At 68.5% G+C, this 56,099-nt stretch carries 56 protein-coding genes and 1 tRNA gene (2 of these 57 running past the window's edge); 37 read left to right on the forward strand and 20 right to left on the reverse strand.

The genetic code is table 11. From position 1 onward, the window contains the following. The 7 genes from ABZ345_RS29925 to ABZ345_RS29955 form a co-directional block, all read left to right on the forward strand. Positions 1-85, forward strand: the 3' portion of a protein-coding gene (locus ABZ345_RS29925) for a hypothetical protein (protein ID WP_359855815.1). It extends 509 nt beyond the left edge of the window; the window shows 85 of its 594 coding nt (coding positions 510-594); its start codon lies beyond the left edge, outside the window; the stop codon is at positions 83-85. 4 nt (positions 86-89) lie between these two features. Then, entirely contained in the window at positions 90-629 is a 540-nt protein-coding gene (locus ABZ345_RS29930) for a hypothetical protein (RefSeq protein ID WP_359855818.1), read from the forward strand. Positions 630-677: 48 nt separating this feature from the next. Further along, positions 678-1,262 (forward strand): hypothetical protein, encoded by a 585-nt coding sequence (locus ABZ345_RS29935; protein ID WP_359855821.1) that lies wholly within the window; start codon positions 678-680, stop codon positions 1,260-1,262. 129 nt (positions 1,263-1,391) lie between these two features. Further along, the gene (gene topA, locus ABZ345_RS29940) at positions 1,392-4,160 is read left to right on the forward strand and encodes a type I DNA topoisomerase (protein ID WP_359855824.1); all 2,769 of its coding nucleotides are present in this window, start codon (positions 1,392-1,394) and stop codon (positions 4,158-4,160) included. 17 nt (positions 4,161-4,177) lie between these two features. Continuing rightward, entirely contained in the window at positions 4,178-4,606 is a 429-nt protein-coding gene (locus ABZ345_RS29945; protein ID WP_359855826.1) for a hypothetical protein, read from the forward strand. Positions 4,607-4,693: 87 nt separating this feature from the next. Continuing rightward, positions 4,694-6,712: an MFS transporter gene (locus ABZ345_RS29950; protein WP_359855829.1), complete on the forward strand. Its 2,019-nt coding sequence runs from the start codon at positions 4,694-4,696 to the stop codon at positions 6,710-6,712. Positions 6,713-6,736: 24 nt separating this feature from the next. Then, positions 6,737-7,933: a DNA polymerase III subunit delta' gene (locus ABZ345_RS29955; RefSeq protein WP_359855831.1), complete on the forward strand. Its 1,197-nt coding sequence runs from the start codon at positions 6,737-6,739 to the stop codon at positions 7,931-7,933. Positions 7,934-8,092: 159 nt separating this feature from the next. On the opposite strand, the gene ABZ345_RS29960 is transcribed toward ABZ345_RS29955, so the two are convergent. The 3 genes from ABZ345_RS29960 to kduI are packed head-to-tail and all read right to left on the reverse strand — an operon-like array spanning position 8,093 to position 10,376. After that, positions 8,093-8,830 carry an IclR family transcriptional regulator gene (locus ABZ345_RS29960; RefSeq protein ID WP_359855834.1) on the reverse strand — a complete coding sequence of 246 codons (738 nt, stop codon included), beginning with the start codon at positions 8,828-8,830 and terminating at the stop codon, positions 8,093-8,095. Continuing rightward, positions 8,827-9,552 (reverse strand): SDR family oxidoreductase, encoded by a 726-nt coding sequence (locus tag ABZ345_RS29965; RefSeq protein ID WP_359855837.1) that lies wholly within the window; start codon positions 9,550-9,552, stop codon positions 8,827-8,829. The genes ABZ345_RS29960 and ABZ345_RS29965 overlap by 4 nt, the downstream gene beginning before the upstream one ends. Continuing rightward, positions 9,549-10,376, reverse strand: a complete 828-nt coding sequence (gene kduI, locus ABZ345_RS29970; protein WP_359855840.1) for a 5-dehydro-4-deoxy-D-glucuronate isomerase — start codon at positions 10,374-10,376, stop codon at positions 9,549-9,551. Before kduI ends, ABZ345_RS29965 begins: the two co-directional genes overlap by 4 nt. Before the next feature lie 134 nt (positions 10,377-10,510). Here kduI and ABZ345_RS29975 point away from each other — a divergent pair, with 134 nt between their 5' ends. Continuing rightward, on the forward strand, positions 10,511-12,100 hold the full coding sequence (locus ABZ345_RS29975; RefSeq protein WP_359855842.1) for an L-lactate permease: 1,590 nt from the start codon (positions 10,511-10,513) through the stop codon (positions 12,098-12,100). Then, positions 12,097-13,290 (forward strand): glucuronyl hydrolase, encoded by a 1,194-nt coding sequence (locus tag ABZ345_RS29980; RefSeq protein WP_359855845.1) that lies wholly within the window; start codon positions 12,097-12,099, stop codon positions 13,288-13,290. The genes ABZ345_RS29975 and ABZ345_RS29980 overlap by 4 nt, the downstream gene beginning before the upstream one ends. On the opposite strand, the gene ABZ345_RS29985 is transcribed toward ABZ345_RS29980, so the two are convergent. Further along, positions 13,244-14,602 (reverse strand): hypothetical protein, encoded by a 1,359-nt coding sequence (locus ABZ345_RS29985; RefSeq protein WP_359855847.1) that lies wholly within the window; start codon positions 14,600-14,602, stop codon positions 13,244-13,246. The two genes, ABZ345_RS29980 and ABZ345_RS29985, sit on opposite strands and share 47 nt — an antisense overlap. Before the next feature lie 108 nt (positions 14,603-14,710). Here ABZ345_RS29985 and ABZ345_RS29990 point away from each other — a divergent pair. Next, positions 14,711-14,784 (forward strand) — tRNA-Thr (locus tag ABZ345_RS29990). 19 nt (positions 14,785-14,803) lie between these two features. On the opposite strand, the gene ABZ345_RS29995 is transcribed toward ABZ345_RS29990, so the two are convergent. Next, complete coding sequence (locus ABZ345_RS29995) at positions 14,804-16,027, reverse strand: tyrosine-type recombinase/integrase (protein WP_359855849.1); 1,224 nt, start codon at positions 16,025-16,027, stop codon at positions 14,804-14,806. Between the two features lie 534 nt (positions 16,028-16,561). After that, positions 16,562-16,975, reverse strand: a complete 414-nt coding sequence (locus ABZ345_RS30000) for an NUDIX domain-containing protein (RefSeq protein ID WP_359855852.1) — start codon at positions 16,973-16,975, stop codon at positions 16,562-16,564. Positions 16,976-17,137: 162 nt separating this feature from the next. Between ABZ345_RS30000 and ABZ345_RS30005 the strand changes: the two genes are divergently transcribed. Then, entirely contained in the window at positions 17,138-17,881 is a 744-nt protein-coding gene (locus ABZ345_RS30005; RefSeq protein WP_359855855.1) for a TauD/TfdA family dioxygenase, read from the forward strand. Continuing rightward, the gene (locus tag ABZ345_RS30010; RefSeq protein WP_359855858.1) at positions 17,878-18,222 is read left to right on the forward strand and encodes a hypothetical protein; all 345 of its coding nucleotides are present in this window, start codon (positions 17,878-17,880) and stop codon (positions 18,220-18,222) included. The genes ABZ345_RS30005 and ABZ345_RS30010 overlap by 4 nt, the downstream gene beginning before the upstream one ends. Before the next feature lie 400 nt (positions 18,223-18,622). Here ABZ345_RS30010 and ABZ345_RS30015 read toward each other — a convergent pair whose 3' ends face one another. Beyond that, complete coding sequence (locus tag ABZ345_RS30015; RefSeq protein WP_359855861.1) at positions 18,623-19,282, reverse strand: HNH endonuclease family protein; 660 nt, start codon at positions 19,280-19,282, stop codon at positions 18,623-18,625. Between the two features lie 65 nt (positions 19,283-19,347). On the opposite strand from ABZ345_RS30015, the gene ABZ345_RS30020 reads away from it, so the two are divergent. Both ABZ345_RS30020 and ABZ345_RS30025 read left to right on the forward strand, forming a co-directional pair. Next, a complete protein-coding gene (locus tag ABZ345_RS30020; RefSeq protein ID WP_359855864.1) occupies positions 19,348-20,928 on the forward strand; it encodes a DUF885 domain-containing protein in 1,581 nt (526 codons plus the stop codon). Next, a complete protein-coding gene (locus tag ABZ345_RS30025) occupies positions 20,921-22,360 on the forward strand; it encodes a DUF885 domain-containing protein (protein ID WP_359855867.1) in 1,440 nt (479 codons plus the stop codon). Before ABZ345_RS30020 ends, ABZ345_RS30025 begins: the two co-directional genes overlap by 8 nt. On the opposite strand, the gene dctA is transcribed toward ABZ345_RS30025, so the two are convergent. Next, on the reverse strand, positions 22,307-23,584 hold the full coding sequence (dctA, locus tag ABZ345_RS30030; protein ID WP_359855870.1) for a C4-dicarboxylate transporter DctA: 1,278 nt from the start codon (positions 23,582-23,584) through the stop codon (positions 22,307-22,309). The two genes, ABZ345_RS30025 and dctA, sit on opposite strands and share 54 nt — an antisense overlap. An 86-nt stretch (positions 23,585-23,670) precedes the next feature. Between dctA and ABZ345_RS30035 the strand changes: the two genes are divergently transcribed. Further along, positions 23,671-24,492, forward strand: a complete 822-nt coding sequence (locus tag ABZ345_RS30035) for an endo alpha-1,4 polygalactosaminidase (RefSeq protein ID WP_359855873.1) — start codon at positions 23,671-23,673, stop codon at positions 24,490-24,492. On the opposite strand, the gene ABZ345_RS30040 is transcribed toward ABZ345_RS30035, so the two are convergent. Both ABZ345_RS30040 and ABZ345_RS30045 read right to left on the reverse strand, forming a co-directional pair. Further along, positions 24,468-25,199: an SRPBCC domain-containing protein gene (locus tag ABZ345_RS30040; RefSeq protein ID WP_359855876.1), complete on the reverse strand. Its 732-nt coding sequence runs from the start codon at positions 25,197-25,199 to the stop codon at positions 24,468-24,470. The two genes, ABZ345_RS30035 and ABZ345_RS30040, sit on opposite strands and share 25 nt — an antisense overlap. Next, positions 25,196-25,795, reverse strand: a complete 600-nt coding sequence (locus ABZ345_RS30045) for a helix-turn-helix domain-containing protein (protein WP_359855878.1) — start codon at positions 25,793-25,795, stop codon at positions 25,196-25,198. The genes ABZ345_RS30040 and ABZ345_RS30045 overlap by 4 nt, the downstream gene beginning before the upstream one ends. A gap of 145 nt (positions 25,796-25,940) precedes the next feature. Between ABZ345_RS30045 and ABZ345_RS30050 the strand changes: the two genes are divergently transcribed. Further along, positions 25,941-26,114: a hypothetical protein gene (locus ABZ345_RS30050; RefSeq protein WP_359855881.1), complete on the forward strand. Its 174-nt coding sequence runs from the start codon at positions 25,941-25,943 to the stop codon at positions 26,112-26,114. On the opposite strand, the gene ABZ345_RS30055 is transcribed toward ABZ345_RS30050, so the two are convergent. The 4 genes from ABZ345_RS30055 to ABZ345_RS30070 form a co-directional block, all read right to left on the reverse strand. Then, on the reverse strand, positions 26,096-27,073 hold the full coding sequence (locus tag ABZ345_RS30055) for a TIGR03617 family F420-dependent LLM class oxidoreductase (RefSeq protein WP_359855883.1): 978 nt from the start codon (positions 27,071-27,073) through the stop codon (positions 26,096-26,098). The two genes, ABZ345_RS30050 and ABZ345_RS30055, sit on opposite strands and share 19 nt — an antisense overlap. Then, positions 27,070-27,801 carry an alpha/beta fold hydrolase gene (locus ABZ345_RS30060; RefSeq protein ID WP_359855886.1) on the reverse strand — a complete coding sequence of 244 codons (732 nt, stop codon included), beginning with the start codon at positions 27,799-27,801 and terminating at the stop codon, positions 27,070-27,072. The genes ABZ345_RS30055 and ABZ345_RS30060 overlap by 4 nt, the downstream gene beginning before the upstream one ends. A gap of 9 nt (positions 27,802-27,810) precedes the next feature. Then, entirely contained in the window at positions 27,811-28,509 is a 699-nt protein-coding gene (locus tag ABZ345_RS30065) for an excalibur calcium-binding domain-containing protein (protein ID WP_359855889.1), read from the reverse strand. A gap of 118 nt (positions 28,510-28,627) precedes the next feature. Further along, positions 28,628-29,080 (reverse strand): DUF4442 domain-containing protein, encoded by a 453-nt coding sequence (locus ABZ345_RS30070; RefSeq protein ID WP_359855892.1) that lies wholly within the window; start codon positions 29,078-29,080, stop codon positions 28,628-28,630. Between the two features lie 174 nt (positions 29,081-29,254). Between ABZ345_RS30070 and ABZ345_RS30075 the strand changes: the two genes are divergently transcribed. Together ABZ345_RS30075 and ABZ345_RS30080 are read left to right on the forward strand one after the other, a co-directional pair. Further along, entirely contained in the window at positions 29,255-29,770 is a 516-nt protein-coding gene (locus tag ABZ345_RS30075; RefSeq protein ID WP_359855895.1) for a MarR family transcriptional regulator, read from the forward strand. A gap of 2 nt (positions 29,771-29,772) precedes the next feature. After that, positions 29,773-31,413, forward strand: a complete 1,641-nt coding sequence (locus ABZ345_RS30080) for an MDR family MFS transporter (RefSeq protein WP_359855898.1) — start codon at positions 29,773-29,775, stop codon at positions 31,411-31,413. Positions 31,414-31,473: 60 nt separating this feature from the next. Here ABZ345_RS30080 and ABZ345_RS30085 read toward each other — a convergent pair whose 3' ends face one another. After that, positions 31,474-31,980 carry an inorganic diphosphatase gene (locus ABZ345_RS30085; protein WP_355556591.1) on the reverse strand — a complete coding sequence of 169 codons (507 nt, stop codon included), beginning with the start codon at positions 31,978-31,980 and terminating at the stop codon, positions 31,474-31,476. 465 nt (positions 31,981-32,445) lie between these two features. On the opposite strand from ABZ345_RS30085, the gene dacB reads away from it, so the two are divergent. From dacB to hpt, 4 genes are read left to right on the forward strand one after another with little or no spacing between them, the layout of a single operon-like run. After that, positions 32,446-34,158: a D-alanyl-D-alanine carboxypeptidase/D-alanyl-D-alanine-endopeptidase gene (gene dacB / locus ABZ345_RS30090; RefSeq protein ID WP_359855901.1), complete on the forward strand. Its 1,713-nt coding sequence runs from the start codon at positions 32,446-32,448 to the stop codon at positions 34,156-34,158. Positions 34,159-34,187: 29 nt separating this feature from the next. Next, the gene (locus ABZ345_RS30095; RefSeq protein ID WP_359855904.1) at positions 34,188-35,231 is read left to right on the forward strand and encodes a zinc-dependent metalloprotease; all 1,044 of its coding nucleotides are present in this window, start codon (positions 34,188-34,190) and stop codon (positions 35,229-35,231) included. Continuing rightward, positions 35,228-36,139, forward strand: a complete 912-nt coding sequence (gene tilS, locus ABZ345_RS30100) for a tRNA lysidine(34) synthetase TilS (RefSeq protein ID WP_359855906.1) — start codon at positions 35,228-35,230, stop codon at positions 36,137-36,139. The genes ABZ345_RS30095 and tilS overlap by 4 nt, the downstream gene beginning before the upstream one ends. Positions 36,140-36,156: 17 nt before the next feature. After that, positions 36,157-36,705 carry a hypoxanthine phosphoribosyltransferase gene (gene hpt, locus ABZ345_RS30105; RefSeq protein ID WP_030472607.1) on the forward strand — a complete coding sequence of 183 codons (549 nt, stop codon included), beginning with the start codon at positions 36,157-36,159 and terminating at the stop codon, positions 36,703-36,705. Between the two features lie 59 nt (positions 36,706-36,764). On the opposite strand, the gene ABZ345_RS30110 is transcribed toward hpt, so the two are convergent. Next, complete coding sequence (locus ABZ345_RS30110; protein WP_359855908.1) at positions 36,765-38,462, reverse strand: substrate-binding domain-containing protein; 1,698 nt, start codon at positions 38,460-38,462, stop codon at positions 36,765-36,767. Between the two features lie 326 nt (positions 38,463-38,788). Between ABZ345_RS30110 and ftsH the strand changes: the two genes are divergently transcribed. The 7 genes from ftsH to ABZ345_RS30145 are packed head-to-tail and all read left to right on the forward strand — an operon-like array spanning position 38,789 to position 45,354. Next, positions 38,789-40,975: an ATP-dependent zinc metalloprotease FtsH gene (gene ftsH, locus ABZ345_RS30115; protein WP_359855911.1), complete on the forward strand. Its 2,187-nt coding sequence runs from the start codon at positions 38,789-38,791 to the stop codon at positions 40,973-40,975. Further along, the gene (gene folE / locus ABZ345_RS30120; RefSeq protein WP_359855914.1) at positions 40,972-41,619 is read left to right on the forward strand and encodes a GTP cyclohydrolase I FolE; all 648 of its coding nucleotides are present in this window, start codon (positions 40,972-40,974) and stop codon (positions 41,617-41,619) included. The genes ftsH and folE overlap by 4 nt, the downstream gene beginning before the upstream one ends. A gap of 32 nt (positions 41,620-41,651) precedes the next feature. Continuing rightward, complete coding sequence (gene folP, locus ABZ345_RS30125; protein ID WP_359856051.1) at positions 41,652-42,437, forward strand: dihydropteroate synthase; 786 nt, start codon at positions 41,652-41,654, stop codon at positions 42,435-42,437. Further along, positions 42,430-42,819 carry a dihydroneopterin aldolase gene (folB, locus tag ABZ345_RS30130; protein ID WP_359855917.1) on the forward strand — a complete coding sequence of 130 codons (390 nt, stop codon included), beginning with the start codon at positions 42,430-42,432 and terminating at the stop codon, positions 42,817-42,819. Before folP ends, folB begins: the two co-directional genes overlap by 8 nt. Next, positions 42,816-43,313, forward strand: coding sequence for a 2-amino-4-hydroxy-6-hydroxymethyldihydropteridine diphosphokinase (gene folK / locus ABZ345_RS30135; RefSeq protein ID WP_359855920.1), 498 nt, complete (start codon positions 42,816-42,818; stop codon positions 43,311-43,313). Before folB ends, folK begins: the two co-directional genes overlap by 4 nt. Continuing rightward, positions 43,310-43,762, forward strand: coding sequence for a DUF3180 domain-containing protein (locus ABZ345_RS30140; protein ID WP_359855922.1), 453 nt, complete (start codon positions 43,310-43,312; stop codon positions 43,760-43,762). Before folK ends, ABZ345_RS30140 begins: the two co-directional genes overlap by 4 nt. Positions 43,763-43,812: 50 nt before the next feature. Next, positions 43,813-45,354 carry a DUF6779 domain-containing protein gene (locus ABZ345_RS30145; protein WP_359855925.1) on the forward strand — a complete coding sequence of 514 codons (1,542 nt, stop codon included), beginning with the start codon at positions 43,813-43,815 and terminating at the stop codon, positions 45,352-45,354. A gap of 454 nt (positions 45,355-45,808) precedes the next feature. Here the strand turns inward: ABZ345_RS30145 and ABZ345_RS30150 are convergent, their stop codons facing one another. The 3 genes from ABZ345_RS30150 to ABZ345_RS30160 form a co-directional block, all read right to left on the reverse strand. Beyond that, positions 45,809-46,894, reverse strand: coding sequence for an NADH-quinone oxidoreductase subunit D (locus ABZ345_RS30150; protein WP_359855927.1), 1,086 nt, complete (start codon positions 46,892-46,894; stop codon positions 45,809-45,811). Between the two features lie 103 nt (positions 46,895-46,997). Further along, positions 46,998-47,420, reverse strand: a complete 423-nt coding sequence (locus ABZ345_RS30155) for a DUF1203 domain-containing protein (RefSeq protein WP_359855930.1) — start codon at positions 47,418-47,420, stop codon at positions 46,998-47,000. Between the two features lie 17 nt (positions 47,421-47,437). Further along, complete coding sequence (locus ABZ345_RS30160; protein WP_359855933.1) at positions 47,438-48,352, reverse strand: SAM-dependent methyltransferase; 915 nt, start codon at positions 48,350-48,352, stop codon at positions 47,438-47,440. 30 nt (positions 48,353-48,382) lie between these two features. On the opposite strand from ABZ345_RS30160, the gene ABZ345_RS30165 reads away from it, so the two are divergent. The 5 genes from ABZ345_RS30165 to ABZ345_RS30185 all read left to right on the forward strand — a co-directional run bounded on the left by ABZ345_RS30165 (position 48,383) and on the right by ABZ345_RS30185 (position 52,699). Beyond that, the gene (locus ABZ345_RS30165) at positions 48,383-49,528 is read left to right on the forward strand and encodes a PrsW family intramembrane metalloprotease (protein ID WP_359855936.1); all 1,146 of its coding nucleotides are present in this window, start codon (positions 48,383-48,385) and stop codon (positions 49,526-49,528) included. A gap of 102 nt (positions 49,529-49,630) precedes the next feature. Next, on the forward strand, positions 49,631-50,521 hold the full coding sequence (locus ABZ345_RS30170) for a DUF2520 domain-containing protein (RefSeq protein ID WP_359855938.1): 891 nt from the start codon (positions 49,631-49,633) through the stop codon (positions 50,519-50,521). A gap of 1 nt (position 50,522) precedes the next feature. After that, the gene (panC, locus tag ABZ345_RS30175; protein ID WP_359855941.1) at positions 50,523-51,413 is read left to right on the forward strand and encodes a pantoate--beta-alanine ligase; all 891 of its coding nucleotides are present in this window, start codon (positions 50,523-50,525) and stop codon (positions 51,411-51,413) included. Positions 51,414-51,425: 12 nt separating this feature from the next. Then, complete coding sequence (panD, locus tag ABZ345_RS30180; protein ID WP_359855944.1) at positions 51,426-51,896, forward strand: aspartate 1-decarboxylase; 471 nt, start codon at positions 51,426-51,428, stop codon at positions 51,894-51,896. An 11-nt stretch (positions 51,897-51,907) separates the two neighbouring features. Further along, a complete protein-coding gene (locus ABZ345_RS30185; protein WP_359855946.1) occupies positions 51,908-52,699 on the forward strand; it encodes a type III pantothenate kinase in 792 nt (263 codons plus the stop codon). Here ABZ345_RS30185 and ABZ345_RS30190 read toward each other — a convergent pair. Then, on the reverse strand, positions 52,689-53,444 hold the full coding sequence (locus ABZ345_RS30190; RefSeq protein WP_359855949.1) for a methyltransferase domain-containing protein: 756 nt from the start codon (positions 53,442-53,444) through the stop codon (positions 52,689-52,691). The genes ABZ345_RS30185 and ABZ345_RS30190 overlap by 11 nt on opposite strands. Positions 53,445-53,580: 136 nt before the next feature. On the opposite strand from ABZ345_RS30190, the gene lysS reads away from it, so the two are divergent. From lysS to ABZ345_RS30205, 3 genes are all read left to right on the forward strand, one after another. Further along, positions 53,581-55,035 (forward strand): lysine--tRNA ligase, encoded by a 1,455-nt coding sequence (lysS, locus tag ABZ345_RS30195; RefSeq protein WP_359856054.1) that lies wholly within the window; start codon positions 53,581-53,583, stop codon positions 55,033-55,035. Between the two features lie 115 nt (positions 55,036-55,150). Continuing rightward, positions 55,151-55,498, forward strand: a complete 348-nt coding sequence (locus tag ABZ345_RS30200; RefSeq protein WP_045317204.1) for an Lsr2 family protein — start codon at positions 55,151-55,153, stop codon at positions 55,496-55,498. Between the two features lie 314 nt (positions 55,499-55,812). After that, a protein-coding gene (locus ABZ345_RS30205) for an iron ABC transporter permease (protein ID WP_359855952.1) crosses the window boundary here: on the forward strand, positions 55,813-56,099 show its 5' portion. 706 nt of this gene lie beyond the right edge of the window; the window shows 287 of its 993 coding nt (coding positions 1-287); it begins with the start codon at positions 55,813-55,815; the stop codon falls past the right edge of the window.

The raw sequence follows: 56,099 nt of genomic DNA on the forward strand, positions 1-56,099 counted from the left end.
GATCGTGGCGATCCCGAAGTACAACGGCGTGTTCCGCGCGAACAAGGTGTGCGCGGACTGGCAGGGACTGGCGCGGGGAAAATAGCCGCATGAGGACGCGTCTGCTTGCTGCTGTGCTGGCCACCGCGGTCCTGACCAGCGCCTGCGGTTCCGGCGGCGACAAGCCGCTCACCGACGCGCAGGGCTGGGTCGACACCTTCTGCGGCGGCCTGCTGCCCGGCGTGAAGGCAGGCGCGGAGTTGCGGGCGCAGGACCCCGCCGACCCGGCCGCGGTGAAGGCGGCCTACCTCAAGCTCGTCACGGCCAACGCCACGGCGCTCGCCGGCGCCGAGAAGAAGCTGAAGGAGCTGGGACCGCCGTCGGACGAGCTGAAGGACGTGCACGAACGCTCGGTCGACTACCTCGGCGAGTCAGCGAGGTCGTACCTCGCGGCACAGGCACCCGTCACGGCGCTGCAGCCGGACGCGCAGTTCTGGGACAGCGCGGAGAAGGTGCTGGCGGACACGTCGCAGGTGAAGAGCCCCGAGCAGCTGCGGGCGACGTTCGACGCGCTGGAGAAGTCGCCGAAGTACGCGGATGCCGTAGGCAAGTCCGCGCCGTGTTCCGAACTGAAAGCAGCGGGCCAGTAACACCTGTCCCACTGGCCACAGTCGAACGCCTGTTCTACTCTGTGGGCCGTGGTTGGGCAGTTGTCCTTCTTCTCGGCCGAGGCGCGCACGCCGGCCAAGGCGGACCTCGCCGGGTTCCTCTGCGGGCCGGGTCAGGCCGTCAGCTTCGCGCGCGGCACGGCGGCCCGCGTGTACGTCGAGCTGCGCGACGAGTGGCGTTTGCGACCCCTCAAGCAGGCCTGCACCGAGCGCGGTGTGACGACGGAGCTGTGCGTCAACGAGGAGGGCACGCACTTCGTCCGCACGCCGTTCCGCACCGATCTCACCCCTCTGGCCGCCCGCTGGCTGGACGTATCTGTGAACGGATCTGTCAAGAAGGTGCCGCCGGACTTCGAGCTGAACGGAGCAGTGCTGCGGGTCTGGGCGCTGGCCGCGGGCAGCTGGATGGAGTCCGCGTACGTGCTCGGTTTGGACCCCAACGCACCGCAGACACACCTGCCGTTGCAAAATGCCCTGCTCGCAGCCGGACTTCCGTGCACCCTGGTAGGGGCTCCAGCGTTGCGGGTAACCGGCCGGCGAAGGCTTGCGCGGCTCGCTGAGCTGGTCGGAAGCCCTCCGCACGGGGTGGCGTGCAGCACCTGGCCGGCGGCCTGAGCGGGCGGTCGGGCAAGGTTGTGTCACTCTGTCTCGTCGTACAGGCGTCGCGGATGGTGTGCTTTTCGGCCGACGCTGGGCAACACTGGCGGGCCTGGGAACCGGGTTTGGAAGAGAGCGGGACGGCGAGTGGCTGGATCGACACGGACGAGAAAGAGCAGCGGAGGAGAAGGCGGCAACATTCGACGGCTTGTGATCGTCGAGTCGCCCACGAAGGCGCGGAAGATCGCGTCCTACCTCGGCAGCAACTTCGTCGTGGAGTCCTCCAGGGGACACATCCGGGACCTGCCGCGCGGTGCCGCCGACGTCCCCGTGAAGTTCAAGGGGCAGGCGTGGGCGAGGCTCGGCGTGGACGTCGACCACGACTTCGAGCCCCTCTACGTGGTCTCCGCGGACAAGAAGTCGCTGGTCACGGAGCTGCGGGAAGCGTTGAAGGACGTCGACGAGCTCTACCTCGCGACAGACGGTGACCGCGAGGGCGAGGCCATCGCGTGGCACCTGCTGGAGACCCTCAAGCCGAAGGTCCCGGTTCGCCGGATGGTGTTCCACGAGATCACCGAGTCCGCGATCCAGGCCGCCGCAGCCAACCCGCGTGACCTCGACCAGGACCTGGTCGACGCGCAGGAGACCCGCCGCATCCTCGACCGCCTCTACGGCTACGAGGTCAGCCCGGTGCTGTGGAAGAAGGTCATGCCGAAGCTTTCGGCGGGCCGCGTGCAGTCCGTGGCGACGCGTCTGGTCGTGGAGCGCGAACGCGAGCGGATGAAGTTCGTCTCAGCGAGCTACTGGGACATCTCCGCGCAGATGGACGCCGGTGAGAGCGCCACGCCGCGTCAGTTCGGCGCGCGTCTCGTGGCCGTCGACGGCACCCGTCTCGCCACGGGCCGCGACTTCGGTTCCGACGGCAAGCTCACCGGCAAGGCCGACGTGGTCGTGCTGGACGAGCAGCAGGCCCGCGCCATCGCGAACGGTCTGCAGAACGTGCCGGTCAAGGTCGCGTCCGTCGAGGAGAAGCCGTACACGCGCAAGCCGTACGCGCCGTTCATGACCTCGACGCTGCAGCAGGAGGCGGGCCGCAAGCTGCGGTTCTCCGCCGACCGCACGATGCGCACGGCGCAGAAGCTGTACGAGAACGGCTACATCACCTACATGCGCACCGACAGCACGACGCTGTCGGAGACCGCGATCAACGCGGCCCGCACGCAGGCAACGGACCTCTACGGCGCGCAGTACGTCGCCAAGGAGCCGCGCCAGTACACGCGCAAGGTCAAGAACGCGCAGGAGGCCCACGAGGCGATCAGGCCGGCGGGAGAGGTCTTCCGCACGCCCGGCCAGGTGGCCGCCGAGCTGGACGCGGACGAGTTCAAGCTCTACGAGATGGTCTGGCAGCGCACGATCGCCTCCCAGATGGCCGACGCGCGGGGCAACACGACCAGCGTCCGCATCCAGGGCCGTGCCGCGACGGGCCAGGAGGTCACGTTCGCCGCGTCCGGCCGCACGATCACGTTCGCCGGCTTCCTCAAGGCCTACGTCGAGACCGTCGACGCCGAGGCCGGTGGCGAGTCGGACGACGCGGAGTCGCGCCTGCCGCAGCTGGTCAAGGACCAGGACCTGACGATCGCGGAGCTGTCCGCGGACGGTCACTCCACCTCGCCGCCCTCGCGCTTCACCGAGCCGTCGCTGATCAAGACGATGGAGGAGCTCGGCATCGGCCGTCCCTCCACCTACTCGTCGATCATCAGCACCATCCAGGACCGCGGCTACGTGTGGAAGAAGGGCGCCGCGCTGGTCCCGTCGTGGGTGGCGTTCGCGGTGGTCGGTCTGCTCGAAGGCCACTTCGGCCGGCTCGTCGACTACGACTTCACCGCCGCGCTCGAGGACGAGCTCGACGGCATCGCCGCTGGTCGCCAGCAGCGCACCACGTGGCTGTCGGGCTTCTACTTCGGCGGCAGCATCGGTCCCGACGGCTCGATCGGCCGCTCCGGTGGCCTGAAGAAGCTGGTCGGCACGGGTGTCGAGGACATCGACCCGCGCGAGGTCAACTCGATCCCGCTGTTCAGCGACTCCGAGGGCCGCACGGTCGTCGTGCGCGTCGGCCGGTTCGGCCCGTATCTGGAGCGCGAGGTCGACGGTGCCGCCCAGCGGGCGAACCTGCAGGACGACCTGGCGCCCGACGAGCTGACCGCGGAGATCGCCGAGAAGCTGTTCTCGACGCCGCAGGAGGGCCGATCGCTCGGCACCGATCCGGTCTCGGGCAACGAGATCGTGGCCAAGGAGGGCCGCTTCGGTCCGTACGTGACCGAGGTGCTGCCCGAGCCGTCCGAGAACGGCACGACGTCGAAGGCGAAGGCGCCGAAGCCGCGCACCGGCTCGTTGTTCAAGTCGATGTCGCTGGACACGGTGACGCTGGACGACGCGTTGAAGCTGCTCTCGCTGCCTCGCGTGGTGGGCAAGGACCCGGAGACGGGTGCCGAGATCACCGCGCAGAACGGCCGCTACGGCCCGTACCTGAAGAAGGGCACGGACTCGCGGTCGCTGGTCGACGAGGCCCAGATCTTCACGGTCACGATGGAAGAGGCTCTGAAGATCTACGCGGAGCCGAAGAAGCGCGGTCGTGCCGCCGCCGCACCGCCGTTGCGCGAGATGGGCAACGACCCGGTGTCCGGCAAGCCGATGGTGATCAAGGAGGGCCGCTTCGGCCCGTACGTCACCGACGGTGAGGCGAACGCGTCGCTGCGCAAGACGGACAGCGTCGAGTCGATCACCGACGAGCGCGCGGCGGAACTGCTGGCCGAGAAGCGCGCCAAGGGGCCGGTCAAGAAGAAGGCGCCTGCGAAGAAGCCCGCGGCCGCGAAGAAACCGGCGGCCAAGAAGGCTCCGGCGAAGTCCAAGAGCTAGTTCGGGTGGAGGTGGCGGTGCCGATCAACGAGTTCGGTCCGGACGGGACTCAGGCCCCGCCGCCTCCCCGGCTTTTCCCCGATCCGCTGGCCGGGCTGGTGACGGCCGACAGGTGGCTCGCTCCTCAGTGGACCTCCGAGTACACCGCGTCACGTGTGTCGGTGCCTACACCGCCGACGCCGACCGAGGAGATGCGGCAGGCCATCTGGGCCGCGATGCAGCACGAGCAGCGCCGGCCGCGCGGTCGTCGTCCGCAGGCGCCCAGGAACATGCCACCGCAGCAGGGGCTGCAGGCGTTCGCTCCGACGCAGCAAATGTCTGGGGCGCAACAACAACAGCCCGCCAAGCAGTCGAACGGGGTGGCCGCGTTCATCGGCTGCCTGATCGTGATCGGCTTCTTCGTGCTGGTGGTCGTCAACATTCTTGGGGCGATCTTCAGCGGCTGACGCTGAGAGTCGGGCGCTGGCCACTGCGCGCTCCGGTTACCCTGGTCCGACGGGTTGGGCCGATTAGGGGTGACTGAGATTCAGGACGTGGACACAGGAGTGACCGAGGCAGGCCAGGCAGGGCAGGCCCAGTCCAGCGTGTCCACGGTCCACCGGCTGCGCTCGGTGCTGGCGATCAGGCCGTTCCGGAGGTTGTGGCTCGTCACCTACCTGTGCAGCGTCGGTGACTGGCTGTCGCTGCTCGCGCTGACCGGTCTGGTCTCCGAGATGATGCACAGCTACCAGTGGCAGTCGTTCGCGTTGTCGCTGGTCGTGCTCACCCAGCTGCTGCCCGGCATCCTCTTCGCGCCCATCGGCGGCGTGCTCGCGGACAAGTTCGACCGCCGCAAGGTGATGGTGGTCTGCGACGTCCTGCGCGGCTCGCTGTTCATCTCGATCGCGCTGATCGGCTCTCCGATCTGGCTCTTCGTCGCGAACTTCCTGGTCGGCTGCTGCGCGATGCTGTGGATCCCGGCCAAGGAGTCGGCGGTCCCGAACCTGCTGCGCCGCCCCGACCAGGTGGAGTCGGCGAACCAGCTCGGCCTCGTGATGACCTACGGCATCTCGACGATCAGCGGTTTCGGCCTGTACTCGCTGATCGCGGGCATCCCCGGGTACCTGAACCTGCAGGGCGGGAACCTCGAGTTCCGCATCGCGACCATCGCCGTGATCATCAACGGCCTGCTGTACTTCACCTCCGCGATCCTGATCGCGACCCGCCTGCCCGAGCTCTCCGGCCGCGCCTCGACCAGGAAGAAGGAGGTCGAGGCCGACAAGCCGGGCTTCGCCGCGATGTTCCGCGACGGCATCCGGTTCGCCGCCGCGACGCCGCTGGTCCGCGGCCTGGTGATCGGCATGATCGGCGCGTTCGCCGCGGCCGGTGTCGTGATCGCGACGGCCAAGCTCTACGCGGAGTCGCTGCTCGGCGGCGCCTCGACGTTCGGCCTGCTCTTCGTGGCCGTGTTCGTCGGCCTCGCGCTGGGCATGGCCACCGCACCCCGCCTGGCCCGCCGCCTCACCTACAACCGCCTCTTCGGCGTGACGATCGTGGGCGCGGGCGTCACTCTCGTCCTGGTCGCCCTGGCCCCGCACCTGTGGATCGCGCTGCTGATGGTGGCGCTGGTCGGCGCGTGCGCGGGCGTGGCGTTCCTGACCGGCCTCACGATCGTGGGTTCGCAGGTCGAGGACGAGATGCGCGGCCGCACGGTCGCGCTGATCCAGTCGTTGCTCAAGATCGTGCTCTTCGGCGCCTCCGCCGGTGCTCCGCTGGTCGTCGCCCTGCTGCAGAAGCGCCAGGTCAGCGTCTTCGGTCACCCGATGGAGGTCGACGCGACCCGCCCGGTGATGCTCGGCGGCGCGGTGATCGCCATCGTGCTGGGCCTCGTCGCGTACCGGCAGATGGACGACCGCCGCGAGGAGCCGGTCCTGACGTCGCTGTTCGCGGCCATCCGCGGCCGCCGGCAGACCAAGGGCATGCTGATCGCGGTCGAGGGCGACACCCGCGAGGACACCTCGGTGCAGGCCCGGCGCCTGGCCGCGGCGTTGCGCGCCGAGGGGCTCGACGTGCTGCTGGCCGCCGATCCCGAGCACGACGAACGCCGTCTGCGGACCATGTTGTCCTCCGCCGAGCTCGCCGGCGTGCGCGCGCAGGCCCTCGTGGCTGCTGCCGTTCGTGCCGATGTCGTCGAACGGCAGGTGCGGCCTGCTCTGGACGAGGGTTCCGTCGTGGTGATGGAGCGCTACGTCGACTCTCCGCTGGCGCACTTCAGCGCGACTTCGACGCTGGAGCACCAGGAACTCGAAGGTCTGGTCGACTGGGCCACCGGGCGACTGCGGCCTGATCTGACGATCCTGCTGGATCGCCCCGTGACCGACGGCAAGTCGATCGCGCTGGAGCACCACTGGCGGGTGCAGCGCCTGCTGAGCGAGATGGCCGCCGCCGACCCGGACCGCTACGTCGTGGTGGAAGCCGACGGCGACGTGGACGCCGTGGCCGACCGAGTCCGCTCCGCCGTGGTGCCGTTGCTCGCGACCCGCAAGCGCGCGGTCCCCGAAGCCGCGGTCTGATCGGCCGCTGGAAGACTGCAGTCCATGAGCGTGTGGGACGAGGTGGTCGGCCAGCCGGACGCGGTGGCGACCCTGTCTGCGTCTGCCGAGGCCGCTGCCACGATCGTCGCGGGCGGCACTCCGGCGCCGGGCGTGATGACGCACGCCTGGCTCTTCACCGGCCCGCCAGGGTCCGGACGTTCTTCCACCGCCCGCTCCTTCGCCGCGGCCCTGCAGTGCGTGGTGACGGACGACCGACCTGGCTGCGGCGTGTGCTCCGGGTGCCGGACCACGTTGCACGGAACGCATGCCGACGTGCGGGTCGTTGCTCCCGAGGGACTCTCGATCTCGGTGGCCGAGATGCGTGCTCTCGTTCAGATCTCCGCTCGCCGGCCCACCTCGGGGCGGTGGCAGGTGGTGATCATCGAGGACGCCGACCGGTTGACCGAGGGCGCGGCCAACGCTCTGCTCAAGGCCGTGGAGGAGCCGCCGGAGCGGACGGTGTTCCTGCTGTGCGCTCCGTCCGACCACCCCGACGACGTGTCGGTGACCATTCGGTCGCGGTGCCGGCTGGTGTCGCTGGGATCGCCCCGGCCCGCGGCCATCGCCGAGGCTTTGGAGGCTGTGGACGGTGTTCCCGCCGAGATGGCTTCGTGGGCGGCGTCCGTGTGCGGCGGGCACGTCGGCCGGGCGCGGCGGTTGGCCGTCGACGCGGAGGCGCGGGCCCGGCGAGAGGCCGTGCTGCGGATCCCGCTGGGGTTGCGCAAGCCCGCGGACGTGTTCACCTGCGCTGATGAGCTGATCAAGGCTGCCGAAGAGGATGCCTCCACGGCCAACGAGTCTCGTAACGAGTCCGAGCGTGAGGCGCTCGAGACCGCCATGGGGGCCGGGGGAACAGGTAAGGGGACCGCTGCCGCCACCCGTGGGGCCAAGGGTGCGTTGAAGGACCTGGAGAAGCGGCAGAAGTCCCGGGCCACTCGGACGCAGCGCGACTCGCTGGACATGGCGTTGGTGGATCTGGCCGGGTTCTACCGGGATGCCCTGGTGAGCAAGACCGGGTCCGAGGCCGCGTTGATGCATCCGGATCGGGCCGCGGATTCCCGGACTGCCGCTGCCCAGTGGTCGTCCGAGTCGATTTTGCGGCGGTTGGAGGCGGTGCTGGAGTGCCGGGAGGCCATTGAGGTCAACGTGAAGCCCCGGATCGCCGTCGAAGCGATGGTGACGACGCTCCACCGGGGCTAGTGGCGCGGCCCGGCCCGTTGGCGAGGTAATTCACGCTCAGCAGGGCGCCTCGCGGCACCGCCCCCGCGCCCCCATACATCCAGTATGAGGGCGCGCGGGCGGCACCACGATGCACCCGTCTGACCGCGAATTCCCCCGGCAACGTTCCGGGCCGCGCCACTAGACCCAGCCGAGCGCCGCCGACACCTCCTCCGCCGCCTGCACCACCCGCGGCCCGAGCGCGATCAGCTCCTGCACCGAGTGCTCCATCGCCAGGGACGACGCCGACAGCCCGCCGATCACCACGCCGGCGTGGTCCCTGATCGCGGCTCCCACGCACCGGACACCGAGCTCGTTCTCCTCGTCGTCCAGAGCGAACCGCGACCGCCGCACCCGTGACAGCTGCGACTTCAACCGCGAGGACGAGGTGATCGTCTTCGGGGTGCGGCCCGGTAGGCCCACGCGGGCGATGTAGGCGTCCAGTTCGGAGGCGGACTGCGAGGCCAGGACGGCCTTGCCGATGGCGGTCCCGTGGGCCGGCAGGGACATGCCCAGCCGGGACGCCATGCGGTAGGGCTTGTTGGCCTCGATCTTGTCCACGTAGACCAGCTCGTCGCCGAAGAGAACGGCCAGGTGCACCGTGCACCCCGTGGATTCCTGCAGGGCGCGCAGGAACGGCCGTGCTCGCTCCACCGTGTCGAGGGGGCGGAGGACCTTGCCTGCCAGAGCCAGGACTCGGGGGCCGGTCAGGTAGCCGTCCGAGCCCAGGGTCGCGAAGCCGCGGTCCACCATGGCCTGGAGCAGGCGGTGGACGGTGGACTTCGGCAGGCCGGTGACCCGCGCTATGTCGGTGATGCGCGTGTGGTCGGCCAGGGCCTCCAGCACGGCGAGCGTCTTTTCGACGGCGGTATCGGTCATCTCGCCAGCCAGCCTCCGTCGACCACCAGTACGTGTCCGGTCACATAATCGGACGCGGCGGACGAAAGGAACACTGTTGGGCCGACCAGATCTTCCGGGGTGCCCCAGCGGCCGGCCGGGATTCGGCCTCGGATCGCCGGCTCGCGGTCCGGATCTGCGCGGAGCGGGGCCGTGTTGTTGGTTTCGATGTAGCCCGGGGCGATGGCGTTGACCTGCACGTTCGAGGCCGCCCACTCGTTGGCGAGCAGTTTGGTCATGCCGACGAGGGCGTGCTTCGAGGCGGTGTACGCCGAGACGAGAATTCCGCCCTGAAAGGACAGCAGCGAGGCGATGTTCACGACCTTGCCGCTGCCCCTGGACACCATCTGACGGCCGCAGAGCTTCGAGATCTCGAACGCCGAGTCGAGGTTCACGGCCATGACGCGCTGCCAGTCGGAGAGCGAGACGTCCACCGCGGCGCCGCGGTGGATGGTTCCGGCGTTGTTGACCAGGATGTCGACGCCGTGTTCTGCCAGCACCGGGGCCAGGGCCGGTTCGACGGAGGCGGGGTCGGCGAGGTCGACAGAGACGGTGGCCACGGCCGGGGCCACGTCGGACAGGTCGCCGCGGCCCACGAGGATCAACGACGCGCCCGCCTCGTGCAGACCGCGGGCGATGGCTCGGCCGATGCCCGTGCGGGCGCCGGTCACCAGAGCGGTTTTGCCTTCGAGAGAAAAGCTCACCGGAGCTCCGTGACGGCGACCGGGTCCATGTCGTCGTAGGCCTGGTTTTCGCCGCCCATGGCCCAGACGAAGGTGTACGAGTGCGTTCCCGCTCCACTGTGGACGGACCAGGACGGGGAGATCACGGCCTCCTCGTTGCGCACCACGATGTTGCGGGTGTTCTGGGGCTCGCCGCACAGGTGGATCACGCGGTGGTCCTCGGGGAGGTCGAAGTACAGGTAGCACTCGGTGCGGCGGTCGTGGGTGTGGGGCGGCATGGTGTTCCAGACGCTGCCGGGGGCCAGCGAGGTCACGCCCAGGACCAGTTGCGACGAGCGGATGCCGTCGGCGTGCACGAACTTGCGGATCTCGCGGACGTTCGCGGTCTCCTGCGAGCCCAGGGAGAGGACGTCGACCTCGTCGAAGCGGGCCACGGCGGTGGGGAACGAGGCATGCGACGGGGTGGAGAAGAGGTAGAAGCGGGTGTCGTCGTCGGAGGCGTGGAACTCGACGTCCACGGCGCCCTGGCCGATGTAGAGGCAGTCGCGCGTACCGAGTTCGTGCTCGGTTCCGTCCACGGTCACCGTTCCGGAACCGCGGATCGCGAGGACGGCGAGCTCGCGGCGTTCGAGGAAGTTCGCTGATCGGAGCGGGGGAGCGCTCTCAAGCTTCAGCGGTGTGCCGACCGACGGCGTGGCGCCGCCGAGGACGATGCGGTCCTCGTGCGTGTAGACGGTCCGGATCTCGCCCGGTACGAAGAGGTCGTCCACCAGGTAGTGCCGCCGCAGCCCGTCCGTGTCGAAGCCCGGCAACTGCGCCGGATGGGTCGAGTGCCTGATTTGCATCTGAGGATGCCTTCCGATCGGGGCGGCGGAGTGACACGATGTGCGCCGACCAACATGGAACACGGTTCCGTGGACTGGAACAAGCCTCCGCTCACCACGCCGCCGGTGACGAGAGGCGAAGAAAGGCGGCCTTGGTGTACCAGCAGAACCCGAATCCGACAGGATCGTTATTTCTGTCGGCTCTGCTCGCGTTGATACCGCTCGTTGCCGTGCTCGTGCTGCTCGGCGGTCTCAAGTGGAAGGCTCATTGGGCGGGGTTGACCGCGCTCGTGCTCGCGATCGGCGTCGCGTTGTTCGGCTACTCGATGCCGCTCGGGCAGGCGCTCAACTCCGCGGCGTTCGGTGCGGCTACCAGCGTGCTCGTGGTCCTGTGGATCACGTTCAACGCCATCTGGATCTACAACCTGACGGTCCACAGCGGACATTTCGCCGTGCTCCGGCGGTCGTTCAGCTCTATTAGTGACGACCAACGGGTGCAGGCGATCGTCATCGCGTTCTCGTTCGGCGCGCTGCTCGAGGCGCTGGCCGGTGGCGGTGGGCCCGTCGCGATCTGCTCGGTCATGTTGATCGCCGTGGGCGTCGACCCGATGAAGGCGGTGGCGCTGGCGCTGATCGCCGACACCGCGCCGGTGGCGTTCGGCGGCATGGGCAACCCGATCACGGTCCTGAACACGGTCACCGGGCTGCCCGCTGACACGTTCGGCGCGATGGCCGGTCGTCAGGTGCCGATCCTGGCGCTGCTCGTGCCGTTCGTGCTGATCTTCGTGGTGGACGGCAGGCGCGGCCTCAAGCAGGCGTGGCCGGCCGCTCTCGTGGCGGGTGGCTCGTTCGCGATCACGCAGTACCTGGTCTCGAACTTCTGGTCCTACAAGCTGTGCGACATCATCGCGGCCATCGTGTCGGTGCTCGCGGTGATCCTGTTGGTGCGGGTGTGGCAGCCGGCACGGTCGCTGCCGCCGGTCATCGCGGGCGGTGCGACGACGGACTCGCGGCGCGACGTGATCATGGCCTTCTCCCCGTACGCGATCATCGTGGTGATCTTCTCGATCGCGCAGATCGTGCCGGTGAAGAAGTTCCTCGACTCGCTGACCTACAAGTTCCTGTGGCCCGGCATGCACCTGACGAACGCGGCCGGCAAGCCGATCAAGGTCGAGTACGCGCTGAACTGGGCGTCCGCGACGGGCTCGCTGCTGTTCCTGTCCGGCCTGATCACGATGGCCCTGCTGGGGATCGGCGTCCGGAAGGGCCTGGAGATCTACGGCCAGACGATCAAGCAGTTCAGCTGGGCGATCGTGGCGATCCTCGCGGTGTTCTCGCTGTCCTACGTCATGAACTACTCGGGCCAGATCACGACCCTGGGTCTCTGGCTCGCGGGGACCGGCGCGTTCTTCGCGTTCCTGTCGCCGGTCGTCGGCTGGTTCGGCGTCGCGATCACCGGCACGGACGCGGGCTCCAACGCGTTGTTCGGCGGCCTGCAGGTCACCGCGGCGCAGCAGCTCGGCACGTCGCCGTTCCTGTTCGGCGCCTCGAACAGCTCGGGCGGCGTGATGGCGAAGATGATCTCGCCGCAGAACCTGGCGATCGGCACCGCGGCGGCGGGCCTGGTGGGTCGCGAGGGCGACCTGTTCCGCAAGGTGTTCGGCTGGAGTCTGTTGCTGCTGCTGGTGACGTGCGTGGTCGCGTACCTGCAGTCCACACCCGTGCTCGGATGGATGGTGCCATGACGTTCAGTCGCAGGACCCTGCTCGGTGCGGCTGCGGCGGCCCCGATCGTTGCCGGGGCTGCCGGGGAGGCGTCGGCTGCCTCCTCCCGGCTGTTCCGGGATTCCCTGGACTACGCGCTGGGGAAGCTGCGCCAGGTCGCGCCGAACGTCACCTCGTTCCCCGAGGAGACGAAGTTCGAGAAGTGGACCTACGTCAACTCCGGCGGCTGGGTCGGCGGTTTCTGGCCGGGCATGCACTGGCTCGCGTTCCTCGACTCCGGCGACGAGCAGTTCAAGAAGTGGGCGGTGGAGTCGGCTTTGAGGCTCTCACCGCGGCGCACCGACACGTCGATCCACGACCTGGGCTTCCTGTTCTACCCGTCGTGGGTGACCGCGTACCGGATCACCGGCGACGTCTCGTGGCGTGACGGCGCGGTGCAGGCCGCGTCGTCGTTGATCCAGCGCTACAACGACAAGGGCCGCTTCATCAGGGCGTGGGGAGCGCTCGGCACGCCCACCAACGCGGGCCGCGCGATCATGGACACGATGATGAACCTGGACCTGCTGACGTTCGCGTCGGAGCAGACGGGGGAGTCGCGGTTCCTGGACGTGGCCGTGGCGCACGCTTCGACGACCCGGGCGAAGTTCATCCGGCCGGACGGCTCCACGCCGCACGTCTTCGACTTCAACCCGGACACCGGCGAGGACATCGGTCCCAACACGAACCAGGGCTACAGCCCGACGTCGTGCTGGTCGCGTGGTCAGGCATGGGGCATCTACGGCTTCACGACGATGTACCGGCGGTCTCGTAAGCGCGAGTTCATCGACGCTGCCCGGAAACTCGCGGACTTCGCTCTCGATGCTCTTACGCCGGACCACATTCCGGTGTGGGACTACCGCTCACCGTTGGCGCCCAACGACGTCAAGGACTCGTCGGCGGGCGCCATCATGGCGTGCGGCCTGCTGGACTTGGCCGCAGCCACGGGACGGTTGTCGTACCGCGTGGCCGCTCTGCGCATCCTGGACGCGTTGTGCCGCACGTGTTTGACGACCCGTGCCGAGAAGCACGAGGCCATCCTGGCGCGCGGCACCCGCAACCGCCGCATCGAGACCGGCATCGAGGTGTCCCTGCCCTACGGCGACTACTACCTCATGGAGGCGTTGCTCAGGGTCCTGAAACCCCGGGAGCTCGGACGCGCGATCGGCCTCTGACCGGCAGCGCGGCCACCAGGACCACGCCCGCGAGCAGCAGTCCCGTGCCGAGCCAGAACAGCGGGATCGACTGGTACGCGGCGTTGGTGTAGGCGAGCGGCGGCGTCTTCTGAGGGGGAGGCGCCGCCCCGCCACCGGGCTCCTGCGGCGGCTGGGCCGTTCCGCACACCACTCCACCCTGCGGTGCCGCGGCCCGCACGATCTGCTCGCCGAGCGAGATCTGCGCCAGCGCCGCGGGCAGGTTCGGCAGCTTCAGCTTGTCCGTCGGCAACAGCTGCACGTCGAGCATCCGCGCCGTCGCCCCGAGCTGGAACCCGCTGAACCCGTTGCCCGAGAAGCTCGCCTTCTTCTCGGTGAGCCCGGCGATCTGCAGCTTGATGACCACCAGGTCGAGCAGGAGCGGAACGTCCAACGCCGGGTGCGCCGCGTCCAGCGTGCCGAGATCCTTGCCGTTCTGGCTGACCTTGAGCACCGGCGCGGTGTACGTGATCTTCGACGTCTTCTCGTCCCCGGTGGCCGTGGCCGTGAGCGTCGGCGGGCTGGCGACGTCGATCTTGATGCCGCCCGCGATCTCCACGCTCACCGCGCGCATGGTCGACGTCGACTCGACAGCCTTGTTCTTGCTTCCGGGCAGGTCGACGAGCCGGACGTTCGAGTTGGCCTCGAACGTGTCCGGGATGCTCACCAGGCTCTTCGTCGGCAACGGCACCTCGGCCGGCAACGCGCTGAGCACCTCGAGCCCGGCGAGCGAGGTCCTCGCCGTAGCCAGCGGACTGACGCACGGCCCGAGCTTCTCGTCCCACCGCGCCTGCACGCTGCCGTTGAGCAGCCGGAGCTTGCCCAGCGGCGTCTCAGGAATCGGCAGTCCGCCATTGGTCGGCTGCGGGTTGTCCGGAATCGCCGTCTGCACGAGCGTGCCCGGCGACTGAGGCGACCGCCCCGCCACCGCGAACCCGAACGGGCTGGCCTGCGTGACCACCCGCTCGGTGCTCAGGAACGCCTCGGTGTTGACCTGCGCACTCGCCAGCCCCAACCCGAACTCCGTGACCGCCTGCTTCGGCAGCTGATCGCTGAGCCCGGGCAGGATCGTGTTCGTCGGCACCCCCTGAGGCCCGAGCCTGATGACCGACAGCCCGGTCCCCGCATCCCCGACCGCGTGCGCGAGCGACTGCGGCCCGTTCGGCGCCGACGCGGGCGGCTGGTTCGGGTCGCGCGGCCCAGGTACCGGTGTGGTCGGAGGCTGCGCGAGCGCGGGTGCCGCGACCAGCGCGAGCAACAACCCGGCCAGCGGCACGGACAACGATCGGCGCATGAACCACTCCTCGGCGGCTAGGAGGTGGTGACATCGGTCACGGTCCGTACAACGAAGCCGACCCCTGTCGGTAACGCGGTTGCGGGTCGGTTATAGTTGTCGCGTCTCGCCGCCTTAGCTCAGTCGGCCAGAGCGGCTCACTCGTAATGAGCAGGTCATCGGTTCGATTCCGATAGGCGGCTCGGTGAGATAAGACCCAGGTCAGGCTTCCTGACCTGGGTCTTTCCTATTCCCCAGGTTTGTGACGAGCTGTAGTGCTGCGCTCTCTTGAGCCTCGTGTGTGCCCGAAGTGTGCCCATCGGTTCCGGTGGACCTGCGCGGCACTAGCTTGGCCGCTGCTTCGGCGGCCCGGTGGGCGACCTCGGGGAGGACGCTCGTGTAGATGTCCGACGTGATCGTGATGGACGAGTGGCCGAGCATTTCCTGCACAGTCTTCATGTCCGCACCACCAGCGAGCGCGAGCGTCGCCGCACCGTGCCGCAGGTCGTGCAGCCGGATCGGCGGGAGGCTCGATGTCCGCACGATCTTCTCGAACGCCTCGGACACCTTGCCTGGGTGCAGCAACGTCCCGTCGGCTTCGGTGAACACGCGGCCCGTGTTGATCCAGGCCTCGCCCCACTCCAACCGCTCGGCTGCCTGTTGCGCCTTGTGCGTCCGCAGGACCTTGACCGTCTCGGCGTCCAGTGCGACGACTCGCGCGCCGCTGGACGTCTTCGGGTCTCCCTCCTCGACGTCCGACCCGTCGAGGACGAGTTGAGTCGCGACCGTCGCCGTCTTCGCGTCGAGGTCGACGTCTGACCAGCGCAGCCCGCAACCCTCGCCCCGACGCAGGCCCCGGAACGCGATCAGGTGGTACAGCGCGTACAGCCTGTCCTCGTGCACCAGGCCGAGGAACTCGCCCGTTTGCTCCGGCGTCCAGACCATGACCGGTGACGGCTTCTCGCCGGTCCGCTGCCACTGCTCGACGCGCTCGGTGGTCCACACCAACGCCTTGGGTCGCTTGCCTGGCTCGACCTCGACGTGAGCAGCCGGATTGAACGTGATGATCTGCTGTGCGATCGCGTCGTTCAGCGCTGCTCGCAGCGTCGCTCGGAGCTTGAGCTGTGCCGCAGGTCCGGTCGTCCTCCGGAACGGCGGCATCTCCCGAAGCTGCGCCCGAAACGCACGCTGCTCGGCTCGTTTCGTGGCCTGCTTGCGCGCGTCGTCGACTGCCCGGCGTGCCGCGTTGGCCGCGACGATCTCGTCGTTGTTCTCCTCGATCTTCGCGAACATCTCGTTCAGGTGGCTGACCCGAAGCCTCGTCACCGGGATGTGCCCGATGAGCGGCCTGAGGTGCACCCTGATCGCCGACTCGTAGTGCCTGCGGCTTGTCTTGCGGATGCGCTTGCCCGGCAACCACTCGTCGAGCCATTCACCGACCGTCATCTTGCTGACGAGGCTCTGCCCGGTCCGCAGACGACGCTTCGTTTCGTCGTAGTCCGGGATCGGCTGCTTACTGTCCGCCGCAACCTGTGCGAGCAGTGCGGCGACTGCCTCACGGCCCTCTTCGTCGTCCTTCTCAGGGATAGCGAGCAGCGCTCGAACCTTGTCGAGGTCGGCCTGTGCTGCCTCAGCCGTCGCGTAGCCGGAGCGGCGAAACAGTCGACGGTCACCGTCCGTTGTGGATGGAAGTTCTTGACGGATCGCGACTGTCCCGTGTCCCTTCTTCTTGGCACTGGGGCAGGCCTTGCCGTACTGCTTGCCTGTCTCGGGATCGCGGCAAGCGCAACGTCGTGTGACGCTTCTGAGGGCCGCGGTTGCCTCTGGTGCCGACCACAACCACACGGCGGGCATGAGTCGACGAGCAGGAACGACCGGGGCGACGTGACGCGCACTGGCATGACAGGTGGGACAGATCGGCTCGACGGCGAGCCGACTGAGTCCGGCTCCACATGCGTCACACCGTCCGCCCGTCATGGCTTACCTGACCGCGTCCGCACGCAGTCGCTCGAACCACGCCGCGATCGAGCGCTTGTAGCCCTCGGGCATGTTCAAGCCGGGTACCTCGTCCTCGGCGAACAGACCGATTTCCTTGTGCTCGTGGGAAAGCACGGGTTCGCTGTCGCCGTCCGAGTGACAGCCGTAGGTCACGATGAACACGTTCTTCTCGGCGACGTTGATGTAGTACATCCACGTGTCGAGGATCGGCCCGGTCGTCACCTTCCACTGCGTTTCCTCGATGATCTCTCGGGCAACGCACTCTTCCGGCGTCTCTCCGGGTTCGATGCGGCCGCCCGGCAGTTCCCACTCCTCCCGCTCGTTCTTCAGCAGCAACACCTTGCCGTCGCGGACCACCACGCCCTTGATCGAGACGGGGTAGGCAAGCTGGCTCATCGAGGTGTCCTCCGTGATTCGCGGGCAGGCTGCTCAACGGCAAAGTAGCACCGGAACCCACCATGCCGAGGCGACGCGGTGTTGACAACCTGTCACTGGACGTGGTGGACAGAACAGCGTTCTGCTGATCCCGTAGACGAGTCGTTTCGGGAGGTAGACGCCATGATCGAGCCGTATCGCGTCAACGCGGACTCCGCCAACCTGGTCGAGCTGATCGCCGAGCAGGGACTCGCTGTAGTCGACGGTCTCGACGGCCCCCAGGACCTGCTCAGGCTCGCACAGTCGATCGCCATCGTCGTGCCGCACCGGGACAGCGGACCTGATGGCGTCACCACGATCGCTGACCTTGGTGAGTCGATCGTGCGCAGCGGATTCGCAGGCTTCAGCGCTTGTGCGCTCAACCCGCACACTGATCGCTCAGGCGTTCCGCATCCGCCTGCGCTGCTGATGATGAGCTGCTCGCAGGCTGCGACGGCTGGCGGCGAGTGCGTGCTCATCGACGGCCAGGCCGTGTACGACGATCTCGCCGAGTCGGAGCCGGAAGCGCTCACCGCCTTGAGCACTCCGCGCTCCGTCTTGTTCGGCGGCGCGGCCGGGCACCTCAGCTCGATCTTCAGCGACAACGGCGGCGGCCGGATCGCCGTCAGACTTCGGCTCGACGAGCTCGCTCAGTTCGCACCTGAGGTCGACCGCTGGATCCCAGTGCTGCGCGCGGCGATCGACCGCCACGCGTTCGAGTTCAGGCTCGCTGCCGGGCAGGGCTACGTGCTGGACAACCACCGCTGGTTGCATGGTCGACGAGCGTTCACCGGGCAGCGTGTGGTTCACCGCGTGAACGGAGCCCCGTTGCCCGAACTGGTTGTGGCGACGGGTGTTCGCGTCCGAGCGTCGAGTGATGCCGCATGAGTGACGACGCAGCGATCCGCGCCTTTCCCGCACTTGCTGCGCTCATTGCGATCAGAGATGCGGGCTGGGCCTTCGTCCACCGCGACGCGGTCGAGGGCGTGCCGACACAGGTCGACGGCTACCGAGCCTGGCCAGGCGGATGGATCGACGCTGTTCGCGTTCGAGATGAAGACGACGCGATGGCGTTGCGCACTGATGGGGATGAGCCGCCCGGCATCGTGTGGGAGCGCACGGGGTCGCTGACGAACGTGGTTCAGGAGCTGCTGAGCGTTCCTGCTCCTGGCGATCGGCTCGCGCCTCGGCTCGTGAAGGCGACCGGGCCGATCCTGTGGACGCCGTAGTCAGACCAGCAGCCGGGGTCTTCCGATCATTGGTGCACGCGGTCGACGCGCGAGAACGGCCGATCAACTTCCGGGGGATCGCACTCTAGTTCGCCGTCTGCGGAGCAGCATCCGTGCTGGTCAGCGGGGACGAGATGGGGGCTCGCAAAGTGTGCCCATTGTGTGCCCGAACGCTCCGAAACGAGCTGATCGACAACGGCACCGAACGGCAGCCGCACCGGCCTGACCAGGATCAATCAGACCGGTGCGGTACTACCCGTCAGTCCTCAACATGAACACCAGGGAACTCGTAATGAGCAGGTCATCGGTTCGATTCCGATAGGCGGCTCGGTGAGATAAGACCCAGGTCAGGCTTCCTGACCTGGGTCTTTCTGTATCTTCCTCGCCATCTCGACATAGCTCAGGCTCCGCACGTCGTGAGCGCGTTCTCCAAGGCCGCACGTTCCGCCGGAGCCACACTCAGCCCGTACGCCGTCTTCACCGTCACGTAGATCCGCGAGTACGAGCACGCGTATCCGGCGTTGGGCGGCATCCACTCGTCGGGCGTCTTGTCACCCTTCGACTGGTTGACCTTGCCCGAGACCGCCACCAGGTTCCGCAGGTCGTTGGCCGCCGCCAGCCGTTGCTCCGGAGGCCAGCCGGCCGCTCCGCTGCGCCACATCTCGGCCAGCGGCACCACGTGGTCGATCTGGATCTTCGACACGCTGGTGACGCGCGTGCCTGTGTACGGGTCGTCGAGGGTGCCGGACTGCACGGAACAGCGGCCCGGCTTGCGCGAGACGCCGGTCAGGTCGCGGGCCAGGACCTGGCTGCGCTGGTCGCAGCCGTCGCCGTCGGTGTCGAACCACGGCTGGCCGAACACGCACGCCTTGCCGTCGTTGCAATCGCGGACGTATCCGTCCAGACGGCCCGGTGCGGCAACAGGTAGCGCTGCGAGAGAGGTGCGCGCGCCCGCGGCGTCGAGGGTTCCGGTGGGCACGTGGTCTATCTGGGGGGTGGGTGATGTCAGGGGTAGAGCGGAACAGCCGGTCAGCAGGACGATCAGCAGCAGCCACCGCATGGAAAGGGCATACCCGCCGCAAAAGGCGGTGATGGCCGCTCAACGGCGTAACTCCGGGGGGACGAATGTCCGCAGTCAACGTGCTCGCCGACCGGCTCTTCGACACCATTCTCGACCGCTATCCGGTCGACGCCAGCCTGATGGGCTTCGACGTCGACCACGAGTCGCTCGTCGATCACAGCGAGGAGGCCGACCAGCGGTACGCGGTGAGGCTCCAAGCGCTGGGGGACGCGGTGAGGCGGCTCGAGCCCGCGGACCTGTCCGAGCGCATCACGCTCGGGATCGTGCTGCACGAGGTGCGCACGCAGCAGGACGAGATCGCGGCCAAGCACGTCGAGTTCGGCATCAGCGCCAACATCCGCACGACGGTGCCGGGCACGCTCGCGTTCCTGCCGCGGCTGCCGGTCGACACCGACGAACGCCGAGCCGGGTACCTGGAACGGCTGCGCGGGCTCGACGGGTTCTTCGCCACGATGATCGAACGCCATCGCAACGGGTTCGAGAACGGGCGCACGCCGGTGAAACACCTGGTGGAGCAGGCCATTGAGTTGATGGGACGCCATCTCGAGAACCTCAGCGCGTTCGACGTCGTGGACGGCGCGGGCGCCATCATCGACGAGAAGCTCAAGCCCGCCATCGAGAACTACCGCGACTTCCTGCGGAACGAGGCGCTGCCGCTGGGACGCGACACGGAGCACCCTGGCCTGTGCTGGTTGCCCGGTGGTGACGCCGTCTACCGGAAGGCGGTCCGGGCGCACACGACCGAGGACCTCGACCCGGAGGAACTGCACGCCACCGGCAGAAGGCTCATCGAGGACCTCAAACGCGAGTTCGCCCAGTACGGCGACGACGTGTTCGACCGGATCCGCAACGACCTGACGTTCCGCCACAGCAGCGCCGAGGAGATGCTCGAAGGCGCGCGCAGGGCAGTGGAGAAGGCTGAAGCCGCGGCGCCGCAGTGGTTCCACGCGTTGCCGGACGACAAGTGCGCGATCGAGGCAGCGCCGGAGGCGGTTCCGGCGCACGTGCCGCCGCACTACTTCCCGGCCGCGGACGACGGCAGCCGGCCCGGCACGTACTTCGTCAACACCAAGGAACCGCAGAACCGGCTCAAGATCGAGGACGAGGCCACGGCGTACCACGAGGCTGTGCCCGGACATCACTTCGAGTACAGCAAGGCGGCGGCGCTCAAGGACCTTCCCGTCGTCCGGCGGAAGTCGCCGATCAGCGTGTTCGGCGAGGGGTGGGCGTTGTACTGCGAACGCCTCGCGGACGAGATGGGGCTGTACAGCAACGACGAGTCGAGGCTCGGCATGCTCACGATGGACGCCATGCGCGCGGGACGGCTGGTCGTGGACACCGGCTTGCACGCCAAGGGATGGAGCCGGCAGCAGGCCATCGACTTCCTCGTCGAGAACACCCCGATGGGACTGACACAAATCGAGTCCGAAGTGGACCGTTACCTCGGCGAACCGGGGCAGGCGCTCGCGTACATGGTGGGGCGCCTCAAGTTCGAGGAGCTGCGCGCGAGGTCCGACCGGGCGGGCAGGGACGTCCGCGACTTCCACGAGGTCGTGCTCAGCCAGGGCAGGCTCACGCTCGCGCTGCTCGACGAGGTCGTGAAGGAGTGGCTCGCCGATGCGTGACCTCGCGGATCGGCTGTCCGGCCTGATGTTCGACCACCACACCCTGCGGGCGAACCTGCTGGGCCTGCGCGACGACGGCGCGCTGCAGGATCACAGCGATGAGGCGGACCAGGATCACCTGCGGCGCTACCAGGAGATCAGGAGTGAAGCGGAACGACGAGCTCCGCAGACCCAGGACGACCGCATCACCCAGGGCCTCGTCCTGCACCTGACCCAGGTGGAGTGCGACACCCTCGAGTCGAGGACTATCGAGTTCGGCGTGAGCGGGTACATCCAGTCCGCGGTGCCCGAGCTGCTCTACTTCCTGCCCCAGCTGAAGAGTCACCACGCCGTGCCGCGATTTCTCGCCACGGTCGCCGAACGGCACCGCGAGGGCATCGCCGCGGGCCGGATGCCCGTCAAGCACCTCGTGGAACAGGCGATCGCACTCGTCGACCAGCACAACGTGCCGGGGTTGCAGCAGTACCGCGACGTGCTGAAGAACGACGTCCTGCCGTACGGCAGGGATACCGAGCACGCCGGGCTGTGCTGGTTGCCGGACGGCGAAGCGTTGTACCGCAAGGCGATCCGCACGCACACGACGCTGGATCTCGGCCCGGACGACCTGCACGCCACCGGCCGCAAGCTCGTCGAGAACCTCAGAAGCGAGCTCGGTGACCATCGAGATTCCAGGTACACCAGCGCCGAGGAGATGATCCATGACGCCGAGGCGGCAGTGCGCAGGGCTGAAGCCGTTGCCCCGCAATGGTTCCGCACGGTTCCGGCACAGCAGTGCGTGATCGCCGAAGCCGCGTCGTCGGTGCCCGCGAGCACGCCACCGCACTACCTGGCCTGCGCGCTCGACGGCAGCCGCCCCGGCACATACTTCGTCACCACCAAACAACCGCACACCCGGCTTCGGAGCATCGCGGAGGCGACGGCGTTCCACGAGGCGGTGCCCGGCCATCACTTCGAGAGCGAAAGGGTCCTCCTGCTAGAAGACCTTCCCCTGCTGCGCCGCAAGGCCCGTGTCACCGCGTTCAGCGAGGGATGGGCGCTCTACTGCGAACGCCTCGCCGACGAGATGGGCCTCTACAGCGACGAAGAGGCGAGACTCGGCATGCTCACGATGGACGCCAAGCGCGCGGGCAGGCTCGTCGCCGACACAGGCCTGCACGCGCACGGCTGGAGCCGGCAGCTGGCCGTCGACTACCTCGTCGGCAACACCCCGATGCCGCGCGAGCTGGCCGAGGCCGAGGTCGACCGCTACCTCGCCCAACCGGGGCAGGCGCTCGCGTACATGGTCGGCCGCCTCAAGTTCGACGAACTGCGCAGGAAGTCCGACGAGGCGGGCAGGGACGTGCGCGACTTCCACGAGGTCGTGCTCGGCAGGGGACGGCTAACCCTCGCGCTGCTCGACGAGGTCGTCACGGACTGGCTCGCCGAGGGCTGACCTCATCTGATCGGAATCCAGCAGCCCTTCCCAGCGCGACACGACGAATGTCGCCACGCAGTTGCCCAGCAGGTTCGTGAAGACGCGCATCGAATCCATGATCCGGTCCGCGCCGAGCAGCAGTGCGACCGCCGCGGCCGGGATCGAGCCGACCGCGGCGACCGTCGCCGACAGCGCGAGGAACGCCGAGCCCGGCACGCCGGCCATGCCCTTCGAGGTCAGCACGAGCACCAGCACGATCGTCAGCTGGTCACCGAGGTCCAACGGCACGTTCAACGCCTGCGCGAGGAACACCGTCGCCAGTGACAGGTAGATGGAGGCGCCGTCCAGGTTGAACGAGTACCCGGTCGGCAGCACCAGGCCGACCGACGCGGGCGCGCAGCCGGCACGCTGCAGCTTCACCATCATCCGCGGCAGCACGGCCTCCGACGACGCGGTGCCGAGCGCCAGCAGGAACTCCTCCCTCGTGTACCGCAGGAATCGCAGCAGGTTGACCCTTGCGAACGTCCACGCGATCACTCCGAGCAACACGCAGAACAGCAGTGCCGCGCCGTAGGCCGACAGGATCAGCCACATGTACGTGCGCAACGAGCCCAGCCCGTACTGCCCGACCAGGAACGCCATCGCGCCGAACGCACCGAGCGGCGCCAGCTTCATCACGTAGCCCAGCACCGTGAAGAAGGCCAGGTTGACGCGTTCCAGCAGATCCACCACGGGCGTCGCGCGCTCGCCCAGTTGGGCCAGCGCGCAGCCGAACAGCACGGCGAACAACAGCACCTGAAGCAACGCGTTGCGCGCCAACGCGTCCACCACACTGGAAGGAATGAGGTCCAGCAGGAACTGGACGACGCCGGGGAGGTGACCGCCCTGCGTCTTCGTCTCCACGGCGGAGGCGTCCAGCGTGGACGGATTCACGTTCATCCCGGAACCCGGTCGCACCACGTTGCCGACCAGCAGGCCGAGCGCGAGCGCGGCCGTCGACACCACCTCGAAGTAGATCAGCGCCTTCACGCCGATCCGGCCGACCGCGCGCAGGTCACCGACCTTCGCGATACCCGTCGCCACCACGCAGAAGATCAGTGGCGCGATCACCATCTTGATCAGCTTGATGAAGCCGTCCCCGATCGGCTTCAGGTCGGTGCCGAGGGCCCGGAAGTAGTGGCCCACGAGCACACCGGCGACGACGGCGACGAACAACTGCAAGAAGAGCGACCGAGATTTCACATCCTGGAAGCTAAATATCATTTGTGAGCGATGGAGTGCCCTGAGTGTTACGCCTGCACTATCCGACGGGTGACAGACTGCGGCGCATGAAGCCAGTCGCGGCGGTCGCCGCCCTGCTCCTGCTGGTCGCTTCCTGCAGCGGTGCGAGCGACCCCGACGCGCCGCCCGTCCAGCTACCGCCCAGCGGCGGCAAGTTCGACTACCAGATCGGCGGGGTCTACCAGCCGGACGCGCGGGTCAAGATCGTGGTGCGGGACCGCAGCAAGATCCCCGTCGGCGACCGCTACAACATCTGCTACCTCAACGCCCTGCAGACGCAGCCGGATCCGATGGACGGCAGCCTGAGCTGGTGGAAGCAGAACCACGGCGACCTGCTGCTCAAGCAGTCGAACGGCGAGCCGATGGTCGACCCGGAGTGGGGCGAGGGCATCCTCGACATCTCCACCGCCGAGAAGCGCGGCAAGATCCTCGACGTCCAGAAGAAGTGGATAGACGACTGCAAGACGTCGCGCTACCAGGCGATCGAGGCGGACAACCTCGACTCGCACACGCGTGCCGGCGGGGCGTTCGACATCAACGCCACCAAGGAGTTCATGAAGGGGTTCGTGAAGCACGCGCACCAGATGGGCCTCGCGGTGGCGCAGAAGAACGGCGGTGAGCTGGGCGACTCGGGCAAGAAGTACATCGGCTTCGACTTCGCGATCACCGAGGACTGCCAGGCCAACGACGAGTGCAAGCCGTACGCGGAGGCGTTCGGCGACAACTACTTCCAGATCGAGTACACCGACGAGGCGTTCCAGAAGTCGTGTGCCGATCACGGCGGCAAGGTGTCAGTCATCCGCCGTGACCGGAACGTGGTGCCGTACGGGCACGACGACTACGTCTACGAGGTCTGTCCCAGCGCCTGAGCGAGGAACGCGGCCCACTTCTCGCTCTGACCCGTCGCGTCACCGAAGATGTGGTGTCCTACGGCGCGGGTGCCGTGGAACCGGTACAGGCCATCGGTGCCGCGCACGCTGAGGAACACCCCCGGCAGGTCGTAGGCGAAGTCGACGACCCCGGTGATGCCGAACGGCTCCAGCGTGACCTCGTCGCCGATCTTGGGGTCGGCAGGCACACCGAGCGCCGCGAGCAGTCGTGCCCACGCGTCGTCGGGCTGCTCCTGGGGCGCCTGGGCGAACACGTACGTGCCGTGTCGGCCGCTGAAGTGCTTGACGTACTGGCCCAGTGTGGCGAGGTACATGTCCCAGCCGTACGAGGTCTGGTCGAGGTACTCATCGCTCCAGCCGTCGCCGAGGATGCCGCTGTGCACGAACCGGAGCACGGTCGAGCCGCCCTCCCGCGCCTCGATCAGGTACTCCATCGCGTGGACCGTGCCGTCGTCGGCCTTGTCGCTTTCGTAGGCGAGGTGCTTGCCCGGCTCCCACGTGGTGATCGTCGAGGCCTCCTGGAAGAACCCCAGGTCGAGCGTCATGCGGCCACCGAGGCGTCCGTCGACCGTGTGCGGGCCCATGAACCAGGAGTCGATACCGGGTCCCGTCGCGATGGCCTCCCAGACCTGCTCCGGGGTGCCCTCGACCTCGACTTCCTTCTTGATCTCGAACTCGCGCGTCACGACTCTTCCTCCTTGGCGCTGACGACGCTGGGGTGCAGGGCGACGACGACTCGGTGCGCGCGCCCTCCTTCGGCCTGTTCGTCGTGGTACTTCGAGACGAGCTGCGTCACGCAGTTCGCCAGCTCCTCGGCGAACGCGGCGCGGTCAGCCGCCGTCGCGAACCTGATCTCACCGTCCAGCGCGAACGTCGCGAGCCGCTTCTTCGCCTTGGTCGCGCCCGTGATCAACGTGCCGACGTCGCGCACCAGCCTGGCCGAGACCGCCAGCAGCCATCGCGCGGACAACCGGTCGGGTGAGCGCGCCGGGTCGGGTTGGACGGCCGCGAGCGCCGTCGGTGAGATGACGTAGGACGCCGCCGTCGCCTGCATCAGGCGCTCGTTGACGTTGCCCTTGCGCCGTTCCTCGACGAGCTCCACCAGGCCGTGCTGCTCCAGTGTGCGCAGGTGGTAGTTCACCTTCTGCCTGGGCAGGCCGACCTTCGCGGCGAGCATCGTCGCCGATCCCGGCTCTGCCAGCTCCGCGAGCAGCCGCGCCCGCACCGGGTCCAGCGACACCTCGGCCGCCGCCGGGTCCTCGATCACCGCCACTTCGAACATGGCGCAAGCGTCACACCGAAAACAAAATTAGTCAAGAACTGTCCTGCTGTCGGTGACTTTGCTCCACCTGGGTGGCTTTGGACCCGGTACCGTAAGCGGTGTCTCGATTGGTCGTTGCTTGTTCACGGCCCCTTGAGGAGACAACATGATCACGATGCTCGTCCTGACCGTGCTGGCCTTACCGTTCGCTCTGACCGCCGCCAACGTGGGCAGACGCAGATGGATCCGCAAGAGGGGCGTCGCCAGAGTGCGCGCCGAGCTCGACGCTTTCCACGCCGAGCTGGCGCAGCAAGGCCTGAGTCACTTCTCCGGGCGCTGAGCCGGGTCCTGCTGGAGCACGTTCGCGGACGGTGAGATCCGCGTGACGACATCGCCGTAGCGGTCCAGCAGCGCCGCCGTCACGGTGTCGGCCGGCCCGACGACGGCGAACTCGGTCAGCACGTCGTCGCTGATCAGCTCGCTCATCTCCGCCCACTGCTGCCGCCGGGACATCCGGTGCAGCTGCTCGTGCAGCTCACCCCAGCCGTGCAGGTCCAGCACGGGCTTGTACGCGGGCGTCGACCCGTAGAACGCGATCTGCCGCTTGACGTCGGCGATCTCCTCGTCGGTGGACGCCGCGAACACCGGCCCGCTGATCTCGAAGCCCTCCAGCGTCTTGCCCGCCTTGGCCCGGCCGCGTCGCAGCGCAGGCAGCGTCACCTCGCGCAGGTACCGCTCGGTCGTGAAGTTGTGGCACAGGAAGCCGTCCGCGACCTCGCCCGCCACCTCGGTCATCCGCTCGCCGACGCCGGCGAGGTAGATCGGCGGGGTGCCGTGCGGGTTCGGGCCCGGATCGAAGAACGGCGTCATCAGCGTGTGCAGGTAGAACTCGCCGCGGAACGCCAGCCGCTCGCCGGTCTCCCACGCGTGCCAGATCGCCTTGATCGCCAGCACGAACTCGCGCATGCGCGCGGCCGGCTTGCTCCACGGCATGGAGAACCGCTTGGTGATGTGAGCTTCGACCTGCGAGCCGAGGCCGAGGTTGAACCGGCCCTCCGACAGCAGTTGCAGGTCGTTCGCCGTGGTCGCGACGGTCATCGGGTTGCGCGCGAACGCCACCGCGATCGCCGTGCCGAGCTCGATCCGCTCGGTCGCCGCGGCCGCTCCGCTCAACGCGAGGAACGGGTCGTGCTTGGTCTCGGCGAGCCAGAACCCGTCGTAGCCCCGGTCCTCCGCCCGCTTCGCGATGGCCCCGACGTTGCCCGGGGTGTACTCGACGGCACTCCTGTCCAGCTTCATGCCGATGAGGTTAGAAAACTCTCCAGCAACGCGTTGAACTCAGGAGCTTCCGGCACCAGATGGTCGCGTCCGCGGCACACGGCCCGTTGCCCACCGGTCTCGCGGGCGATCGTGTCGCAGATGATCTCGTTCGCCTCGCTGTGACCGCCCGACACCACCAGGATCGGGAACCCGGCCTCGCGCAACGCGGACAGCGGCGGCTCCGCCTCGTCCGGCGGACGAGCCGTCAAGAGCTGCCGCATGCCCTTGAGCAACGTCTCGTGCGGCTGGTCGGGGACCTCGATCGGCACGCCCGCGATGGGGAAGAAGCGCCGCAACCCCTCCGCGGGGTCCAGCCCGGACTCGATCAACCCACGCGTGGCCGCCCCGAACGCGTCGACGACCGGGACTCCGCGCGCGACACCGGCGGACGGTGGCTCGACGATGGTCAGCGACCGCACGTTGTCCGGACGCAGCGCAGCGGCGTACATCGAGACGATCGCGCCGTAGGAGAGCCCGACGAGGTGGCTCGGCTCGTCCAGCAGCTGGCCGGCGATGAGCGCGGCCTCCGGTTCGAAGTCCTGCCGCGCGGGTGGCGACTGCCCGTGACCTGGCCGGTCGGGGGCGAGCAGCGTCCACCGTTCGGTCAACGGCCGCTGGGCTCGCCACGTCTCACGGCCGCCCAGCACACCGCCGTGCACCAGCACCACGCGCGGACCTCGACCCCACTGGTGAACGTGCAGCCGCATGATCGGAGGTTAGCGATAACCGGTGCTGTACCTGGACTCGCAGGCGATTCCGTTCCGGTTGTCGTCGAGCTCGACGCGATACCCCGGCTGGCCCCAGTAGAGCGGCGCCGCTCCGGCCCGGCGCGCGTCGTCGCAGGTCGCGAAGAACACGGGCTTCGGCTTGGGAGGTGTGGTCGGCTTCGTCGTCGTGGGCGCCGGTGCGGGCGCGGGTGGTGGAGGCGGGGGAGTCGGTGTCTCGGTGGTGTCCTTGCCGCCGCACGGCGTTCCCCACAGGCCCATCGGAACGCGCTGCGCGGCCCCTTCGGCTTCCCGCTGTCCAGGCGTGGGGGTGCCCGTGGTGCGGCCCGCGCCGTTGCCCAGCGCGAGCAACGCGTAGTCGGTGCCGTCCGCGAGACTGAGCGCGCCCGTGGTCCGGTCGTAGCGCACCTGCTGGTTGAGCAGCATGGCCTTGGCGAAGCTGGCCGCCGCGTCAGCCCAGCACGGTCCCGGCTGGGCGAGGGCTGTGACCTCGGCTTTCGAGCCGTCGGACAGCATCACGGACCGGCCGTCCACGATCGACGCCACCGTGATGCCCAGCTGGGCAGGCGCCACCGACGCGGACGTCGTCACCGGCGTGTCCTCGACCGGCTTCTCCACCGCGACAGGCGTCGACTGATGACCCTGCACGGTGCAACCCGCGGTGAGCGCGGCTAAAACGACCCCGCTCACAATTCTCCACCCCGACATGACCCCGAATAGTGGCCCCTCGCGGGAGCGCCGCCAAGGTTACGTATTTGACCCGGATCGGTTCACGGGTAGTCCGAAATGAAATACGGAGATGCCCAGTTCAGCGTGCGGGCTTCAACGTCCAGACCACGGTCATCTCCCCGGTGGTCACGCCCTCGGCGTTGGTGATCATGATAGTCACCGGGAATTCGGGGCGGGCACCGGACTCCAGTTCGGCGAGAATGTCCTCGACGGGACGCCCGAGAACGGCCTCGGCGCGCAGAACGCCCATCGCGATCTTCTTGTACGAGATGTCCGCGCGGACGGCGAGCGGCGTGGCCTTGGCGAGGTGCGCGGCGAACGCGGCCATCACGACGGCGCCGGACGCGGACTCGCCGAGACCGAACATCATCGCGGCGTGCGGCCCGCCGATGTGGTTGTGCAGCGTCGGGTCGTCCGGCAGCGTCGCGACGACGCGGCCGGGCGAGACCTCCTCGAAGTCGATGCCGGTGGTCTTCACGTACGGCACTGCCTGCTTCATTGCGTCGGCGACGAACGCCACGTCCTGGCTCATGAGACGGATGCTACCGGCGAGTAACCCTGTCGGCTACCCGTCGGTAACCACCACTCGCCGTGCTTGTACCGCTCCACTGTGGAGTGAGACTCGGAACTCACTTGCATTCTGGCGGACCGAGATGGATGCTTGTAGCGAGCAACTAGTTGGGTGCTACAAGCAACGAGGTGTCAGATGGTCGATCCGGGCAGGTGCTTCAGCACCGATCCCGAGCACGAGCTCGCGGATCGTGTGGGCATGGCCATGGTGCGTCTGAACAAGATGCACGCCCAGGTCGCCCATCAGATGGCCAAGCAGGGCATGGACAAGTCCGCCTTCGTGCTGCTCGCGACGCTCTCCGGTTTGGGCGAGTGCCGTTCGAGCAACCTTGCGGAGGCGGTGCTCTCCGACCCGTCCACGGTCAGCAGGCAGGTAGCCGGGCTGGTCAAGGACGGGCTCGTGGAGAGGCGAGCTGATCCGGCCGACGGACGAGCCAGCGTTCTCGCGGTGACAGAGGCGGGACGCAAGCTGATCATCGACCGGCGCCGGCAGCGCAACGAGGCCATCGAGCGGATGTTCGACAGCTGGCCTGATGAGGACTTCAAGATTTTCGCGGAGCTGTTCGAACGCTTCGTCCAGGACTACGAGCGCACAGTTCCGGCGCTTATGACCGAACGCGGGACGGGGACCCGCGCAGGAGGGGAAAAGTAGAGATGTCATCAACCACCGAGGCGACACCGACACCAGGTGTCTCCCTGACTCACCGGCAGATCATGACGGTGCTGTCCGGCCTTCTGCTGGGCATGTTCCTCGCCGCGCTGGACCAGATGATCGTCGCCAGCGCGATGAAGACCATCGCGGACCAGCTGCACGGACAGACGCTGCAGGCGTGGGCGACCACCGCCTACCTGATCACCGCCACCATCACGACCCCGTTGTACGGCAAGCTGTCCGACATCTACGGGCGCAAGCCGATGTACCTCGCGGCGATCACGCTGTTCCTCGCGGGCTCGCTGCTGTCGGGCATCGCGACGTCGATGTACGAGCTGGCCGCGTTCCGCGCGGTGCAGGGTCTCGGCGCCGGCGGTCTGATGTCGCTGGCGTTCGCGATCATGGCGGACATCATCTCGCCGCGTGAGCGCAGCAAGTACTCGGCGTACTTCATGGCCGTGTTCGGTTCGGCCAGCGTGCTCGGGCCGGTCATCGGCGGCGTGTTCGCGGGCCTCACCTCGTTCGCCGGCATCACCGGCTGGCGCTGGGTGTTCCTCGTCAACGTGCCGATCGCGCTGCTCGCGCTGTTCGTCGTCGGCCGCGTGCTGAACATCCCGCACCAGAAGGTCGACCACCGCATCGACTTCGGTGGCGCCATCGCGCTGACCGTCGGCCTGGTGCCGCTGTTGATCGTGGCCGAACAGGGCCGCGAGTGGGGCTGGGCGTCGGCGACGTCGATCGCCATGTACGTGGTCGGTGTGCTCGGCCTGGTGGCGTTCGTGTTCGTCGAGAGCCGCATGGGCGACGAGGCGCTGCTGCCGATCCGGATGTTCCGCAACCACACGTTCGCGCTGGGCAACACGATCAACTTCGTGCTCGGCATCGGCATGTTCGGCGGCATGGTCTCCATCCCGCTGTACCTGCAGATCGTGAAGGGCGTCTCCCCGACGGTCTCCGGTCTGATGCTGCTGCCCATGACGTTCGGCATCATGTCGGCCACCGCGACCGCGGGCCGGGTCACGTCGAAGACCGGGCGCTACAAGATCTTCCCGATCATCGGCGCCGGGCTCATGTCGATCGCGCTGTTCCTGTTCAGCACCATCGGCACGGACACGCCGAACTGGCTGGTCATGATCTACATGTTCATCATGGGTGCCGGTCTGGGCCAGTGCATGCAGACGCTGCTGCTGGCGATCCAGAACGACGCCGAGCCGCGTGACATGGGTGTGGCGACCGCTTCGGCGACGTTCTTCCGCCAGATCGGTGGCACCGTCGGTACCGCGGTGTTCCTGTCGATCCTGTTCAGCACGGTCGGCGACAAGATCGCGGAAGGCCTCAAGGCCGCCATGCAGACCGAGGCGTTCAAGGTCGCGCTGGGCCACAACCCGGAGTTCGCGAAGGCGCTGCAGAGCGGTGGCGGGAGCGGTGTGGACATCAACAACACCGAGTTCCTCAACCACCTCGACCCGGTGCTGGCCAAGCCGTTCCTCGACGGCTTCTCCGGTGCGATCGACACGGTCTTCATGACCGGCGGGATCGTGATGGTGGCGGCGTTCGTCCTCGTGTGGTTCCTGCGCGAGAAGCCGCTGTCGACCAGGTCCGGTCTGGAGCGCGTGGCGGACGCGGAGTCGCTCGCGGTCTGACCCGAGTGCGAAAAAGGGCCGTCTCCCGAGAGGGGGACGGCCCTTGCGCGTGCCAGGGGCTCAGTGGAACGTCTCGCCCCTGGCCTCGGCGTCCTTCAGGCGCTGGTAGGAGCGCTCGATCTCGGCCTCGGCCTCGGTGCGTCCCACCCAGGACGCGCCCTCGACGCTCTTGCCGGGCTCCAGGTCCTTGTAGACCTCGAAGAAGTGCTGGATCTCCAGGCGGTCGAACTCCGCCAGGTGGTGGATGTCCCGCAGGTGCTCGTGCCGCGGGTCGTGGGCGGGGACGCACAGAACCTTGTCGTCGCCACCCTTCTCGTCGGTCATGCGGAACATGCCGATGGCGCGGGCCGCGATCAGGCAGCCCGGGAACGTCGGCTCCTGGACGAGGACGAGGGCGTCCAGGGGGTCGCCATCCTCACCCAGGGTGTTCTCGATGAACCCGTAGTCGGCCGGGTACTGCGTCGACGTGAACAACGTGCGGTCGAGGCGAATGCGACCAGACTTGTGGTCCACCTCGTACTTGTTGCGCACGCCCTTGGGGATCTCGATCAGGACGTCGAACTCCACTGGTCCTCGCTCATGTAGCCCATTCGTGACGCCACTAGTGTGGACCACGACGCCCTGTCAACCCTCATCGGAGCGGCGGCTGGAGGGTGTGAGATTGCCCGTACCGAGCTGACGGAGGCCCTCTTGCCGGACGAGCCCCAGTGGCCGACCGACGATGACGACGCGGACCTGGATGCTGCGCCAGAGGTGCAAACCGTGCAGGTCAGCCGCCCGTCGCTGGATCAGCCGACGATGCGGTTCCCCGTCGCCGCGGTGCTGAAGCCACCGTCTACTCCGGAGCCCCCGCGCTCGTCCCCGGTTCGTTCCGTCCCGAACGGTGCTGGTGCCCGATCCGGTGGTCCTGGTGTGCCTTTGGCGGCCAGGGCCGGTGCCGCGGGATCGTCCGGTGGATCTTCGGGTGGGAAGTCTCACGGGCAGGTTGCGCCGGACGGTGGCCAACCTTCCGAGCCAACGCGGGCGGCGCCGATGCGGATCTCGCCGGGGGCCGAGCCGAAGAACGACCAGACCCGCGTGGTGGCCAAGCCGGAGCAGCGGACCACGGAGCTGTCGGTGCCCGGCAAGACGGCGCGGGTCGACCAGCTGCCGATGTCGGATCCGTCGTGGTTCAACCAGCAGGTCAGACCCGAACAGCAGCCGCGACCGCAGCCGCCGCGCCAGGAGCCCGCTCGCCAGGAGCCCGCTCGCCAGGAGCCCACCCGTCAGGAGCCTCCGCGCTTCGAGCAGCCCAAACGCCAGGAAGAACCGGTTCGCGAGACCCTTCCCGTCTCCGGCTACGAGGAAGAACCGGAAGACCGGCTGGCCGAGACCGACGAGCCGAAGAAGGGCCGCAAGTCCCTCGTGGTCGTGCTGGGCCTGTTCGTCGTGGCCGCCCTCGCCGGTGCCAGCATCTACGCGGTCAACGAGTTCGGCGGCCCCGCCCCGATCGTGACCAAGCCCCCTGCCGCGCCCGCGAACGTCCAGCCGCTGGTCAAGGCGGCCACCGCAGGTGCGCCGGCCCCGAGCCCGGCCGGTGTCAAAGCCGCGCTGACCGGCCCGGCGGGCAACTCCGCGCTCGGCACCCTGAACGGCACGGTCGTGGACCCGTCCAGCGGCACCGTGCTCTGGCAGCAGGGCGACACCACGCCGTCCACTCCGGCGTCGAGCCTCAAGATCCTCACGGCCGCGGCGGCGTTGCTCAGCTTGGACAGGGCGGAACAGCTGTCCACCAAGGTCGTCCAGGGCGCCGAGCCCGGCACCGTGGTGATCGTCGGCGGTGGCGACCCGACGATCTCCGGCACGCCCGGCAGCTCCGTCTACCCCGGCGCCGCGACGCTCGACGATCTGGTCAACCAGGTGAAGCAGAAGGGTGCCGTCACCAAGGTCCAGTTCGACCTCAGCCGGTACGTGGGCGAGCCGCTGGGCCCGCAGTGGGAGACCGCCGACATCGCGGGTGGCTCGGTGGCGCCAATCGTGCCGTTCATGCTCGACGGCGGACGGCTCGACCCGAAGAAGGACGTCTCCGCGCGCACCGGCAGCCCGGCCCAGTCCGCCGCGGACGCGTTCGCGCAGCGCATCGGGGCTTCCGGTGCCACGGCGGGCGCGGCTCCGCAGGGCGCGCAGGTGCTCGGCGAGATCAAGTCGGCGCCGATCGAGCAGCTCGTCGACAACATGATGCAGATCTCCGACAACGTCCTCACCGAGTCCGTCGCGCGTGAGATCGCGATCAAGTCGGGCAACGAGCCGTCGTTCGCGGGCGGGGTCAAGGCCGTGCGGGACGTCCTGACCAAGAACGGGTTCGACCTGACCGGGGCGAACTTCGTCGACGGCAGCGGGCTCTCGGCCACGAACAAGATCCCGGCCAAGCTGCTCACCGACGTGCTGACGGCGGCGGCCAAGCCCACGCTGGACGACCCGCGCACGACGAAGCTGCGGCCGTTGCTGACCGCGTTGCCGGTGGCGGGCGGCAGCGGCACGCTCGCCGGGCGCTACACCGGGAACTCGGCGGACGGCAAGGGCTGGGTGCGGGCCAAGACCGGCACGCTCACCGGCGTCAACGCGCTGGCGGGCATGGTCGTCGACGTGGACGGACGGGTGCTGGTGTTCGCGTTCATGTCGGCCAGCAACCGCAACCCGGAGACCGAGGTGCGGCCCGCGCTGGACGTGATGGCCGCTGCGTTGCGGGGCTGTGGCTGTTCGTAGCGGGGCGTGCGCAGGTAGCGTCGGGAAGTGTGAACGGCGCGACGGAGGCAGACCTCGGCCCGGTGGACTGGGAGCTGGCGGTTTCGACCGCCGTGCGGCTCGTGCGACCAGGGCCGGTGATCGGGAAGGACGAGGCCGACCACGTCGTCGGCAGGCTTCGCGAGTTCGCGCCTCAGGCCGAGGTGCACGTTCGCGAGCTGACGGGTCTCGGTCAGGGCCTGCCGCTGCTGCCCGGTGAGGTCGTCGACCGTCCGGCGTGGGTGCGGGCCGCGGCGCAGGGTCTCGCGGCGTTGACGGGGCCCGCGATGCAGCGTCAGCCCGGTGCGATGGCGAGCATCCTCGCGGGCACGGCCGGTGTGCAGGCGGGCGTCGTGATGGCGTTCCTGTCCTCACGGGTGCTCGGCCAGTACGACCCGTTCAGCCCCAACGACCAGCTCGCTGGCCGCCTGCTGCTGGTCGCGCCGAACATCGTTGGCGCGCAACAGGCTCTGGACGTCCCCGCGGACGACTTCCGCATGTGGGTGTGCCTGCACGAGTGCACGCACCGCCTGCAGTTCACCGGCGTCCCGTGGCTGCGGAAGTACTTCTCCGACCAGGTCACCACGCTTCTCTCCACAATGGACGACGACCGCGCGCCGCTGCCAGAGGTCATCCGCGACTTCCGGCACAAGCTGCGCGCCGGCGACGGTCCGATCGGACTGATCGAGCTCATCCAGTCACCGCAGCAGAAAGCCGTGCTGGACCGGTTGATCGCACTGTCCACTTTGCTCGAGGGTCACGCCGACCACGTGATGGACGCCGTCGGACCCTCGGTCGTGCCGTCCGTCGGGACGATCCGCAGCCGCTTCACCGCGCGGCGCAAGGGCGGCGGCCTGCTGGACCGGATCCTGCGCACGGCGCTCGGCGTGGACGCGAAGGTGCGCCAGTACGAGGAGGGCGCGGCGTTCACCGAGTACGTCGTAGAACGCGTCGGCATGGACGGCTTCAACGCGATCTGGACCTCCGCCGAGACGCTGCCGACCCGCGCCGAGATCACCGAGCCGATGAGCTGGCTGCGCCGCGTGGCACCGTGAACGGACCGGTCGCCGAGATCCGCACGGCGGTCCGCCGGTTCCTGGACGAGGTGTGCCCGGAGGCGGTGACCGTCGCGGTCTCCGGTGGCGCCGACTCGCTGGCGTTGGCCTACTGCGTCGGACAGTTCGTGCCCGGTGCGTCGGCCGTGGTCGTCGATCACCAGTTGCAGCCCGGTTCTGCCGAGGTGGCCCTGCGCGCGGCCCAGCAGTGCGCGGAGTTCGGGCTGGTGTCACGCGTGGAGGCCGTTGAGGTTTCCGGCGACGGCGGACCGGAGGCGGCGGCCCGCAAGGCTCGCTATGCCGCTCTGAGGCCCGCTTCCGGAGTCGTGCTGCTCGGCCACACCCTCGACGACCAGGCCGAGACCGTGCTGCTGGGCCTGGGCCGCGGGTCAGGCCCGCGTTCGATCGCGGGCATGCGTTCGTGGGACCCGCCGTGGGGACGTCCGCTGCTGGGCGTGTCCCGGGCGGCCACCCGTGCTTTTTGCGCAGAGCAGGGCATCGAGGTGTGGGACGACCCGCACAACGTGGACCCGTCGTTCACGCGCGTGCGCTTGCGTTCCGAGGTGTTGCCGTTGCTGGAAGAAGTGCTGCAGGGCGGCGTCGCGTCGTCGTTGGCCCGCACGGCCGCCCAGCTGCGCGAGGACTGTGACGCACTCGACTCGCTGGCTTCGGCGTTCAGCGGCGACTGCTGCGCCGTGGACGACATCGCCGAGTTGCCCGCCGCACTTCGACGCAGAGTGCTCAGATCGTGGCTCATCGACTCCGACGTGCCGGAACTGTCCGATTCGCACCTGCGACGTGTTGACGCACTGGTGAGTGAATGGCGCGGTCAGGGCGGTGTCTGGCTACCTGGCGGCTTTGTCGTGCGGCGCGCGCATGGCAGGCTCGTTGTGGAACCACAGTCTTAAGCAGAGGGGACCTGTCCGTGTACGACGGCGACATCGCATCCGTGCTCATCACCGAGCAGGAGATCAGCGACAAGGTCACCGAACTCGCCAAGCAGGTCGCGGATGACCACCCAGAAGGTGACTCCGACCTCGTGCTGATCACCGTCCTCAAGGGCGCGGTGATGTTCATGGCCGACCTCGCACGCGCGCTGCCCGTTCCGGTGCAGCTCGAGTTCATGGCCGTTTCGTCCTACGGCTCCTCCACGTCCTCCTCGGGCGTGGTGCGGATCCTGAAGGACCTGGACCGAGACATCGCCGACCGCAACGTGGTGATCGTCGAGGACATCATCGACTCGGGGCTGACCCTGTCGTGGCTGCTGAAGAACCTGCAGTCGCGGCGGCCCCGGTCGCTGGAGGTGTGCACGTTGCTGCGCAAGCCCGACGCGGTGAAGGTCGAGGTACCGGTCAAGTACGTCGGCTTCGACATTCCCAACGAGTTCGTGGTCGGGTACGGCCTCGACTACGCCGAGCGGTACCGCGACCTGCCGTACATCGGCACGCTGGACCCGAAGGTCTACTCCAGCTGAAAACGTTGAAGGGCGCTTTCATCCGTGTGACTCGGATGAAAGCGCCCTTCGTCGTTTGATCAGCAGTTCGGGCGGCAGCGGCGCTGGGAGACCGCGTCCAGGAGCACGCCGCGGATGTCCTCCGGGTTGCGCGCCTGGTACGCCTTACCGCCGGTAGCAGCGGAAATGGAACGCAGAGCGTCCATGTCGACCTCGTCCCCGAGCCCGACCATGATGATCGGCACCGGCTTGGCGGGATCGGCCTCGCGCTTCAAGGTCTCGATCAACGCGCCGGTGTCGATCGACGAGACGTCGTCGTTGCGGCCGTCCGTCATCAGCACGACGGAGTTGACCTTGGACGCGTCGTACCCGGACAGCACGTGCCGGAACGCCGCCAGAGTCGTGTCGTTCAGGGCCGTGCCGCCGCCCACGAGTCCAGGCAGCTGCGACGCACCGGCTTCGAGGCGCTTGCGGCGCGTGACACCGGCCAGAGGCTCGCCCAGCGGACCGATCGGAACGAGCTCGATCCAGTCGTTCGGCGGCTTCTTGTCGGTCGAGAAGGCCCAGAGGCCGATCTGCGTGGTGTCCGGCAGCATGCTCAGCGCGGTCATGGACGCCTCGGTGGCGGCCTCGACCCGGGTTTTGCCGTTGCCGCTCTTCTCGATCATCGAGCCGGAGACGTCGATGACGGTCAGCATGCGCATGTCGAGGCTGATGGCGCCCCACGTGCGCAGCAGCTCGGACACCTGGTCGGCGTTCGGGGTCTCGATCAGCTTGACGTCGCCGGTCTGCACGCCCTCGACGTCGGTCGACCACTTGGCCGGCGCGGCGCCCTGCACGGTGCGGAAGCCGGCCTCGCCGAAGCGCTTGGAGGTCTCCGCGGAGCGCAGGACCTTCTCGAACTGCGACGCGGCCTCGCCGATGCCCTCAGTCTCGTTCGGGCGCGTGACGCGGACCAGCGGGTAGTCGAAGGACAGCGTGCCCTCCTTGGGCGGGGCGCCCAGGACGGCGTTGTCCTTCACCGCGCGGTTGTTGGCGACGACCGACTGCTCGGTCGCGGCGAACAGCGGGGCCTTGGCCGCGTCGGTGGTGACCTTGCCGAACGAGTCGCGGACCGACGGCACGGCGCTGCGGCCCACCCGCAGCAGGGTGCCGACGAGCTCCGGCTTGGGCGTTCCGTCCGGGTTGCCGAGCAGAGTTCGGATCACGAACAGCGCGGCGAGACCCTCGGAGGTCATCGTCGGATCGCTCATCGAGATCTGGACCCGCGGGTCGACGACCTTGGACCAGGAGACGGGGGAGACCGGGAAGCCGATCTTGCCCATCGCCGCCTCGGAGCCGGCCATGACCAGCGGGCTGGACGCCAGCGAGGGCTTGATGTCCAGCTTCGGGGCCTCCGGGCCTGTCTCGGCCGCCTGGCGCTGGGCCTCGGCCGCCCACATCGAGGAGTCGGGGATCCAGAGGGAGTGGGGGTTGATCTGCGCGGTCGGCAGTTCGTTGGCCACGTCGGCCGCGTTGCGCGACTCGACCTGGACCTGGACGCACCGGCCGTTCACCACCGGTTGGGACCGCTGGTAGTCCTGCGCTGCCGCGTTCACCACATCTAACGCGGCGGGGGTGACGGCGACCTTCAACGGCAGTGCACCGGAACAGTCGGCGCCGCTGGTGACACGGAGTGCCACGACCGTTACGCCTGCCGCCGCTACCACTCCGAGCAGAGCGCCCACGGGAAGGGCCACCCGCCGGAACAGACCGGGGGACGTGTGACGTGCTGACATACAGTTACTGACCTTCGGTCATGTGTTCACTCTTTCGAGTGGCGGGGGAACACTCGGGGGATGCATGAGGATGACATAGACCCCCAAACGTAGTGAGACGGCGTGACCTGCGTCACTCGTCTGGACGGCCGTATTTGTTCCGGATGAACCAAACTGCGTGAACATGCGTGGTGGGAGTCACCCGCGGGAACCTCGGGGCGCACCTGACCGTTGGGTGCTCAGTACCTGACCAGCGAGCGGTAGGCTGGTCGGACGCGGTATGTGGGTCTTCCACTGCCCGACGCGCAAGTCAGGGAGGGTCGAGGCCGCCCGCCGGCCGTAAGTGCATGGACCGCAAGCGCCTGCTTCGCAACCCGCTGCTGTGGATCGCTGCGGTGTTGCTGCTCTACTTCGTCTTCACCGTGCTCTTCGACGACTCACGGGGCTACCACCCGGTCAAGACGTCCCAAGCGCTCCAACAGGTGCGGGACGGCAAGGTCAAGGAAGCCACGATCGAGGACAAGGAGCAGCGGCTCCGGCTCACCCTCACCGACGGCACCACCTTCGAGGGCAGCAACCGCCTCATCACGCAGTTCCCCGCCAGCTCGACGGACGAGATCTTCAACGTCCTCGACCAGGCCGGCAACAAGCCGACCGTGGAGACCAAGGTCAGCCAGGAGTCCATCCTGATGCAGATCTTGATCTACCTCGTGCCGCTCGGCCTGCTGTTGCTGCTGCTGATGTGGATGATGAACAACGCTCAGGGCGGTGGTAACCGCGTTCTGAACTTCGGCAAGTCCAAGGCCAAACAGCTTTCCAAGGACATGCCCAAGACGACGTTCGCCGACGTCGCCGGTGCCGAGGAGGCCGTCGAGGAGCTCGAGGAGATCAAGGACTTCCTCCAGAACCCCGGCCGCTACCAGGCGCTCGGCGCGAAGATCCCGAAGGGCGTGCTGCTCTACGGCCCGCCGGGAACCGGTAAGACGCTGCTCGCCAGGGCCGTCGCCGGTGAGGCGGGCGTGCCGTTCTACTCGATCTCCGGTTCGGACTTCGTCGAGATGTTCGTCGGTGTCGGTGCCTCGCGTGTCCGCGACCTGTTCGAACAGGCCAAGCAGAACGCGCCGTGCATCATCTTCGTCGACGAGATCGACGCGGTCGGTCGTCACCGCGGCGCCGGTCTCGGCGGCGGTCACGACGAGCGCGAGCAGACGCTGAACCAGCTGCTCGTCGAGATGGACGGCTTCGACTCGCGCGGCGGGATCATCCTGATCGCGGCGACGAACCGTCCCGACATCCTCGACCCCGCGCTGCTGCGTCCCGGCCGCTTCGACCGTCAGATCCCGGTGTCCCCACCGGACCTGAAGGGCCGCAAGCAGATCCTCCGGGTGCACTCGAAGGGCAAGCCGCTGGCCGCGGACGCCGACCTCGACGGCCTCGCGAAGCGCACCGTCGGGTTCTCCGGCGCCGACCTCGCGAACGTCATCAACGAGGCCGCGCTGCTCACCGCGCGTCAGAACGGCCACGTCATCGGCGCCGCGCAGCTCGAGGAGTCGGTGGACCGCGTGATCGGCGGTCCGGCCCGCAAGAGCCGGATCATCTCCGAGAAGGAGAAGAAGATCACCGCGTACCACGAGGCAGGGCACGCCCTGGCCGCGTGGGCGATGCCGGACATCGACCCGGTCTACAAGGTCACGATCCTCGCCCGCGGCCGCACGGGTGGCCACACCCTCTCGGTGCCGGAAGAGGACAAGGACCTGATGACCAGGTCCGAGATGATCGCGCGACTGGTGTTCGCACTGGGTGGCCGTTCCGCCGAGGAGCTCGTCTTCCACGAGCCCACGACCGGCGCGTCCAACGACATCGAGCAGGCGACCAAGATCGCCCGCGCGATGGTCACCGAGTACGGCATGAGCGCGAAGCTCGGCGCGGTCAAGTACGGGCAGGAGCAGGGCGAGCCGTTCCTCGGCCGCTCGGCGGGCCGTCAGGCGGACTACTCGCTCGAGGTCGCGCACGAGATCGACGAGGAGGTGCGCAAGCTCATCGAGGCCGCGCACACCGAGGCGTACGAGGTGCTGGTCACCTACCGCGACGTCCTCGACGACCTCACGCTCGAGCTCATCGAGAAGGAGACCCTGCACCAGAAGGAACTGGAGCGGATCTTCGCCCGCGTCGAGAAGCGGCCGCGCATCACCCAGTTCAACGACTTCGGTGACCGCACGCCGTCCGACATCCCGCCGATCAAGACCCCTGGCGAGCTCGCCAAGGAGCGCGGCGAGCCGTGGCCGCCCGTCGTCGAGGACACCCTCGAGGAGGAGCTGCGGCAGGAGGAGCCCGCTGCTGCGGCGCCGACCGAGGAGCTGCCTTCGCCGAACGGGTCGAACGGCGTGCACCAGCCGGGTCAGCCGAACAACCAGGCGGGTCCGCCGAACTACGGTGCCCCGCCCGGATGGACCCCGGCGACCGTGCCCGGCGGCAAGCCGCACAACGTCTGGGAGCCGAAGAAGCCGCAGTCCGACCAGGACGAGCGGCAGTGACAGAGCAACATCAGCTCGGCGCAGACGCCGGTCTCACCCGCAACGGGGAGGCCGGCGTCTCCGCGCGACGGGTCTTCGACCAGGCACGTGCGGAGGCGGCGGTGCGCGAGCTGCTGATCGCGTGCGGTGAGGATCCGGAGCGAGAGGGCCTGCGCGAGACACCCGCTCGGGTGGCGCGGGCTTACCGTGAGTTGTTCGCGGGCCTCTACACCGACCCGGACAGCGTGCTCGCGAAGACGTTCGACGAGAGCCACGAGGAGCTCGTCCTCGTCACCGACATCCCGATGTTCAGCTTCTGCGAGCACCACCTGCTGCCGTTCCACGGTGTCGCGCACGTCGGGTACATCCCGAACGAGGCCGGCCGGGTGACGGGACTGTCGAAGCTCGCCCGGCTCGTCGACCTCTACTCGAAACGGCCGCAGGTGCAGGAACGGCTCACGTCGCAGGTCGCGGACGCGCTGGTGCGCAGGCTCGAACCGCGCGGCGTGATCGTCGTGATGGAGGCCGAGCACCTGTGCATGGGCATGCGCGGTGTGCGCAAGCCCGGTTCCCGCACGACGACCTCCGCGGTGCGCGGGCTGCTGCGCACGTCGGCCTCGACGCGGGCGGAGGCCATCGAGCTGATCCGAGGCCGGCTGCGGTGAAGGGTGTGCCGAAGCCCGGCCGGTGTGTCGTGATGGGCGTGCTCAACGTGACGCCCGACTCGTTCTCCGACGGTGGCCGGTACCTGAACCGGGACGACGCGGTGGCGCACGGCGTCGAGATGCACAAGCGCGGCGCCGACCTCGTCGACGTCGGTGGCGAGTCCACCAGGCCCGGTGCCGAGCGGGTCGAGGCTCTGGAAGAGATCTCGCGCGTCGTGCCGGTGATCCGCTCGCTGGTCGCCGAGGGCGTGCCGGTCAGCGTCGACACCATGCACGCCGCCGTGGCGTCGGCCGCGCTGGAGGCGGGCGCGTCGATCGTGAACGACGTGTCCGGCGGTCTGGCGGATCCCGAGATGATCCGGGTCGTCGCCGCGGCCGGTGTGCCGTACGTGCTGATGCACTGGCGCGGGCACAGCACGGAGATGGATTCGTTGGCACAGTACGACGACGTCGTTTCGGATGTGCGCGACGAGCTGCTGCAGCGCGTCGAAGCGGCCGTGGCGGCGGGCGTCGCGGAGTCGTCGATCGTGCTCGACCCCGGACTGGGCTTCGCGAAGCTGGGCGACCACAACTGGGAGTTGCTGCAGCGCCTGGACGAACTGGTCGAGCTGGGTTTCCCGGTGCTGGTGGGGGCGTCGCGCAAACGCTTCCTCGGCACGTTGCTCGGCGACCGTCCACCGGACGGCAGGGAAGACGCGACCGCGGCGGTGTCCGCTTTGGCAGCGTTCAACGGAGCGTGGGGTGTGCGGGTGCACGACGTCGACCGGACCTTGGACGCGGTCGCCGTCGCCGGTGCGTGGAGGCGGGGACATGGCTGACCGGATCGCGTTGACGGGCCTGCGGATGCGCGGCAACCACGGCGTTTTCGAGCACGAGAAGCGTGATGGCCAGGAGTTCGTCGTGGACATCACGCTCTGGCTGGATCTCTCGTCCGCGTCGCGCACGGACGATCTTTCGCAGACCTACCACTACGGCGAGCTCGCGGAGATGGCCGCGGCGATCGTCGGCGGCGAACCGTGCGACCTCATCGAGACGGTGGCCGGCCGCATCGCCGACGCCGCGATGGCCGACACACGGCTGCACGCGGCCGAGGTGACCGTCCACAAGCCGTCCGCGCCGATCCCGCTGACGTTCGACGACGTGTCGGTGACGATCCGCCGCTCGCGCCGGCTGGCGGCTCCGCCCAAGGAATCCCGGTGACTCGCGCGGTTCTCTCGATCGGGTCGAACCTGGGGGACCGGTTCGCGTTCCTGCAGTCCGTCGTGGACGGGCTTGCTCCGCACGTGGTGGCGGTTTCGCCGGTGTACGAGACGGCGGCGTGGGGCGTGGAGGACCAGCCCGACTTCCTCAACGCCGTGGTGATCGTCTCCGCTGAGGGGATCGACGAGTGGGGCTGGCTGCGTCGCGGTAAGGAGCTGGAGAACGCCGCCGGGCGCGTGCGGGAGAAGCGCTGGGGACCGCGCACGTTGGACGTGGACGTGGTTTCGGTGGACGGGGTGACCTCGGACCACCCGGAGCTGCTTCTGCCGCATCCTGGGGCGTTTGAGCGCGCAACGGTCCTCATTCCGTGGCTCGACGTGGAGCCCGGCGCGGTGTTGCCGGGCCACGGACCGGTTTCCGCGCTGCGGTTCTCGTCCGAAGGCGTGCGGCGGCGCGACGACCTGGTGCTGAGTTCGGGTTGGATGGACTCGTGAAGTTCACCCGTCCTCGCGACCTGGCGACGATCGCGATCATCGCCGGACTGCTGACTCACCTGCTGCTGCGTTTCGCGTACGACTCGCTGCCACCGTTGCCGCGCGCGGCCGGTTCGACGTTGCTCGCCATCGCGGTCGCGGAGCTGGTGCTCGCGTTCTCGCTGCGGGCCCGGATCCAGCACCGGCCCGGCGCTCGGCCGGTACAGCCGCTGACCGCGGCCCGTGCCGTCGCGCTGGCGAAGGCCTCCTCGGTTCTGGGCGCGTTGATGTTCGGTGCCTGGACCGGGTTGCTGATCTACACCATCCCGGTGCGCGACGAGTTCGCCGCGGCCGGAAACGACCTGTTCGCGGCCATCACCGGCATGGTTTCGGCCGCGGGGCTGACGGCTGCCGCGCTGTGGTTGGAACACTGCTGCAAGACGCCGACGGAGACTCCCGGGAAGGATTAGATACCCGGCCGTAGGTCTCAGTCCCATAACTACGCGGTACCCTCGTGCGCATGACCGGGCGAGGCGCGTCGGCCGACGACGAGCAGGAAGATCACGGTCGTGGCACCGGGCGTTTGCTGTTAGTAGCGGCATTGGCGCTCGCCCTCGTGGCCGCGGCGGTGCTCGTGGCGAGCGACAGCGCCCGCATGCTGCGCCTGGCCGTGGTGGCCGCGTTGTGGGCGGCCCTGGTGGGTGCCTTCCTCGCAGCCAAGTACCGCAAGCAGGTCACTGAGCGCGACGACGAGGTGGCCGACCTCCAGTCCGTCTACGAGCTCGAGCTGGAGCGCGAGGTCGCGGCCCGCCGCGAGTACGAGCTGGAGATCGAGTCCGAGACCCGCAAGCGCATCGAGGAGGAGTCGCGCGCGGACATCGAGGCCCTGCGCGCCGATCTGCACGCCCTGCGCGACAACCTCCAGGCGTTGCTCGGCGGTGACGTCCTCGTCGAACGCGTGGCCCTGCGCGCCGAGTCGACCCGCCTGCGCTCCCTGGCCTCCGACGCCGCCCGCCTGGCCGGACTGCCGGAGAACCGCATCATCAACGCCAAGCCCGCGATCACCGCCTCGACCTCGATCTCGGCCAAGGTGCCGGTGGAAAAGCCGTCCGAGCGCACCGAGCTGATCGAGCGCGTGGCCCACGACGCCAAGGTGCAGCCGCCGCGTCGCGAGCCGGCCCGCCCGGAGCCCACCCGCCCCGAACCGACCCGCACCTCGCCCCGCCCGCAGCCGGCCGTGGTGCGCCGCGAGCCGGTGAAGGCCGTGAAGCAGGAACCGGTCCGCCCGCAGCAACGCCCGGCCGCCGCCGGCGTCGCAGCCCGCCTGGGCGCCCCGCCCCAGGTAGCGCAGCCGCCGACGATGAAGACCCCGCCCGTAGCGCCGCCGCCCGTGCAGGCCCAGGTCCACCGAACCGAACGCGTGCAGCGCCCGCAGCAGAACCGCACCGAGGCACTGTCACGCCCGGCCGAGCCGCCCAAGGCACCCGCCGCCGTGGCCAAGGCCGTCGAGACCCGCAAGCCCGAGCCCCCACGCTCCCGCGTGGCCGAGCGCACCGAGATGATCAACCCCTCGATGCTCGCCGACTCACGCGCCCAGGCCACCGGCGGCGGCCGCCGCCGAGCCGACGACCGCCCCGAACCCGAGCAGGACAGCGGCTCGTGGGAAACCCTGAAGCCGTCTTCCGGCGGCGCGCCCTCACCTTCCGGCGGCCGCCGCCGAGCCGACGACCCGCCGCCGCGCGAGGAGTCCCCCCGCACTCGCCGCTCGCCAGAGGACTCGCTGGTATCGCTACCGCCTTCGGGCCGCCGCGCCGCCGAACAGTCATCGGCGCGCCTGCCGGTGGTGCCGACCGGCCGCCGCACCGCCGCCGACGAACCGCCGGTCGCCGGCCGCCGGGTCGCCGAGGACTCGTCCACGCGCCTGCCCGCGGTGTCGACCGGACGCCGGGCCGCGCCGGAGGACCCGTCGGGTGCGCACGCGGACGGCAAGTCCGTGAGCGAACTGCTGGCGTCGCTCGGCGGTGGCGACGCGCCTCGTCGCAGGCGTCGTCGCGACGAGTAAGTGTTCGTCGATCTAGCTGGCGCTGCCGGGGTCCGTGAGTGGGCTGCTGGCGTGGCTAGGTGATGGAGACGTGCCTTGTGGTCGGTCTCGTCGCGACGAGTAGGCGTTTGCTGGTTTCGCTGATGCTGGCAGGAAGTCTGTAAGTGGACTGCTGGCGTGGCTCGGTGGTCGCGGCGCGTCGGGTTGGTGTCGCTGACGCTGCCGGGAAGTCCATGGGTGAGCTGCTGGCGTCGCCTGGTGGTGGCGGCGCGCCTCGTCGTTGGCGCCGGCGCGTCGAGTAAGTGTTCGTCGATCTCACAGACGCCTGCCGAGAAGCCCCTAAGCGAGTTGCTGGCGTCGCTCGGTGATGGCATGCGCCGGGTCGTCGGCGTTGGCGCGTCGAGTAAGTGTTTGTCGGTTTCGCTGACGCTGCCGGGAAGTCTGTGAGCGCATTGCCCTGCGCCCCTCCGCGCAGTTACTTGTCGATGTCGCCGACGATCACCGCGAACGAGCTCAGCACGGCCGGCAGGTCGTCGACCTTCGTGCCCGGTAGCAACGCGGACAGCGCCTGCACGTTGTTGAACGACGGCGTGCGGAGCTTGAGGCGCCACGGGGTCTTCTCGCCGCGCGATGACAGGTGCACGCCCGACGTGCCGAGCGGCGCCTCGACGCGCGTGTAGACCGACCCCTCGGGCGCCTTGATCGCCTTGGGCAGCCGCACGTTCACCGGACCCGACGGCAGCTGTTCCAGGCAGGACAACGCCAACGTGACAGACAGCCGAGCCTCGTCCAGAAGGCAATGCACGCGCGCGGCGGCGTCGCCCTCGGTTCGCACGACGGGCGTGAAGGGCAAGGACTTGTAGGCGGGCAACGGATCGTCACGCCGCAGGTCGAAGTCGACCCCGCTGGCGCGTCCGATCGGGCCGGTCACGCCGTACGCCAGCGCATCGGCGCGAGGCAGGACGCCGAGCCCTTCCAAGGCGGCAAAGGAAACCGGCAGCGAGTCCACGTCCACAGTGGACAGGAAAGCGGCGGCCCTGGACGTCCAGCCGGCCGGGACGTCCTCGCGCAGGCCGCCGATCCTGTTGAACATGAAGTGGATGCGGCCGCCCGAGGCCTCTTCCATCAGGGACTGCACGCCCTCGCGGTACACGGCGGCGTTGGGGGACAACGGGGTCAGGAAGACCATGTGTGCCATCAGGCGGTTGAGCTCGCACAGCAGGGCGCGCAGCCATTGGGCGCGGGCCGGGACGTCCATGCCCGTCATGCGTTCCACGGCCAGGGCCACGGCCAGTTCGTTGCAGAAGGCGGCCAACCAGTCGTGGCGGTTGGCCAGCGTCAGGACCTGGCGGTAGTCGCGGACCTCGAACAGCTTCTCGGCGCCGCGGTGCAGGTGGCCCACCAGCGGTTCGGCGGCGGTGATCATCAGGTCCGGTGTGACGGTCAGGCGCAGGCGGTAGGCGCCGTGGGCCGACGGGTGCAGGGGGCCCAGGTCGATCACGCGGTCCACGCCCAGGTACTGCGCGCCCGCGCCCACGCCAACGGTGATCTGCTCGCTCACCCGAGCATGGTTTCACGCGCGAACGGGACCGACGCGCAGCGACGTCTTCCGCGTGACCGGTCTGCGGTCCCGACGGCCTGGAGAAGACCGAGGCGGTCCGGGCTCAGGCCCTGGTGATCGCGAAGTAGAAGCACCCGTGGGACAGGCTGCGGATCTGGAGCGACTCGATCTCGGGATTGTTGAACAATCCTTCGATTGCACGATCGAACGATCCTGGCTCCACCAGCTCGCCGTCGTTGATCTGGCCGGCTGCGTTGTAGGAACGCAGGATCCGGGGATTGTTCAACAATTCTACAGGGAGACGATCCAACGAAGGCGCGGCCGGGCAGTCGACGTGCGTGAAGATCGGGCCGACCTCCGAGTACGGACCCTTGCCGAACGGGGGCGAGTAGCGGAACAGCCAGACCGGCTCGTCGGCCAGCGACTTCCGCAGGCAGCACCGCAGCGGCACGTCAGGCTCGGAGGCGCGGTACTCGCGTCCGGGGTCGGAGAGAGCGGCGGACGGCGAGACGGTGTGGATTCGCATGAAGAGAACGATCGTCGTCAGGAAGCCGAAAAGCTGGCGGGAATCGGACGCCAGGGCGGCAGCGAGGGCAGCAGGTCCGACACAGCGACACCACACCCGTGCAGCAGCCAGCCGAACGCCCCCAGCCCGCGCGGGTCACGCAGCTCAGCAATCCGTCCGGCGCGAGAAGCCGACGAAAGCCACTCCCACCCGGACCCGGAAACCGAGCCGACCAGCCCGAGCGCAGCGAGAGCATCCCGTTGCGACACCAGCACCCAGTCCCCACCGGCAGCCGCGGCACAAGCATCCAAGGCAACGTGCGCGGTGATGTCACAAGACCCGTCGAACACCGGCGCGACCTGACGCCCGTCCCGATACCCGGTCAGCGTGAACCGCCGCGACGACACCAGATGCCCGTAGTCGATCGCCAACGCCGCCCCGCGAACCGAAGCAACCGCAGCAGTCCAGGCCGCGTCCCGGGGAGCCCCCACTTCGGCCTGTGAGCCGGCAGCAAGAGAAGGCCACCACCGGGCGATCCACGGATCGGACGAAGGCCCGGTCACCACCGGACAGGGGATCGAGTCGAGCCACTCGTGCCCGACCAGCAGCCCAACGCACGAGGGCACGGACGAAACCCACCGAACCCCAGGCAGCGAAACAGGAGGCCCGAGCTCGACGGCCGTGACCCGCAACCGGGCTGCCAGCGACCCGGAAGCCAGCGACCGAACCGCGAAAGCCAGCTCTCCACCACCGGCACCGACGTCCACGAAGTCCACGACCGGGGGAAATCCGAGCGCGGCATCCACCCGCGACAACAACTCCACCAAAGCGGAAGCCAGCTCAGGACCAACCAACGGCGAGGTCCGGAAGTGCGAAGACGGCTTCTCCCCGCGCGCGAAGAAGCCGTCCGGCCCGTACAACGCGGCATACCAAGCGGCTTCCCAGTCGAACATCGGTCAAGTGTGCATCTAAGGTCATTTCCCGTGAACGACGCCGATCTCTCGCCGATGCCGACCAAGAGGCGCATCGAGCAGCGCCGTTGGACCGTGCTCTTCCCCGTGGTGGCGCTGATCGCCCTCGCCGCCGCGGGACTCGTGCTGTTCGCGCTGGGTACGTCGGCCATCGGCATCAAGCCCCTGCTGGTCGGTGCCGCCGCCGCGCTCATCCCGGTCGCGTTCGTGGTGAGCGCGTTCCTGTGGATCGACCGCTGGGAGCCGGAACCGGCGAAGATGCTGCTCTTCGCGTTCGTGTGGGGCGCGTGCGGGGCGACGATCAGCTCGCTCGCGTTCAACCAGACGAGCCGGGTGCTCGGCAGCCTGCTCACCGACGACGGCACGACGTTCACCGCGGTGGTCGGCGCTCCGATCGTCGAGGAGGCGACCAAGGCGGCGTTCCTGCTGGCCGTGTTCCTGCGGCGCCGGCACGAGTTCGACGGCGTCGTGGACGGCATGGTCTACGCGGGCATCACGGCCGCGGGCTTCGCGTTCACCGAGAACATCTGGTACTTCGGCCGGGTCTTCGTGGCCGACGGGATCGGTGGCATGGGCGGCGGTGTGATCGCGCTGTTCATCCTGCGCGGGGTGCTGTCGCCGTTCGCGCATCCGCTGTTCACGTCCATGACCGGCATCGGCGTCGGCATCGCGGCCAGCTCCAGCAACACCACGACCAGGATCATCGCCCCGATCGGTGGCTACCTCACCGCGGTGGGCCTGCACTCGCTGTGGAACTTCTCCACGACGGTCGGCACCGGCGCGGAGTTCATCAACCTGTACTTCCTGATCATGGTGCCGGTGTTCGCGGGAGCCGTCGCGATCGTGGTCTGGCAGCGGCGCCGGGAGCAGCGGATAGTGGCCGGGCAGCTGGCCGCGATGGCGCAGAACCGGTGGATCGCCAACAGCGAGGTGGCCCTGCTGGCCAGCCTCAACGGCCGCAAGAACTGGCTGCGAGCGGTCAAGCGCAAGTCCGGTGACACGGCGGTCAAGGCCGTGCGGAGCTACCAGGTCGCGGTCACCGAGCTGGCCTTCCTGCGACACCGCATCGAACAGGGAACGGCGGGTCAGAGCGCCGAACATCGTCACGGGGTACTGCTCGACACGCTGCACGCCGCCAGGGCGGCCGCACGCCGGTGAGTCCCGTCACCGACCGGCCTCAGGCAAGGATCGGCGGGATTACCCTCGGCGGCGTCGTCTGGTACCCGAACCGGGACTGGAACGTCAGAAGGAGTTAGTCGCATGGACGCGACCCCACGTCCGGCCAGGCTCGCCGTCGGTGTCATCTCGGCAGGCCGCGTCGGTTCGGTGCTGGGCGCCGCGCTGGCCAGGACGGGCCACGTGGTGGTCGGCGCGACAGCCGTCTCCCAGGCCTCCCGCAACCGCGCGGAAGAGCTGCTGCCCGGTGTCCCGATCGAGGACCCGACAGAAGTCGCCCAACGAGCAGACCTCGTGCTGTTGGCCGTGCCGGACGACGAGCTCCCTGGTCTCGTGAAGGGCCTCATCGCCACCGAGTCGCTGCGCGCGGGCCAGATCATCGTGCACACCAGCGGTGCCCAGGGCGTCAAGGTTCTCGAACCCGCGGCCGCGCTCGGTGCGCTCACGCTCGCGTTGCACCCCGTCATGACCTTCACCGGCCGCGAGGAAGACCTGCAGCGGATGCGCGCCGCGTGCGTCGGCGTGACGGCGGCGGACGGCGACGAGGTGGCGTGGAGCGTCGGCGAGGCACTGGTCGTCGAGATGGAGGCGGAGCCGATCAGGGTGCCCGAGGCCGTCCGCCCGCTCTACCACGCGGCACTCGCCCACGGCGCGAACCACCTGATCACGCTCGTCCGCGACGCCGCCGACCTGCTGACCGGCGCGAACATCCCCAACGCCGAACGACTGCTCGGCCCGTTGCTGTCCGCGGCGCTCGACAACGCGCTGCGCCACGGTGACCGGGCCCTCACCGGTCCGGTCGCCCGCGGCGACACGGGTACCTTGCGCAAGCACCTCGGCGTGCTCGCCGAGCAGGCACCGGAGATCCTGCCCAGCTACCGCGTGCTCGCCCGCCGCACCGCCGAACGGGCCGAGCACTCAGGGCTGCTCAAGCCCGACGCGGCCAACGACGTTCGCACCACTCTCGAGGACTGACGTGACCAAGCCACTCACCAAGGACGACTACCGCCCGGACGACGTCACGGTGCACCGCGACCCCGTCCGGCTCAACCGGGTCATCAGGGCGCTGCGCAACGCCGGCCGCAACGTCGCGCTGGTGCCCACGATGGGCGCGCTGCACGCGGGCCACCGCCAGCTGATCCGCGAAGCCCAGGTCATGCAGAACACGGTGATCGTGGTGTCGATCTTCGTGAACCCGCTGCAGTTCGGGCCGAACGAGGACCTCGCGAAGTACCCGCGGCAGTTCGAGTCCGATGTGGACATCTGCCGCGAGGAGCGCGCCGGCATCGTCTTCGCGCCGTCCGTCGAGGACATGTACCCCGCGGGCGCTCAGGTCACCGTGCACCCCGGTCCGCTGGGCGACGAGCTGGAGGGCGCCTCGCGCCCCGGCCACTTCGGCGGCGTGCTCACGGTCGTGTCGAAGCTGTTCAACATCGTGCAGCCCGCGTACGCGGTGTTCGGGCAGAAGGACTACCAACAGCTGCAGCTGATCCACAAGATGGCGCGGGACCTCAACTTCCCGCTCGACGTCGTCGGCGTGCCGACCGTCCGCGAGCACGACGGGCTGGCACTGTCGTCGCGCAACGCCTACCTGAGCCCGGAGCAGCGACACCAGGCCGTCACGCTGTCGGCCGCGCTGACCGCCGGCGCCCACGTCTCCTCGCAGGGCGCTGACGCGGTGCTCAAGGCAGCGCACGACGTGCTGGCGCAGACGCCCGAGATCGAGCTGGACTACCTGGAGCTGCGCGGTACCGACCTCGGTGCCGCGCCGGAGAACGGCGACGCGCGCCTGCTCATCGCGGCCCGCGTCGGTTCCACCCGCCTGATCGACAACATCGCGGTGTTGCTCGGCGAAGGCGACGAGTAGGGGGATGTGGCCATGTTCCGCACGATGCTGAAGTCCAAGATCCACCGCGCGACCGTGACGCAGGCGGACCTGCACTACGTCGGTTCGGTGACGGTGGACGAGGACCTGATGGAGGCCGCCGACCTGCTGGCGGGCGAGCAGGTCGCGATCGTCGACGTCTCCAACGGCGCACGGCTGGAGACCTACGTGATCCCCGGCGAGCGCGGCACCGGCGTGCTGGGCATCAACGGCGCGGCGGCGCACCTCGTGCACCCCGGCGACATCGTGATCCTCATCGCGTACGGGCAGATGGACGACGCCGAGTCGCGCACCTACCAGCCGCGGGTCGTCTTCGTGGACGCCGACAACAAGGTCGTCGACCTCGGCGCCGACCCCGCGCACGCCCCCGAGGGCTCCGGTCTGGTGAACGGCTCCACGAGCGCCCCTTCGTCCGAGACCGTTGAGGCGACCGCGCTCGACGCGTTGATCCAGGCCGAGAACTAAGGAAACGCACTGTGCTGCTCGCCATCGACGTCGGCAACACCAACATCGTGCTCGGTCTGTACGACGGGGTCGGCGACTCGGCCCCGCTCGTGCGTGACTGGCGGATGCGCACCGACGCCAGGATGACCGCCGACGAGCTCGCGCTGACCATGCGCGGCCTGCTCGGCGAGTACGCCGACAAGATCACCGGCATCTCCGCGCTGTCCACCGTGCCCGCGGTGCTGCGCGAGTTGCGGGTGATGCTCGGCCGCTACTACGACGCGGTGCCGAAGATCCTGGTGGAGCCGGGCGTGAAGACCGGCGTGCCGCTGCTCGTGGACAACCCGAAGGAGGTGGGCTCGGACCGCGTGATCAACACGCTGGCCGCGCACCACCTGTACTCGACCTCGTGCGTCGTGGTGGACTTCGGCACTTCCACGAACCTCGACGTGATCTCGTCGCGCGGCGAGTTCCTCGGCGGGGCGCTGGCACCGGGCATCGAGATCTCGGTCGACGCGCTCGCCGCCCGCGCCGCCCAGCTGCGCAAGGTCGAGCTGGTCAGGCCGCGCAACGTGATCGGCAAGAACACCGTGGAGTGCCTGCAGTCCGGCATCGTCTACGGGTTCGTCGGCCAGGTAGACGGGCTCGCGCGCAGGATCGCCGAGGAGCTCCAGCAGACCGATCCGGGCCCCGTCACGGTGATCGCCACCGGTGGCCTCGCGCCGCTGGTCGTGTCGGAGTCCTCGACGATCGCGCACCACGTGCCCGACCTGACCCTGTTGGGGTTGCGCCTGGTGTTCGAGCGCAACATGCCTACTCGCTGACGCGCACCGTCCGGAACACCTCCGAGTACAAGGGGACGTCGAACGGCCCGTTCGACGTCTCCGGGCGCTCGCGGAGGAACGCGATCATCTTCTCGTTGACCGCGGCCCGCTCCTCGTCGTCGATGACGAGCATGCGCGAGTGCGTGTTGATCCAGGCGACAGCCGCTTCCGGCGAGTTCCTGCGGTGCACGTGCGGGAACACCTGGTGCTCCGCGGGCGTGAACAACGGGTGCGCCACGACGTCCACCGGGCGCTGCCGCTGCGACTCGACGCTGGTGTTCGACAGCTGCTGGAACTCGTTGAGCCACGCCACGTCCGGGTCGGTGTCGAGCCACATGGCCGCGAGCACACCGCCCGGCCGCAGCACGCGGGCGATCTCCGGCAGCGCCTTCTCCTGGTCGAACCAGTGGAACGCGGTGCCGACGAACACGGCGTCGACCGACTGGTCGCGCACCGGGATGTGCTCCGCGTGGCCGGGCAGCGCGCGCACGTCGTGCACACGGCGCACCAGTTCGGACAGCATCTGCTCGTTGGGCTCGACGGCCGTCACGTGGTGGCCCTCGGCGACCAGTCCCGCGGTCAGCTTGCCGGTGCCGGCGGCGAGGTCCAGCACTTCTAACGGCTCGGATGTGCCCAGCGGCTCCAGTGCCCACCGGATCGCCGCCACGGGATAGTCAGGCCTGTGTTCGGCGTAGGCCTCGGCCTGCGCGCCGAACGAGTCCGCTCGCCTCGCGTGTAGATCCATCACCACAACTTAGGCCGTCGCGAATCCGCCGGGGTATCCGGTTCGCTTTGCCTCCACGCCCTTCCGTACCCTTCTCGACGTGAGTGAGCAGCCGAAGCAAAACCTCGTGACCAGCGAAGAAGACCTGCCAGAGCAGATGCGCGTGCGCCGGGAGAAGCGTGCGCGGCTGCTCGCTTCCGGCAAGGAGCCGTATCCCGTCGAAGTCGAGCGCACGCACACGTTGCGCGAGATTCGCGACGCGCATCCCGAACTCGAACCCGACACGCAGACCGGCCAGATGGTCGGAGTGACCGGCCGGATCATGTTCATGCGCAACACCGGAAAGCTGTGTTTCGCGACGTTGCGCGAAGGCGACGGCACCGAACTGCAGGCGATGCTGAGCCTCGCCGGTGTCGGTGAGGAAGCACTTTCCGAGTGGAAGACCGACGTCGACCTCGGCGACCACGTTTTCATCCACGGCGAGGTCATCAGCTCTCGTCGCGGCGAGCTTTCCGTGATGGCCGACGCGTGGCAGCTCACGTCGAAGTCGCTGCGCCCGTTGCCGGTCGCGCACAAGGAACTCGGCGAGGAAACCCGTATTCGTCAGCGATACGTCGACCTCATCCTGCGGCCGTTGGCACGCGACACCGTTCGGACCCGCGCGAACGTGGTCCGTTCTCTGCGCGACTCGTTCCACCGGCGCGGATTCCTCGAAGTCGAGACGCCGATGTTGCAGACGCTGCAGGGTGGTGCGTCCGCGCGTCCGTTCATCACGCACTCGAACGCCCTCGACATCGACCTGTTCCTGCGCATCGCGCCGGAGCTGTACTTGAAGCGCTGCGTCGTCGGTGGCATCGAGAAGGTCTTCGAGATCAACCGCAACTTCCGCAACGAGGGTGTGGACTCGTCGCATTCGCCCGAGTTTTCGATGCTCGAGTACTACGAGGCGTACGCCACGTACGACTCGAACGCGAAGCTGACTCGCGAGCTCATCCAGGAAGCCGCGGAAGCGGTGACCGGTTCTCAGATCGTCACGTTGGCGGACGGGTCGGAGTACGACCTGTCGGGTGAATGGACGACGCTGAGCATCTACGAGTCGTTGTCCGACGCCGTTGGTGAGGAAATCACCCCCGAGACGCCGGTCGAGGTGCTCCGCAAGCTGTGCGATCGCCACGAACTCGAGGTCAACCCGAAGTTCGGGCACGGCAAGCTGGTCGAGGAGCTGTGGGAGCACCTGGTGTGCGACTCGCTCTACCTGCCCACGTTCGTGCGCGACTACCCGATCGAGACGTCGCCGCTGACCAGGCAGCACCGCACGAAGCCGGGTGTCGCCGAAAAGTGGGATCTGTACGTGCGCGGATTCGAACTCGGAACCGGTTACTCCGAACTGGTGGACCCCGTGATCGAGCGGGAACGCCTGGAAGCACAGGCGCGTCTTGCGGCGGCCGGTGACCACGAGGCCATGCCGATCGACGAAGACTTTCTGCGATCACTGGAGTACGGAATGCCACCGAGTGGTGGTGTCGGAATGGGTATCGATCGGCTGCTGATGGCCCTCACGGGTCTGGGTATCCGGGAGACCATCTTGTTCCCGCTCGTTCGCCCTGAATGAGTAACTTTCCGGATGTCGATAGGTGCAATGCGGCACCTGTGCGCTAACCTGCGTCGCAAGAGGCTTTAGTTGGCGACGCGGGTGCACCGCGCATTCGGGGTCCAGGAGGATACGCATGGCGCAGAAGGTCACCGTGACCCTCGTCGACGACCTGGACGGCTCCACTGCGGAGGAGACCGTCGAGTTCGGGCTGGATGGTGTCAGCTACACGATCGACCTTTCCTCGGGCAATGCGGGCAAACTGCGAGACGCTCTTGCCGACTTCGTCGGTGGTGCACGTCGCGCGGGTGGTCGTAAGCGCGTTGGTCCAGGTCGTCCGGCGGGTGTGAAGGCACGCCCGGCATCGGCGGATCGTGAGCAGAACCAGGCCATTCGAGAGTGGGCTCGCAAGCAGGGCATGAAGGTGTCGGATCGCGGCCGCATCCCGGCCGAGGTGCTCGACGCGTACCACCAGCAGGGCTGAAATTCGTTAAATCACGAAGGGGTTCCGGGTGCGATTCCCGGAACCCCTTCGTGCTATTTGAGTGACTGATCAACTACTGGGTGGCGCCCAGAAGGCTGAACGGTGCGATCCAAACGAGATGTTCGGCACGAGATCTTGGGCGTCTTGCTTCTGATCTTTTAGTTGATCTGACAACGGGTTGGCAGAACATTCTTCGCCGGTCTTCTGCGTCACTTCTTCTCGGATGTGACCAGAAGCAACACCCTTCACGGCTGTCCCACCAGGTGGTTCGGTTAGGCTTACCTGTCCTGTGCGGAGCCTGGGAGGGGTGGGCCTTGGGTCGTCGGTCGCTGGGCCTGACCTTCCTGCTGGTCGTGCTGGTCGCCGTGTCGCTGGCGAGCATCGCGATCGGCTCGAAGGAGATCCCGCTGTCCGGGGTGTGGCACGGGCTCTTCACGCCGACCGGGGTCGAGAACGACGTGGTGATCCGCGAGCTGCGGATCCCGCGGACATTGCTCGGCGTCGTGGTCGGCATCGCGCTGGGTGTCGGTGGCGCCCTCATGCAGGGCCACACGCGCAATCCGCTGGCCGACCCGGGCATCCTCGGCGTCACGCACGGCGC

This window comes from Lentzea sp. NPDC005914 (assembly GCF_040629405.1).
Classification (GTDB): domain Bacteria; phylum Actinomycetota; class Actinomycetes; order Mycobacteriales; family Pseudonocardiaceae; genus Lentzea.

Coding starts and splice junctions, on each gene's coding strand:
- ABZ345_RS30080 (WP_359855898.1), top strand. CDS start 29,773: ATGTCATCAACCACCGAGGCGACACCGACACCAGGTGTCTCCCTGACT.
- ABZ345_RS30110 (WP_359855908.1), bottom strand. CDS start 38,462: ATGTCAGCACGTCACACGTCCCCCGGTCTGTTCCGGCGGGTGGCCCTT.
- ABZ345_RS30005 (WP_359855855.1), top strand. CDS start 17,138: ATGATCGAGCCGTATCGCGTCAACGCGGACTCCGCCAACCTGGTCGAG.
- panD (WP_359855944.1), top strand. CDS start 51,426: ATGTTCCGCACGATGCTGAAGTCCAAGATCCACCGCGCGACCGTGACG.
- ABZ345_RS29980 (WP_359855845.1), top strand. CDS start 12,097: ATGACGTTCAGTCGCAGGACCCTGCTCGGTGCGGCTGCGGCGGCCCCG.
- ABZ345_RS29995 (WP_359855849.1), bottom strand. CDS start 16,027: ATGACGGTCGGTGAATGGCTCGACGAGTGGTTGCCGGGCAAGCGCATC.
- ABZ345_RS30010 (WP_359855858.1), top strand. CDS start 17,878: ATGAGTGACGACGCAGCGATCCGCGCCTTTCCCGCACTTGCTGCGCTC.
- ABZ345_RS30170 (WP_359855938.1), top strand. CDS start 49,631: ATGGACGCGACCCCACGTCCGGCCAGGCTCGCCGTCGGTGTCATCTCG.
- ABZ345_RS30050 (WP_359855881.1), top strand. CDS start 25,941: ATGATCACGATGCTCGTCCTGACCGTGCTGGCCTTACCGTTCGCTCTG.
- ABZ345_RS30075 (WP_359855895.1), top strand. CDS start 29,255: ATGGTCGATCCGGGCAGGTGCTTCAGCACCGATCCCGAGCACGAGCTC.
- ABZ345_RS29955 (WP_359855831.1), top strand. CDS start 6,737: ATGAGCGTGTGGGACGAGGTGGTCGGCCAGCCGGACGCGGTGGCGACC.
- ABZ345_RS30015 (WP_359855861.1), bottom strand. CDS start 19,282: ATGCGGTGGCTGCTGCTGATCGTCCTGCTGACCGGCTGTTCCGCTCTA.
- ABZ345_RS30020 (WP_359855864.1), top strand. CDS start 19,348: ATGTCCGCAGTCAACGTGCTCGCCGACCGGCTCTTCGACACCATTCTC.
- folB (WP_359855917.1), top strand. CDS start 42,430: ATGGCTGACCGGATCGCGTTGACGGGCCTGCGGATGCGCGGCAACCAC.
- kduI (WP_359855840.1), bottom strand. CDS start 10,376: ATGCAAATCAGGCACTCGACCCATCCGGCGCAGTTGCCGGGCTTCGAC.
- ABZ345_RS30035 (WP_359855873.1), top strand. CDS start 23,671: ATGAAGCCAGTCGCGGCGGTCGCCGCCCTGCTCCTGCTGGTCGCTTCC.
- ABZ345_RS30045 (WP_359855878.1), bottom strand. CDS start 25,795: ATGTTCGAAGTGGCGGTGATCGAGGACCCGGCGGCGGCCGAGGTGTCG.
- ABZ345_RS30160 (WP_359855933.1), bottom strand. CDS start 48,352: ATGTTCGACTGGGAAGCCGCTTGGTATGCCGCGTTGTACGGGCCGGAC.
- ABZ345_RS30060 (WP_359855886.1), bottom strand. CDS start 27,801: ATGCGGCTGCACGTTCACCAGTGGGGTCGAGGTCCGCGCGTGGTGCTG.
- ABZ345_RS30200 (WP_045317204.1), top strand. CDS start 55,151: ATGGCGCAGAAGGTCACCGTGACCCTCGTCGACGACCTGGACGGCTCC.
- ftsH (WP_359855911.1), top strand. CDS start 38,789: ATGGACCGCAAGCGCCTGCTTCGCAACCCGCTGCTGTGGATCGCTGCG.
- lysS (WP_359856054.1), top strand. CDS start 53,581: ATGCGCGTGCGCCGGGAGAAGCGTGCGCGGCTGCTCGCTTCCGGCAAG.
- dacB (WP_359855901.1), top strand. CDS start 32,446: ATGCGGATCTCGCCGGGGGCCGAGCCGAAGAACGACCAGACCCGCGTG.
- ABZ345_RS29960 (WP_359855834.1), bottom strand. CDS start 8,830: ATGACCGATACCGCCGTCGAAAAGACGCTCGCCGTGCTGGAGGCCCTG.
- ABZ345_RS30145 (WP_359855925.1), top strand. CDS start 43,813: ATGACCGGGCGAGGCGCGTCGGCCGACGACGAGCAGGAAGATCACGGT.
- folP (WP_359856051.1), top strand. CDS start 41,652: ATGGGCGTGCTCAACGTGACGCCCGACTCGTTCTCCGACGGTGGCCGG.
- ABZ345_RS30155 (WP_359855930.1), bottom strand. CDS start 47,420: ATGCGAATCCACACCGTCTCGCCGTCCGCCGCTCTCTCCGACCCCGGA.
- ABZ345_RS30025 (WP_359855867.1), top strand. CDS start 20,921: ATGCGTGACCTCGCGGATCGGCTGTCCGGCCTGATGTTCGACCACCAC.
- ABZ345_RS30055 (WP_359855883.1), bottom strand. CDS start 27,073: ATGAAGCTGGACAGGAGTGCCGTCGAGTACACCCCGGGCAACGTCGGG.
- ABZ345_RS30000 (WP_359855852.1), bottom strand. CDS start 16,975: ATGAGCCAGCTTGCCTACCCCGTCTCGATCAAGGGCGTGGTGGTCCGC.
- ABZ345_RS30190 (WP_359855949.1), bottom strand. CDS start 53,444: ATGGATCTACACGCGAGGCGAGCGGACTCGTTCGGCGCGCAGGCCGAG.
- ABZ345_RS30070 (WP_359855892.1), bottom strand. CDS start 29,080: ATGAGCCAGGACGTGGCGTTCGTCGCCGACGCAATGAAGCAGGCAGTG.
- ABZ345_RS29930 (WP_359855818.1), top strand. CDS start 90: ATGAGGACGCGTCTGCTTGCTGCTGTGCTGGCCACCGCGGTCCTGACC.
- ABZ345_RS29985 (WP_359855847.1), bottom strand. CDS start 14,602: ATGCGCCGATCGTTGTCCGTGCCGCTGGCCGGGTTGTTGCTCGCGCTG.